58 protein-coding genes (1 of these 58 cut by a window edge) are annotated in these 55,578 nt (G+C 71.7%); 22 read left to right on the top strand and 36 right to left on the bottom strand.

All coding sequences use genetic code 11. The annotated features are described in order from the left end of the window. Positions 1 to 70 precede the first annotated feature (70 nt). The 6 genes from ABD419_RS07490 to ABD419_RS07465 all read right to left on the bottom strand — a co-directional run bounded on the left by ABD419_RS07490 (position 71) and on the right by ABD419_RS07465 (position 5,105). Entirely contained in the window at positions 71 to 481 is a 411-nt protein-coding gene (locus ABD419_RS07490) for an SCO5389 family protein (protein WP_344483955.1), read from the bottom strand. Positions 482 to 595: 114 nt separating this feature from the next. After that, positions 596 to 1,564 carry an ATP-binding protein gene (locus ABD419_RS07485; RefSeq protein WP_344483952.1) on the bottom strand — a complete coding sequence of 323 codons (969 nt, stop codon included), beginning with the start codon at positions 1,562 to 1,564 and terminating at the stop codon, positions 596 to 598. A 151-nt stretch (positions 1,565 to 1,715) separates the two neighbouring features. Next, entirely contained in the window at positions 1,716 to 2,630 is a 915-nt protein-coding gene (locus ABD419_RS07480; RefSeq protein WP_344483949.1) for an amino acid ABC transporter permease, read from the bottom strand. Between the two features lie 13 nt (positions 2,631 to 2,643). Then, positions 2,644 to 3,300 carry an amino acid ABC transporter permease gene (locus ABD419_RS07475; RefSeq protein WP_344483946.1) on the bottom strand — a complete coding sequence of 219 codons (657 nt, stop codon included), beginning with the start codon at positions 3,298 to 3,300 and terminating at the stop codon, positions 2,644 to 2,646. A gap of 73 nt (positions 3,301 to 3,373) precedes the next feature. Continuing rightward, the gene (locus ABD419_RS07470; RefSeq protein ID WP_344483943.1) at positions 3,374 to 4,300 is read right to left on the bottom strand and encodes a glutamate ABC transporter substrate-binding protein; all 927 of its coding nucleotides are present in this window, start codon (positions 4,298 to 4,300) and stop codon (positions 3,374 to 3,376) included. Between the two features lie 52 nt (positions 4,301 to 4,352). After that, positions 4,353 to 5,105 (bottom strand): amino acid ABC transporter ATP-binding protein, encoded by a 753-nt coding sequence (locus tag ABD419_RS07465; RefSeq protein ID WP_344483940.1) that lies wholly within the window; start codon positions 5,103 to 5,105, stop codon positions 4,353 to 4,355. A gap of 254 nt (positions 5,106 to 5,359) precedes the next feature. On the opposite strand from ABD419_RS07465, the gene lipB reads away from it, so the two are divergent. After that, complete coding sequence (lipB, locus tag ABD419_RS07460) at positions 5,360 to 6,046, top strand: lipoyl(octanoyl) transferase LipB (RefSeq protein ID WP_344483937.1); 687 nt, start codon at positions 5,360 to 5,362, stop codon at positions 6,044 to 6,046. Between the two features lie 50 nt (positions 6,047 to 6,096). Here the strand turns inward: lipB and ABD419_RS07455 are convergent, their stop codons facing one another. Continuing rightward, the gene (locus ABD419_RS07455) at positions 6,097 to 7,470 is read right to left on the bottom strand and encodes an alpha/beta hydrolase (RefSeq protein ID WP_344483934.1); all 1,374 of its coding nucleotides are present in this window, start codon (positions 7,468 to 7,470) and stop codon (positions 6,097 to 6,099) included. Between the two features lie 19 nt (positions 7,471 to 7,489). Further along, on the bottom strand, positions 7,490 to 8,281 hold the full coding sequence (locus ABD419_RS07450) for an ABC transporter ATP-binding protein (RefSeq protein ID WP_344483931.1): 792 nt from the start codon (positions 8,279 to 8,281) through the stop codon (positions 7,490 to 7,492). Between the two features lie 227 nt (positions 8,282 to 8,508). Here ABD419_RS07450 and ABD419_RS07445 point away from each other — a divergent pair, with 227 nt between their 5' ends. Further along, positions 8,509 to 9,564: an ABC transporter ATP-binding protein gene (locus tag ABD419_RS07445; protein ID WP_344483929.1), complete on the top strand. Its 1,056-nt coding sequence runs from the start codon at positions 8,509 to 8,511 to the stop codon at positions 9,562 to 9,564. After that, positions 9,561 to 10,583 carry an ABC transporter permease subunit gene (locus tag ABD419_RS07440; protein WP_344483926.1) on the top strand — a complete coding sequence of 341 codons (1,023 nt, stop codon included), beginning with the start codon at positions 9,561 to 9,563 and terminating at the stop codon, positions 10,581 to 10,583. Before ABD419_RS07445 ends, ABD419_RS07440 begins: the two co-directional genes overlap by 4 nt. Positions 10,584 to 10,635: 52 nt before the next feature. On the opposite strand, the gene ABD419_RS07435 is transcribed toward ABD419_RS07440, so the two are convergent. After that, the gene (locus ABD419_RS07435; protein ID WP_344483923.1) at positions 10,636 to 11,805 is read right to left on the bottom strand and encodes an ROK family transcriptional regulator; all 1,170 of its coding nucleotides are present in this window, start codon (positions 11,803 to 11,805) and stop codon (positions 10,636 to 10,638) included. A 69-nt stretch (positions 11,806 to 11,874) separates the two neighbouring features. After that, positions 11,875 to 16,737, bottom strand: a complete 4,863-nt coding sequence (locus tag ABD419_RS07430; RefSeq protein ID WP_344483920.1) for an NAD-glutamate dehydrogenase — start codon at positions 16,735 to 16,737, stop codon at positions 11,875 to 11,877. Positions 16,738 to 16,950: 213 nt separating this feature from the next. Here ABD419_RS07430 and ABD419_RS07425 point away from each other — a divergent pair, with 213 nt between their 5' ends. The 6 genes from ABD419_RS07425 (at position 16,951) to ABD419_RS07400 (ending at position 21,619) form a co-directional block, all read left to right on the top strand. Next, on the top strand, positions 16,951 to 17,565 hold the full coding sequence (locus tag ABD419_RS07425; protein ID WP_344483917.1) for a DUF4178 domain-containing protein: 615 nt from the start codon (positions 16,951 to 16,953) through the stop codon (positions 17,563 to 17,565). 49 nt (positions 17,566 to 17,614) lie between these two features. Further along, positions 17,615 to 18,109, top strand: coding sequence for a DUF2617 family protein (locus ABD419_RS07420; protein ID WP_344483915.1), 495 nt, complete (start codon positions 17,615 to 17,617; stop codon positions 18,107 to 18,109). 32 nt (positions 18,110 to 18,141) lie between these two features. After that, positions 18,142 to 18,609, top strand: coding sequence for a DUF4247 domain-containing protein (locus ABD419_RS07415; protein WP_344483913.1), 468 nt, complete (start codon positions 18,142 to 18,144; stop codon positions 18,607 to 18,609). A 36-nt stretch (positions 18,610 to 18,645) separates the two neighbouring features. Further along, a complete protein-coding gene (locus ABD419_RS07410; protein ID WP_344483911.1) occupies positions 18,646 to 19,083 on the top strand; it encodes a DUF350 domain-containing protein in 438 nt (145 codons plus the stop codon). Positions 19,084 to 19,105: 22 nt separating this feature from the next. Then, positions 19,106 to 20,689, top strand: a complete 1,584-nt coding sequence (locus ABD419_RS07405) for a polyamine aminopropyltransferase (RefSeq protein WP_344483909.1) — start codon at positions 19,106 to 19,108, stop codon at positions 20,687 to 20,689. An 87-nt stretch (positions 20,690 to 20,776) separates the two neighbouring features. Then, a complete protein-coding gene (locus ABD419_RS07400) occupies positions 20,777 to 21,619 on the top strand; it encodes a helix-turn-helix transcriptional regulator (protein ID WP_344483907.1) in 843 nt (280 codons plus the stop codon). Positions 21,620 to 21,639: 20 nt separating this feature from the next. Here ABD419_RS07400 and ABD419_RS07395 read toward each other — a convergent pair whose 3' ends face one another. Further along, on the bottom strand, positions 21,640 to 22,527 hold the full coding sequence (locus tag ABD419_RS07395; RefSeq protein WP_344483905.1) for an aldo/keto reductase: 888 nt from the start codon (positions 22,525 to 22,527) through the stop codon (positions 21,640 to 21,642). A 111-nt stretch (positions 22,528 to 22,638) separates the two neighbouring features. Here ABD419_RS07395 and ABD419_RS07390 point away from each other — a divergent pair, with 111 nt between their 5' ends. From ABD419_RS07390 to pip, 8 genes are all read left to right on the top strand, one after another. Continuing rightward, entirely contained in the window at positions 22,639 to 23,139 is a 501-nt protein-coding gene (locus tag ABD419_RS07390) for a hypothetical protein (protein WP_344483903.1), read from the top strand. Positions 23,140 to 23,230: 91 nt separating this feature from the next. Further along, complete coding sequence (locus ABD419_RS07385; protein WP_344483901.1) at positions 23,231 to 23,665, top strand: hypothetical protein; 435 nt, start codon at positions 23,231 to 23,233, stop codon at positions 23,663 to 23,665. A 186-nt stretch (positions 23,666 to 23,851) separates the two neighbouring features. Continuing rightward, on the top strand, positions 23,852 to 24,229 hold the full coding sequence (locus ABD419_RS07380; RefSeq protein WP_344483899.1) for a YbaB/EbfC family nucleoid-associated protein: 378 nt from the start codon (positions 23,852 to 23,854) through the stop codon (positions 24,227 to 24,229). Positions 24,230 to 24,231: 2 nt separating this feature from the next. Next, positions 24,232 to 24,546, top strand: a complete 315-nt coding sequence (locus ABD419_RS07375; RefSeq protein WP_344483896.1) for a type VII secretion target — start codon at positions 24,232 to 24,234, stop codon at positions 24,544 to 24,546. A 14-nt stretch (positions 24,547 to 24,560) separates the two neighbouring features. Further along, positions 24,561 to 25,286: a hypothetical protein gene (locus ABD419_RS07370; RefSeq protein ID WP_344483893.1), complete on the top strand. Its 726-nt coding sequence runs from the start codon at positions 24,561 to 24,563 to the stop codon at positions 25,284 to 25,286. Between the two features lie 11 nt (positions 25,287 to 25,297). Beyond that, the gene (locus tag ABD419_RS07365; RefSeq protein WP_344483890.1) at positions 25,298 to 26,047 is read left to right on the top strand and encodes a DddA-like double-stranded DNA deaminase toxin; all 750 of its coding nucleotides are present in this window, start codon (positions 25,298 to 25,300) and stop codon (positions 26,045 to 26,047) included. A 27-nt stretch (positions 26,048 to 26,074) separates the two neighbouring features. Further along, positions 26,075 to 26,512, top strand: coding sequence for an Imm1 family immunity protein (locus ABD419_RS07360; protein ID WP_344483887.1), 438 nt, complete (start codon positions 26,075 to 26,077; stop codon positions 26,510 to 26,512). Positions 26,513 to 26,551: 39 nt separating this feature from the next. Further along, positions 26,552 to 27,505: a prolyl aminopeptidase gene (gene pip, locus ABD419_RS07355; RefSeq protein WP_344483884.1), complete on the top strand. Its 954-nt coding sequence runs from the start codon at positions 26,552 to 26,554 to the stop codon at positions 27,503 to 27,505. A gap of 46 nt (positions 27,506 to 27,551) precedes the next feature. Here the strand turns inward: pip and ABD419_RS07350 are convergent, their stop codons facing one another. Then, a complete protein-coding gene (locus tag ABD419_RS07350; RefSeq protein ID WP_344483881.1) occupies positions 27,552 to 28,139 on the bottom strand; it encodes a dihydrofolate reductase family protein in 588 nt (195 codons plus the stop codon). 123 nt (positions 28,140 to 28,262) lie between these two features. After that, positions 28,263 to 29,807, bottom strand: a complete 1,545-nt coding sequence (locus tag ABD419_RS07345) for an MDR family MFS transporter (protein ID WP_344485311.1) — start codon at positions 29,805 to 29,807, stop codon at positions 28,263 to 28,265. 199 nt (positions 29,808 to 30,006) lie between these two features. Between ABD419_RS07345 and ABD419_RS07340 the strand changes: the two genes are divergently transcribed. Then, on the top strand, positions 30,007 to 30,609 hold the full coding sequence (locus ABD419_RS07340) for a TetR/AcrR family transcriptional regulator (RefSeq protein WP_344483879.1): 603 nt from the start codon (positions 30,007 to 30,009) through the stop codon (positions 30,607 to 30,609). 10 nt (positions 30,610 to 30,619) lie between these two features. Here ABD419_RS07340 and ABD419_RS07335 read toward each other — a convergent pair whose 3' ends face one another. The 7 genes from ABD419_RS07335 to ABD419_RS07305 form a co-directional block, all read right to left on the bottom strand. After that, entirely contained in the window at positions 30,620 to 31,267 is a 648-nt protein-coding gene (locus tag ABD419_RS07335) for a hypothetical protein (protein ID WP_344483876.1), read from the bottom strand. 149 nt (positions 31,268 to 31,416) lie between these two features. After that, the gene (locus ABD419_RS07330; protein ID WP_344483873.1) at positions 31,417 to 32,604 is read right to left on the bottom strand and encodes an RtcB family protein; all 1,188 of its coding nucleotides are present in this window, start codon (positions 32,602 to 32,604) and stop codon (positions 31,417 to 31,419) included. 194 nt (positions 32,605 to 32,798) lie between these two features. Beyond that, entirely contained in the window at positions 32,799 to 33,689 is an 891-nt protein-coding gene (locus ABD419_RS07325) for an arginase family protein (RefSeq protein ID WP_344483870.1), read from the bottom strand. Positions 33,690 to 33,861: 172 nt separating this feature from the next. Beyond that, positions 33,862 to 34,737: a co-chaperone YbbN gene (locus ABD419_RS07320; RefSeq protein ID WP_344483868.1), complete on the bottom strand. Its 876-nt coding sequence runs from the start codon at positions 34,735 to 34,737 to the stop codon at positions 33,862 to 33,864. A gap of 84 nt (positions 34,738 to 34,821) precedes the next feature. After that, positions 34,822 to 35,286, bottom strand: coding sequence for a ribonuclease HI (gene rnhA / locus ABD419_RS07315; RefSeq protein WP_344483866.1), 465 nt, complete (start codon positions 35,284 to 35,286; stop codon positions 34,822 to 34,824). Between the two features lie 10 nt (positions 35,287 to 35,296). Next, positions 35,297 to 35,884 (bottom strand): TMEM165/GDT1 family protein, encoded by a 588-nt coding sequence (locus ABD419_RS07310; RefSeq protein WP_344483863.1) that lies wholly within the window; start codon positions 35,882 to 35,884, stop codon positions 35,297 to 35,299. A 177-nt stretch (positions 35,885 to 36,061) separates the two neighbouring features. Continuing rightward, positions 36,062 to 37,282 (bottom strand): MFS transporter, encoded by a 1,221-nt coding sequence (locus ABD419_RS07305; protein WP_344483860.1) that lies wholly within the window; start codon positions 37,280 to 37,282, stop codon positions 36,062 to 36,064. Between the two features lie 129 nt (positions 37,283 to 37,411). Between ABD419_RS07305 and ABD419_RS07300 the strand changes: the two genes are divergently transcribed. Further along, complete coding sequence (locus tag ABD419_RS07300) at positions 37,412 to 38,578, top strand: ROK family transcriptional regulator (protein ID WP_344483857.1); 1,167 nt, start codon at positions 37,412 to 37,414, stop codon at positions 38,576 to 38,578. 2 nt (positions 38,579 to 38,580) lie between these two features. Here ABD419_RS07300 and ABD419_RS07295 read toward each other — a convergent pair whose 3' ends face one another. From ABD419_RS07295 to ABD419_RS07265, 7 genes are all read right to left on the bottom strand, one after another. Then, on the bottom strand, positions 38,581 to 39,039 hold the full coding sequence (locus ABD419_RS07295; RefSeq protein WP_344483854.1) for a VOC family protein: 459 nt from the start codon (positions 39,037 to 39,039) through the stop codon (positions 38,581 to 38,583). A gap of 106 nt (positions 39,040 to 39,145) precedes the next feature. Beyond that, entirely contained in the window at positions 39,146 to 40,642 is a 1,497-nt protein-coding gene (gene araA / locus ABD419_RS07290; RefSeq protein ID WP_344483851.1) for an L-arabinose isomerase, read from the bottom strand. Positions 40,643 to 40,648: 6 nt separating this feature from the next. Continuing rightward, positions 40,649 to 41,338 carry an L-ribulose-5-phosphate 4-epimerase gene (locus ABD419_RS07285; RefSeq protein WP_344483848.1) on the bottom strand — a complete coding sequence of 230 codons (690 nt, stop codon included), beginning with the start codon at positions 41,336 to 41,338 and terminating at the stop codon, positions 40,649 to 40,651. Further along, positions 41,335 to 42,999: a ribulokinase gene (gene araB / locus ABD419_RS07280; protein WP_344483845.1), complete on the bottom strand. Its 1,665-nt coding sequence runs from the start codon at positions 42,997 to 42,999 to the stop codon at positions 41,335 to 41,337. Before araB ends, ABD419_RS07285 begins: the two co-directional genes overlap by 4 nt. A 486-nt stretch (positions 43,000 to 43,485) precedes the next feature. After that, on the bottom strand, positions 43,486 to 44,124 hold the full coding sequence (locus ABD419_RS07275) for a hypothetical protein (protein ID WP_344483842.1): 639 nt from the start codon (positions 44,122 to 44,124) through the stop codon (positions 43,486 to 43,488). Then, complete coding sequence (locus ABD419_RS07270; protein WP_344483839.1) at positions 44,121 to 44,576, bottom strand: phage holin family protein; 456 nt, start codon at positions 44,574 to 44,576, stop codon at positions 44,121 to 44,123. The genes ABD419_RS07275 and ABD419_RS07270 overlap by 4 nt, the downstream gene beginning before the upstream one ends. Positions 44,577 to 44,586: 10 nt before the next feature. Further along, positions 44,587 to 44,916, bottom strand: a complete 330-nt coding sequence (locus tag ABD419_RS07265; protein WP_344483837.1) for a plasmid stabilization protein — start codon at positions 44,914 to 44,916, stop codon at positions 44,587 to 44,589. A 152-nt stretch (positions 44,917 to 45,068) separates the two neighbouring features. Here ABD419_RS07265 and ABD419_RS07260 point away from each other — a divergent pair, with 152 nt between their 5' ends. The 3 genes from ABD419_RS07260 to ABD419_RS07250 all read left to right on the top strand — a co-directional run bounded on the left by ABD419_RS07260 (position 45,069) and on the right by ABD419_RS07250 (position 48,099). Beyond that, the gene (locus ABD419_RS07260; RefSeq protein WP_344483834.1) at positions 45,069 to 46,910 is read left to right on the top strand and encodes a transketolase; all 1,842 of its coding nucleotides are present in this window, start codon (positions 45,069 to 45,071) and stop codon (positions 46,908 to 46,910) included. 90 nt (positions 46,911 to 47,000) lie between these two features. Further along, the gene (locus tag ABD419_RS07255) at positions 47,001 to 47,414 is read left to right on the top strand and encodes a CBS domain-containing protein (RefSeq protein WP_344483831.1); all 414 of its coding nucleotides are present in this window, start codon (positions 47,001 to 47,003) and stop codon (positions 47,412 to 47,414) included. A 115-nt stretch (positions 47,415 to 47,529) separates the two neighbouring features. After that, complete coding sequence (locus ABD419_RS07250) at positions 47,530 to 48,099, top strand: hemerythrin domain-containing protein (RefSeq protein ID WP_344483828.1); 570 nt, start codon at positions 47,530 to 47,532, stop codon at positions 48,097 to 48,099. Between the two features lie 60 nt (positions 48,100 to 48,159). On the opposite strand, the gene ABD419_RS07245 is transcribed toward ABD419_RS07250, so the two are convergent. From ABD419_RS07245 to hisD, 9 genes are all read right to left on the bottom strand, one after another. Then, positions 48,160 to 48,966: an RNA polymerase sigma factor SigF gene (locus tag ABD419_RS07245; RefSeq protein WP_344483825.1), complete on the bottom strand. Its 807-nt coding sequence runs from the start codon at positions 48,964 to 48,966 to the stop codon at positions 48,160 to 48,162. A gap of 130 nt (positions 48,967 to 49,096) precedes the next feature. Then, positions 49,097 to 50,833 carry a coenzyme B12-dependent isobutyryl-CoA mutase large subunit gene (icmA, locus tag ABD419_RS07240; RefSeq protein ID WP_344483822.1) on the bottom strand — a complete coding sequence of 579 codons (1,737 nt, stop codon included), beginning with the start codon at positions 50,831 to 50,833 and terminating at the stop codon, positions 49,097 to 49,099. Between the two features lie 203 nt (positions 50,834 to 51,036). Continuing rightward, the gene (locus ABD419_RS07235) at positions 51,037 to 51,438 is read right to left on the bottom strand and encodes a Rid family hydrolase (RefSeq protein WP_112133881.1); all 402 of its coding nucleotides are present in this window, start codon (positions 51,436 to 51,438) and stop codon (positions 51,037 to 51,039) included. A 17-nt stretch (positions 51,439 to 51,455) separates the two neighbouring features. Next, complete coding sequence (priA, locus tag ABD419_RS07230; RefSeq protein WP_344483815.1) at positions 51,456 to 52,184, bottom strand: bifunctional 1-(5-phosphoribosyl)-5-((5-phosphoribosylamino)methylideneamino)imidazole-4-carboxamide isomerase/phosphoribosylanthranilate isomerase PriA; 729 nt, start codon at positions 52,182 to 52,184, stop codon at positions 51,456 to 51,458. Position 52,185: 1 nt separating this feature from the next. Next, positions 52,186 to 52,800, bottom strand: a complete 615-nt coding sequence (gene hisH / locus ABD419_RS07225) for an imidazole glycerol phosphate synthase subunit HisH (protein ID WP_344483812.1) — start codon at positions 52,798 to 52,800, stop codon at positions 52,186 to 52,188. Between the two features lie 10 nt (positions 52,801 to 52,810). After that, positions 52,811 to 52,969, bottom strand: coding sequence for a hypothetical protein (locus ABD419_RS07220; RefSeq protein WP_344485370.1), 159 nt, complete (start codon positions 52,967 to 52,969; stop codon positions 52,811 to 52,813). Beyond that, positions 52,966 to 53,574 (bottom strand): imidazoleglycerol-phosphate dehydratase HisB, encoded by a 609-nt coding sequence (gene hisB, locus ABD419_RS07215; protein ID WP_344483809.1) that lies wholly within the window; start codon positions 53,572 to 53,574, stop codon positions 52,966 to 52,968. The genes ABD419_RS07220 and hisB overlap by 4 nt, the downstream gene beginning before the upstream one ends. Then, positions 53,571 to 54,683, bottom strand: coding sequence for a histidinol-phosphate transaminase (locus ABD419_RS07210; RefSeq protein ID WP_344483806.1), 1,113 nt, complete (start codon positions 54,681 to 54,683; stop codon positions 53,571 to 53,573). Before ABD419_RS07210 ends, hisB begins: the two co-directional genes overlap by 4 nt. Beyond that, positions 54,680 to 55,578: the 3' portion of a histidinol dehydrogenase gene (hisD, locus tag ABD419_RS07205; RefSeq protein WP_344483803.1), read on the bottom strand. It continues 415 nt past the right edge of the window; only the last 899 of its 1,314 coding nucleotides appear in the window; its start codon lies beyond the right edge, outside the window; it ends in the stop codon at positions 54,680 to 54,682. Before hisD ends, ABD419_RS07210 begins: the two co-directional genes overlap by 4 nt.

The following is a 55,578-nucleotide window of genomic DNA, read 5'->3' as shown; positions in this document are numbered from 1 at the left end:
GGCCCCCGGGCGGCCCGAAGGGCCGGCCGGACGCCGTTGTCCGAGCGGCCCTTCGGTGGTGCGGTCGGTCTCAGCAGTCCTTCAGCTCGGGCGACTGGTTGAGCAGCTGCCCGCGCGGGGAGATGAACTTGCGGTAGGTGTCCGAGTCGACCTCGGAGACCGGGAACGCCGCGATGCGGTGGCAGTTCTGGAAGGCGAGCTTGACGCCGTGGTGACGCTCGAGCGCGCCCCGCATCGAGTCCGAGGCGAGGACCCGCAGGAGCTGGCCGCGCGCCTGCTCGTCCGGCGGCGGGGTGGTGTTGTCCGCGAACTGGGTGGACCCGGAGGACGAGACGACCCCGTTCTTCAGGTCGTGCACGACCTTCGCGATGAGGTCCCACGCGAACGGCAGGGACTGCTTGACGCAGTCGACGAAGTCGGCGTCGGTCACCTCCCCCGCTTCGGCCTTGCTGAGCAGGTCTTCAGAGACGTCAAGGGACATGCGTACTCCTCTCGGTTCGAATCGGTTCATTGTGCCGACGGCGGCCCGCGGCCGCTGTCGGGTAGTCGACGCAGACGATTCCGGTGCGCTGGGCGTCCAGAAGGCCGGCGGTCGCTAGTGGACGGGCGCGCGCAGCAGGTGCTCGCCGAGGACGTAGTCCGGGACGATCTGGTCGGCGAGGTCGACGCCGGCCTTGTCGTTGCCCCACGCGAGCGCGGCCTTGCGGTGGAACTCGTGGGCCTGGCGGGTGAACTTGGCCCAGTCCTTGCCCCCGGCCACGGCCCGCTCGCGGGCGGCGTCGACCACGGCGAGGTTCTCGGGTTCGAGGTCGGCGACGGGGCCGACGCTGCCGCGCTCGGCGGCCTTGACGTACTTCGAGCGCGCGCACCAGCCCAGGAGGGCGTCGCCGACGTGCTCGCGCAGGAACGCGACGTCGTCCTCGTCGTCGATCTTGTTGCCGATCACGGAGATCCGCACGTCGTAGTCCTCGGCGTAGCCCAGGTACTGCTTGTAGACGCCGACCGAGCGCAGGGTCGGCTCGCACACCAGGAACGTGTGGTCGAAGCGGGTGAACATGCCCGAGGCGAAGGCCTCGGCCCCGGCGACCATGTCGACGACGACGAACTCCTCCGGGCCGTCCACGAGGTGGTTGAGCAGGAGTTCGACGGCGCCGACCTTCGAGTGGTAGCAGGCCACGCCGAGGTCGTCGTCGACGAAGCCGCCGGTGGCGGCGAAGCGGATGCCGCCGTGGGCGGTGAAGAGCCGGTCGAGCAGCGGGTTCGACTCGCGCACGGTGAGCAGGCGCGAGCCGGGCCCGGGCGGCGTGGTCTTGAGCATGAGCTCGGCCGAGGGCACGAGCGGGTTGTCGCCGCGCAGGTAGTCCTTGATGTCGGCCAGGTGCTCCCCCAGCACCGGGCCCATCGCGGCGGCCTCGGCGTCGAGCCCGAGGGCGGCCGCGAGGTGCTGGTTGATGTCGGCGTCGACGGCCATCACGGGGTGGCCGAGCGCGGCCGCGCGCCGCGCGAACAGCGAGGCCATCGTGGTCTTGCCCGAGCCGCCCTTGCCGACGAAGGCGAGTTTCATCGTTCCGTTCCCCCACCAATTGAAAATGGTTGTTGATTTCAAGAAGAGGGTAGCAGGCGGGGGACGCGACCGTCGCTCATACCTGAAGGACCGCAAGCGAAAGGGCCCCGCCGGCTGCTGCCGGCGGGGCCCTTCGTGTCGTGCGGTGTCGTCAGATCACACCGGATCCGGCGGTGCCGCCGGCGACGGTGGACTCGAGCTGCGCCGCGGCCTTGGGCGCGGCGGTCTTCTTGCGCAGGCGCCGCTCGGCGTAGACCACCAGCTTCGACAGGGCGTACGCCAGGACGAAGTAGATGAGCGCGGCGATGACGAGCGCCTGGAGGTAGGACCGGCCGTAGTCGCGGCCGATGATGTTGGCCGAGTGCAGCAGCTCGGGGTAGGTGATGACGTACCCGAGCGAGGTGTCCTTCAGGAGGATCACCAGCTGCGCGAGGACGGCCGGGAGCATGTTCCGCAGCACCTGGGGCAGCACGATGAGGCGCTGCACCTGGCCGTGGCTCAGGCCCACCGCGTAGCCGGCCATGGCCTGGCCGGGCGGGAGGGCCGCGACGCCGGCGCGGAGGATCTCCGCGAGGATCGCGCCGTTGTAGATGCCCAGGCCCAGCACCAGGAACGTGAGGCGGCGGGCGTCGCCGCTCCAGCCGAGCACGTCGGAGGTGAACCCGAAGTGCCCGTCGATGGTGAAGGAGATCCAGATGAGCAGCACCAGCGGCAGCGAGCGGAAGAACTGCACGTACACCGAGGAGGCCGCGCGGGTCGGCGTGAACCGCGAGATGCGCCCGAACCCGATGAGGACGCCGAGCACGATCGCCACGAGCGAGCCGAGCGCGAAGGCGAGGAGGGTGTCGAGGATCGCCGGGATCCAGGTGGTCTCCACGACGAGGACGTCCAGCGGGTTGACCCACCGGGACGCCTCGAAGAAGCCGTCCTTGGCGAGTTCGAGCGCGCCGAGCGCCAGGACGCCGAGGATGACGGCGCCGGAGATGATGGAGGCGATCATCGAGCGCTGCTTGCCCTTGGGGCCGAGCGCGTCGAACAGGACCGTGCTCTCGTTCTGTCTGGTCACAGGTCACCCGCCTTCATCGGACGAACGCGGCGCGCCGCTCGGCGAGCCGCACGAGGTAGCTGAGGACGAGGGCGATCACCAGGTAGCTGACGGTCACGCCGATGATGACGCCCCACAGGTCGAACCGGGACTGGTCGTCCTCGATGAGGCGCCGCGACATGGCGGTCAGCTCGGTGATGCCGATGGCGAGCACGAGCGCGCTGTTCTTGACCAGGGCGATCAGGAGCGAGCCGAGCGGCGGGATGACGGCCCGGAACGCCTGCGGGAGGATCACGGTCTGGAGCGACTGGCCGAAGGTCAGGCCGATCGAGCGGGCGGCCTCGGCCTGCCCGAGGGGGATCGAGTTGATGCCGCTGCGCAGGGTCTCGCCCACGAACGCGCCGGTGTACATGCCCAGGCCGACGAGGCCGACGCCCCAGCTGGTGGTGTCGATGCCGATCGAGGGCAGGCCGAAGTACATGACGAGCAGGACCGCCAGGAGCGGCACGTTGCGGAACAGCTGCGTGTAGGCGTTGGCGGCCCAGCGGGCGGGGGCGGCGGGGCTGACGTGCATGACCACCAGGATCATGCCGATCACCAGGGCGATGCCGTAGCTGGCGAGCGTGACGATCGTGGTGACGCGCATGCCTTCGAGCAGCGCTTCGGCCATCAGGTCGAAATTGTCGAACAAGCGGACTCCTCCATAAGGCGGGCGGGGGGGGGCGTCTGCACGGCCGCCGCCGCTTCACCGAACGGTCGCGGGCCTAGTAGCGGTTGGGGGCCGGGAACTCGGGCAGCGGCATGCCGGCGGCGCCGAAGGTCAGGTTGAAGGCCTTCTCCCAGTCGCCGTTGGCGATGATCTCGTCGATCATGTCGTTGACGAAGTTGCGGGCGTCGGTCTCGCCGAGCGGCATGGCCACGCCGTAGGGCTCGTCGGTGAAGATGTTCGAGGAGTCCAGGACGCGGTAGACGTCGGGCTTGTCGACGGTGAACCCGTAGAGGATCGTCTCGTCGGTGCTGACGGCGTCGGTCTGGCCGTTCTCGAGGGCCTGCGCGCAGGCGGCGTAGTCCGCGAGCGGCGTGATGATCGCCTCGGGGTTCGCCTCCTCGAGGTTGCCGATCGAGCCGGAGCCCTCGGCGATGCAGACGTTCTTGCCGGCGAGGTCGGCCACCGAGTTGATGTCGGTGTTGTCGGCGGCGACCATGACGTTCTGGCCGGTCTGGAAGTACGGGCCGGCGAAGTCGAACTGCGTCAGGCGCTCGGGGTAGGCCGAGTAGGACGCGATGACCACGTCGACGGTGCCGTCGTTGATGTACGTCTCGCGGTTCTGGGAGGTGGTCTCGACGAAGCGGAGGTTGCCCTCGTCGCCCTCGGTGACCTCGCCGAAGATGTAGGTGGCGAGCAGGCGGGCCATCTCGGCGTCGAAGCCCTCAACCTCGCCGGTGGCGGTGTTCATCTGGCCGATGAGCGGCTGGTCGTACTTGACGCCGACGGTGATGTAGCCCTTGTCGGCGATGTCCTGGATGTAACCGGCGGGGAGCTCGGCGGCCTGCTCCAGCGAGTAGGTCCCGACGGACTCCTCGAGCGACTCCTGGTCCTCGGCGTCCTGGCTGGCTTCGCCGGAACACGCGGCCAGGGACAAGAGGCCGGCGGCGGCGACCGCCGCGGCGGCCTTGCGGAATGCGCGCATGGGTGTTTCCTTCCTTATGGGTGGGGTCGGCAATTGCGGTGCTCGGGTGGTCTCAGTGGGTCATGACCTTCGAGAGGAAGTCCTGGGCGCGCGCGGTCTGCGGATTGTCGAAGAACTCGTCCGGAGCGGCGGTCTCGACGATCTGGCCCTCGGCCATGAAGACGACGCGGTTGGCGGCCCGGCGGGCGAAGCCCATCTCGTGGGTCACCACGACCATGGTCATGCCCTCGCGGGCGAGGTCCTGCATGACGTCGAGGACCTCGTTGATCATCTCGGGGTCGAGCGCGGAGGTCGGCTCGTCGAACATCATGAGCTTGGGGTCCATGGCCAGGCCGCGGGCGATGGCCACGCGCTGCTGCTGGCCGCCGGAGAGCTGCGACGGGAAGGCGTCCGCCTTGTCGGCGAGGCCGACGCGCTCCAGGAGCTGGCGGGCGCGCTCCTCGGCCTTGGCCTTGGGCGTGCGGCGCACCTTGATCGGCCCGAGGGTGATGTTCTGGAGGACCGTGAGGTGCGCGAAGAGGTTGAAGTGCTGGAAGACCATGCCGACGTCGGCGCGGAGGTTCGCGAGGGCGCGGCCCTCGGCCGGGAGGGGCTTGCCGTTCACGGTGATGGTGCCGGCGTCGACGGTCTCGAGTCGGTTGATGGTCCGGCACAGCGTCGACTTGCCGGAACCAGAGGGTCCGATGAGGACCACGACCTCGCCGTCGTCCACGGTCAGGTCGATGTCCTTGAGCGCGTGGAGGTCTCCGAAGTGCTTGTTCACTCCGGCGATGGTGACCATCGGAGCCTTCGGCGTTGCTTCCATTCGTATCCCTGTGGTCGTGTGGAACCCTCGACTGGCGCGGGGCGAGCGGATTGGGCTTTAAATACCTTAGGAATAGTAGTGTGACAGCTCACGCGCGGTCACCGGGGCGGCCGAGGGCGGCAACTAGTCGGCAATTAAGTAACGGCATCATAAAGAACGACCAGCGCATAACGGACCTGAAGCAACGTTGGAACCTCCGTGACGCATCCGTCGTCCGATGGCCGCCCGGGCGCGCCGGGGACTATCGTCGGGGTATGACCGACACTGTCGACGAGCGCACCGCGGCTGCTTCGATCAGCACCGTCGAGGGCATCACCGTCGAGAAACGCGGCCTCATGGACTACCAGGAGGCCTGGGACTACCAGAAGGAGCTCCAGCAGCGCCGGATCGACGACGAGATCGGCGACACCGTGCTCCTGCTCCAGCACCCGAGCGTGTACACCGCCGGGCGCCGGACCGAGACCTGGGCGCTCCCCCAGGACGACACCCCGGTCGTCACCGTCGACCGCGGCGGCCAGATCACCTGGCACGGCCCCGGCCAGATCGTGGGCTACCCGATCATGAAGATGCGCAACAAGGTCGACGTCGTCGGCTTCGTGCGCCGCGTCGAGGACACGATCACCGCCGTGTGCCACGAGTTCGGCGTGACGACGGCGCGCGGGCGCCTCCACGACCGCACCGGCGTGTGGCTCCCGGAGGACGACAAGGGCCCGGAGCGGAAGATCTGCGCGATCGGCGTGCGGGTCCGCTGGGCGACGACGATGCACGGGTTCGCGCTCAACTGCAACCCCGACATGACGTACTGGGACCGGATCGCGCCGTGCGCGATCACGGACGCCGACGTCACCAGCCTCTCCCAGGAGCTCGGCCGCGACGTCACGGTCGAGGAGGTCCTCCCGGTCGTGGAGAAGCACCTGGGGCTCCTGCTCGAACGGGACTAGCGAGACGATACGGGAACGGGCGCGGCGTCCGCCGCGCCCGTTCCGCGCGTCTACGGGCAGTCGGGGTTCGCCTCGGGCTGCGCGTCGGCGAGCGCGGGGGCCCCGCCGAGCATGACCTTGAGGATGTTGTTCCAGGCGTCGGACTCGGGGTAGAAGATCTCCGAGTGCGAGTGGACGCCCTCGACGGTCTTGCCGGAGAGGCCCCGCTCGGCCAGGCTCACCCCGTAGTCGTCGACCGCGTCCGGGGCGTCGGAGAGGCTCCCGGTGGCGAGGCTGCGCACCCCGGGGAACTCGTCGGGGTCGGCCCCGTGGCCCAGGAGCGGCACGTACGGCATGCCCTGGACGTACGAGATCGGGTCCCCGGGCGCGGTGATGGAGTAGCGGTCGCGGCACGGCTCGGTGTAGTCCTCGGGGCCGTAGACGCCGCTGCCCATGCCCGCGGAGGCGATGTGCAGCACCCGGTCGACCGCGAGGTCGAGGGTCTCGGCGGTGCCGACGACCGCGCCGCCGTACGAGTGGCCCACGAGCGTCACGCCGACGCCGCCGCCGAGCTGGGCGCGAAGGTCGAACGTGAAGGCCGCGAGGCTGCGGGCCGCGACCTGCGACCAGGACGCCCAGGCCTCCTCGATCCAGCCCGAGGGGGACGGCGCCTCGGCCCACACCAGGACCGCGAGCTCGCCGCCGCCGGCCGCGACGAACGACTCGGCGCGCTGGCGGTAGAGGTTGAAGTTCTCGCTGTCGATCATCGCGGAGCCGCCGGGGACGAGGACGGCGACCTCGGACGCGGTGCCGAGGTCGCCAACGACTTCGATCCAGGACCCGGTGCCGCCGTTGCCGTACGGGTCGAGGTAGACGAACTCGCGGTCCGAGCCGACCAGCTGCGCGAGGTCGGCGCGGACCGGCCGCTCCTCCGTCCACGGGCGCTCGGGGCCGTCGTGGGCGGTGGAGGCGGTCGCGGCGGCCTCGAGGACGATCCGGTTCGCGGCGATGCGGGCGTCGAACGGCGCGCCGGGCATCCGGGCGATCACCGTCGGGTAGAGGACGGCGAGCCAGGCGGTGCGCTCCTCGCCGAGCCCGGCGAAGAACCCGCCGACCTCGACCGGGTCGAGCAGCGCGCCCGCGTCGTGCAGGTCCGCGAGCGCGGCCCCGAGCTCGCCGGTGCCGGCGTCGGGGACGGCGGCGGCGAGGAGGTCCGCGGCCTCGGGTTCGGCCAGCGCGGCGTCGAGCGCGTCGGCCGGGTCGTCGCCGTCGACGGGCGCGGCGGCGCGCAGGGCGGCGAGTTCGGCGTCGGGTTCGGCGGCGAGCACGGGGACGGCGTGGAGCGGCTCGGCCTCGGCCTCGCCGCGGATCAGTCCGGCGACGTAGACGAGCGCCACGGCGGCGACGGCCGCCAGGGCCGTCGCACGCCACCACCGGGTTCTCACCGGGTCAGCGTAGCCGAGCTCAGGCGGCGGTGGCGGTGAAGCGGTTGCCGTTGGCGGTGAGCGTCAAGGGCAGGCCGAAGGCCTTGGAGAGCGTCTCGGAGGTCAGGGCCTCGGCGATGGGGCCGGCCGCGATGACGCCGCCGGCGGAGAGGACCAGGGCGTGCGTGAAGCCCGGCGGGATCTCCTCGACGTGGTGGGTGACCAGGACGAGGGCCGGGGCGGCTTCGTCGCGGGCGAGGCCGGCGAGGGTCGCGACGAGCGCTTCGCGGGCGCCGAGGTCGAGGCCGGCGGCGGGCTCGTCGAGGAGGAGCAGCTCCGGGTCGGTCATGAGCGCGCGGGCGATGAGGACGCGCTTGCGCTCGCCCTCCGAGAGCGTCCCGAAGAGGCGGTCGGTGAGCTGGGCGACGCCGAGCCAGCGCATGAGGGAGGCGGCGCGCTCGTCGTCCTGCGGGTCGTACTCCTCGCGCCAGCGGCCCATCATGCCCCAGGCGGCGGTGCGGACGACGTCGAAGGCCTTCTCGTCGTTGGGGATCGAGTCGGCGACCTGGGTGGTGGTCAGGCCGATGCGGGGGCGCAGCTCGAACACGTCGACGCGGCCGAGGCGCTCGCCGAGGATCTCGACGACGCCGGAGGTCGGGTGGTTGCGGGCGGCCGCTAGGTTGAGCAGCGTCGTCTTCCCCGCGCCGTTGGGGCCGAGGACGACCCACCGCTGGTCGGCGTCGACGTGCCAGTCGACGCCGTCGAGGAGCTGGTTCCCGCCGCGCCGCACGGTGACGCCGGACAGGTCGAGGACGCGTTCAGACTGAGCCACGGGTCAATGAAACCACGCGGCCCGGACGTCCGGACGCGGGCGGGCCGCGCGGTGGGAGTAGGACACACGGGCGAGCCCCGCCGGGGGCGCTCCCGGAGACGGCCCGGCCGCCGTGCAACGGCGCGGCCCCGGGTGGCGTCTCACAGGTAACGTCGCGCGAGCACGGCCGCAGCCGCGGCAGCCCACCGGGTGCCGTCACCGGCCTCGCCTCACATGGAAATGAGTTCATGCCCCCCATCATCGAGATACAGGGGCTGCGGAAGACCTACCGAAGGAGCTTCCGCCAGCCGCACAACGCGTTGGACGGCCTCGACCTCGAGGTCGCCGCGGGCCAGGTCCACGGGTTCCTGGGTCCCAACGGGTCCGGCAAGACGACGACGCTGCGGGCCCTCCTCGGGCTCATCCGCGTCGACGGCGGGACCATGCGGATCTTCGGCGAGGAGGTGCCGCACCGCCTGCCGCAGGTCGTGTCGCGCATCGGCGCCGTCGTGGAGTCCCCGCAGTTCTTCAAGCACTTCTCGGGGCGCCTGACGCTCCAATTGCTCGCGGAGAGCGCGGGCATCCCGAAGGAGCGCGTCGAGTCGGTCCTGGAGCAGGTGGGCCTGCGGGACGCCGCGAAGGCGTCGGTCAAGGGCTACTCGCTGGGCATGCGCCAGCGCCTGGCGGTCGCGCAGGCGCTGCTGAAGCAGCCGCAGCTGCTGATCCTGGACGAGCCCGCGAACGGCCTGGACCCGGCGGGCATCCACCACATGCGCGAGCTGCTGCAGTGGCTCGCGCACGAGCAGGGCGTCACGGTCGTCGTGTCCTCGCACCTGCTGTCCGAGGTGCAGCAGCTGTGCGACTCGATGACGATCGTCTCCAGGGGACGGCGGATCGTCGACGGCTCGGTGGCCGACATCATCGCGGGCCACTCGGGCGCGTCGCTGAGCGTCCGGTTCCCGGACGCGGCCTCGCTTCCCGAGGCGGCGGAGGCGCTCACGGCGGCGAAGCCCGGCGTGAGCGCGGTCGTGGAGCGCGACCGCCTGGTCGTCGCGAACGCGCCGGAGCCGGCGTGGGTGACGCGGACGCTCGCGGAGGCGGGGATCTACCTGTCGGAGCTGGTGACCCAGACGAAGAACCTGGAGTCGGTGTTCCTGGAGCTGACGGGGACCGCCCCGCAGCCGGGGCAGACCGTCCAGATCGGGCAGTCGGTGGCGGTGGCGCCCGCGGCGGCCGCGCCGATCGAGGTGCCCGTGCACGTCACCCCGGACGCCGGGCCCGAGGCCGAGGAGGCGCAGCGGTGAACCTGTTCAGATCGGAGCTGCGGCGCATCGCGCGCCGCCGCCTGTCGCTCGTGTTCGGCATCCTGATGCTGGCCGGGCTCGTGGGCCTGTCGGTGATCATGGCGTCGATCTCGTCGAAGGGCCCCAGCGAGGAGGCGCTCGCGAGCGCGCAGGCGCAGGCCGACGAGTGGAACGAGCAGAACCCGGACTACCTGGAGTGCGTCCGGGACGAGGACTACTTCGACGGCAACGAGTACTACAGCTGGGTCGAGACCGACCCGGAGTACGAGGACATGGACCACCAGGAGGCATGCGAGTACTTCGTGGGCGGCTCCCGGGCCGAGGACTTCATCTGGTCGTACACGTTCAGCTTCGAGGGCGAGGCGCCGTTCCTGCTCGTCGGGGTCCTGGTCGTCACCGGCCTCATCATGATGATGCTGGCGTCCTCCGCGATCGGCGCGGAGTGGTCGAGCGGCGGCATGTCGAACCTGATGGTGTGGCATCCGAACCGGATGGGGCTGTGGGGCGCGAAGCTCGGCGCGGCGCTGGCGGCGTGCGCGGCGGCGGTGGTCGCGATGGCGGCGCTCGGGTTCGCGCTCCTGCTGGCGGCGGCCGCGCTGCGCGGCGAGGTCGGCGACCTGGACGGGCCGTGGTGGGAGGAGACGCTCACGTACGTCCTGCGCACCGGTGTGCTGGCGCTGGGGATGACGGCTTTGGGCGCGTCGCTGGCGATGCTGGGACGGCACACGGCCGTCGCGGGCGGCGTCATCGCGGGCTACCTGATCATCGGCGACCTGATCGTGCGCATGGTGTCGATGAACCTGTCGATGCCGTTCCCCGACCGCTTGTCCCTGTACACGTGGGCGGGCGCGTGGATCACCGGCAGGATCGAGCTCCAGGACTGGAGCGCCTCGGGGATGGACATGACGCCCGACGTCATGGTGATCACCTGGGGCGACGCGGGCGTGCTGCTGGGCGGGATCGTGCTGCTGTTCGGGGCGCTGGCGACCTGGTCGTTCCACCGCCGCGACGCGGCGTAGCGATGTCGTGCGCCGCCTCCGCCGCGTCGCGGCGGGGGCGGCGTTCGGCGTCTCAGTCGAAGAGGCTCTCGCGCACGGCGTCGAGGCCGTGGAGGATCGCGCCGCGCATGATGGGCTCCTCGATGACGGTGCCGGCGACGACGCTGGGGTTGACGGGGGCGAGCTGGGAGGTGTGGGCGGCGACGCGTCCGGCGAGGACGAGGCCGCCGGCGTAGCCGACCGGGCCGCCGAGGACGACGACGGTGGGGTCGAGGAGGACGCACACGGCGACGATGCCGAGGGCGATGCCGCGGGCGATCTCGTCGAGGCAGGCGGCGCCGGCCTCGCGGGCGTCGATCGCGGCGGTGAGGACGTCCTCGGGCTCGGTGGCGTCGAAGCCGTGCTTCGCGCCGATGTCGAGGACGGCGTCGCCGCCGATGACGCGCTGGTAGGAGCCCTTGGAGAGGCGGGTGACGATCCCGCCGGTGGGCAGGTCGCCGCCGGGCACGGGGAGGAAGCCGATCTCGCCGACGGCGCCGGAGGCGTCGCGGTAGAGCCGGCCGTTGAGGATGACGCCGAGGCCGAGGCCGCCGCCGAACCACGCGTACACGAAGTCGGAGGCCCCGCCGGCGCCGCCGGAGCGCTGCTCGGCGATGGTGGCGAGGTTGACGTCGTTCTCGATCGCGACCGCGGCCGCGAACTCCTCGTTCAGAGCGGTGCGCAGGCCGCGGTGCCAGGCGGGGAGGTTCCAGGAGAAGCCGATGTCGCCGCTGCCGGGGTCGATGACGCCGGGCGTGCCGAGGGTGATCCGCTGAACCTTGGCCATCTCGATGCCGGCGTCGGCGACCGAGTCGGCGACGACGCGGCGGACCACGGCGACCGGGTCGGTGGAGCCCTCCACGTCGATCTCGGCGCGGCCGACGATGCGGCCGGTGAAGTCGGCGCACGCGCCCTTGGTGGTGACGGGCCCGACCTCGACGCCGACGACGTACGTGAACGCGGGCACCGCGGCGTACAGCGACGCGTTGGGCCCGCGGCCGCCGGACTTGGACCCGACGACCTCGACGAGGCCGCGGGTCTGGAGGCGCTCCATCATCTGCGAGGCGGTGACCTTCGACATCGAGGTCCGCTCGGCGAGCTGCGCGCGCGTCTGGGGCCCGTCTTCGAGCAGGAGCTTCAGCGCGGCCTGGTCGTTGAGGACGCGCAGCAGCTTGGGCACCCCGGGGGTGTGGCTCTTCGGCATTCGTACTTCCTTTGACTCCGAGCCCACATTATCCACGGGGTCCCCACACGCCCCGCCGCGTGTGACCGGTCAATCGCCGTCGGTCTCCACGAGGCCGCGGATCTGCCTGAGCGCGACCGAGAGGACGGCGAGCTTCTCGTCGGAGCGCTCGGCCTCCTCGGTGGCCTCGTGCAGGGAGGCGATCTCGGCGGCGTGGCGCTCGGCCCAGGACTCGACGGCCTCGGCCGGGTCGGTGCCGGGCTTGGCCTGGAGGACGCTGGCGGTGAGGCCGTGCATGGCGCCGTACAGGTCGTAGCGGAGCGCCGACCGAGCGAGGGTCTGCCACCGGTTGGTGCGCGGCAGGGCCGAGATCTGGTTGAGCATCTCGTCGAGGTGCACCTGCGCGGCGATCCCGTAGTAGACCTTCGCGGTGGTCTCCAGGTCGGTCTCCAGCAGGCGCGCGCACTCGACGACGTCGACGAGGCCGAACCCGAAGATCGGGGCGGAGGCGTCGCGGGCGATGTCGGCGGGCATGCCCTGGTCCTCGAGCTGGTCCACGAACTCCTCGAACCCGACGGCCTCGGAGTCGGTGAGCAGCACCGGGAGCATCGGCTGGAGCACCTTGAGGCCGCGCAGCCGCTCGGTCTCGGCGGCGACGTCGAGGTGGCCGCGCCGGTGCTGGACGAGCCAGCGCACGCCGCGGTCGAGGAGCCGCCGGATCACGAGCATGGCCGCGACCTGGGCGTCCTGCGGGACCTGGCTGTCGAGGGCCTCGATGCGGCGCCACAGGTCGGGCAGGCCGAACGCGTCGCGGATGATGACGTACGCGCGGATGACGTCGACGACGTCGGCGCCGGTCTCGTCGGCGATGCGGAAGAAGAACGTGGTGCCGCCGCGGTTGACGGCCTCGCCGACGACCGCGGTGGTGACGATCTCGCGGTGGAGCGGGTGCTCGGCCATGAGGTCGTCGTACGGCTCGCGCAGCGGCGCCGGGAAGTACTCGCGCAGCACGGGCGCGGTCCACTCCTCGGCGGGCAGGTCGGAGTCGAGGACCGCGCGCTTGGCCCAGATCTTCACGTACGACAGCAGGACCGCGAGCTCGGGCTCGGTGAGGCCGCCGCCGGCGGCGGAGCGCTCCTTGAGCTGCTTGTCGCTGGGGAGGCCCTCGATCTCGCGGTCGAGGCCGACGGACTTCTCCAGGTGCTTCATGAGCCTGATGTGGACGGGCAGCAGGCGCCGGTTGAGGCGGATCGCGTTGGACAGGGCCATGTTCTGGCCGTAGTTGTCGGCGAGGACCGCGTCGGCGACGGCGTCGGACATGTCCATGAACAGCTTGTCGCGGGAGGCGGGGTCGCACCGGCCGGTGAGGGTCGCCGAGCGCAGGAGGATCTTGATGTTGACCTCGTGGTCGGAGGTGTCGACGCCCGCGGAGTTGTCGATGAAGTCGGTGTTCATGCGCCCGCCGAGGCCCTCGGGGCCGCCGGCCTGCGCGAACTCGATGCGCCCGAGCTGCGTGAAGCCGAGGTTGCCGCCCTCGCCGACGACGCGGCAGCGCAGGTCCTCGCCGTTGACGCGGACCGCGTCGTTGGACTTGTCCCCCGCGGCGGCGTCGGTCTGGGACGCGGCCTTCACGTACGTGCCGATGCCGCCGTTCCACAGCAGGTCGACGGGCGCGGTGAGGATCGCGCGGATGAGCTCGGGCGGGGTGAGGTCCTTGACGTCGGCGTCGATGCCGAGCGCGGCCCGGACCTCGTCGGAGACGGGGATGGACTTCGCGGCCCGCTCCCACACGCCGCCGCCCGCGGAGACGAGGGACCGGTCGTAGTCGGCCCAGGTCGAGCGCGGCAGGTCGAACAGGCGCCGCCGCTCGGCGAACGACCCGGACGCGTCCGGGTTCGGGTCGATGAAGATGTGCATGTGGTTGAAGGCGGCCACGAGCCGGATGTGCTCGGACAGGAGCATCCCGTTGCCGAACACGTCGCCGGCCATGTCGCCGATGCCGACGACGGTGAAGTCCTGCGTCTGCGTGTCGAGGCCCTCGGCGCGGAAGTGGCGCTTGACGGACTCCCAGGCGCCGCGCGCGGTGATGCCCATCTTCTTGTGGTCGTAGCCGACCGAGCCGCCGGAGGCGAACGCGTCGCCGAGCCAGAACCCGTACTCGGCGGCGACGGCGTTGGCGACGTCGGAGAACGTCGCGGTGCCCTTGTCGGCGGCGACCACGAGGTACGGGTCGTCGCCGTCGTGGCGGACCACGTTCGGCGGCGGGACCACGGTGTTGTCGGCGTCGCGGTTGTCGGTGATGTCGAGGAGCGCGGAGATGAACTCGCGGTACCGGGCGACGCCCTCGGCCTGGAACGCGGCCCGGTCGGCGAAGGACTCCCGCTTGAGCACGAACCCGCCCTTGGCGCCCACGGGCGTGATGACGGTGTTCTTGACCTCCTGGGCCTTGACGAGGCCGAGGATCTCGGTGCGGAAGTCCTCGCGCCGGTCCGACCAGCGCAGGCCGCCGCGGGCGACCTTCCCGTACCGCATGTGCACGCCCTCGAACTCCGGGGAGTACACGAACACCTCGAACATGGGGCGGGGCTTGGGCAGGAAGTCGATGGCGCGGGCGTCGAACTTGAACGCGACGTACTCCTTGGGGCGGCCGGCGTTGCCGCGCTGGAAGTACGAGGTGCGCAGGGTCGAGCGGATGAGCGTCAGGAACGCGCGCAGGATGCGGTCGGCGTCGAGGCTGGGGACGCCCGCGAGGCCGTCGGCGAGGGTCTCGTCGATGCGCGCGACCGCGGCCTCGCGGTCGGCGCCCACGCGCGGGTCGAAGCGGGCCTCGAAGAGCCGCACCAGGTTCGCGGCGATCTCCGGGTAGGCGCCGAGGGTCGCGGCGATGAACTCCTGCGAGAACACGAACCCGCACTGGCGCAGGTACTTCGCGAGCGCGCGCAGGACCACGACCTGCCGCCAGGTGAGCCCGGCGTGGATGACGAGCTCGTTGAGCCGGTCGGACTCGGCCTCGCCGGCCCACGCGGCGCGGAACGCGTTCTCGAAGCGGATGCGCAGCTGCGGCACCGACTCGGCGGCCTCGCCGGGCAGTTCGAGCCCGAAGTCGTGCAGGTGGATCGTGCCGTCGGCGCGCTTGATGTGGTACGGGCGCTCCTCGGCGACGCGCACCCCGAGGTCGCGGAGGACCGGGAGGGCCTCGGACAGGCCGATGGGGTCGCCGAACGAGTACAGCTTGAAGTGGACGTCGGCGTCGTCGCCGCCGCGGCGGAACAGCTGGAGTTCCATGTCGCCGCGCTCGCGGAGCAGTTCGAGCTTCGCGATGTCCTTGGCGGCGTCGATCGGCGAGTGCTCGGCCTTGTACGTGGCCGGGTAGGCGTTCGCGTAGGCCTTGTACAGGGTCCGGGCCTGGCCCTCGCCGACGTGGTGGTCGAGCTGGAGGGCGAGGTCGGCGTCCCAGGAGCGGGTGGCGTCGGCGAGCTCGGCCTGGATCGACTCGACGTCGACCGGGGGGTGGTCGGCGAACGGGTCGATGCGGACCACGAAGTGGAGGCGGGCGAGCACCGACTCGGTGACGCGGGCGTCGTAGTCGACGGCCTTGCCGTGGAGGCGGCGGCGCAGGATCGCCTCGATCTTCACCCGGTTCTCGGTGTTGTACCGGTCCCGCGGCAGGTAGACGAGGCACGAGTAGAAGCGGCCGTAGACGTCGCGGCGCGCGAACAGGCGCAGGCGGCGGCGCCCGGCCAGGCGCAGCACGCCCATCGACGTCGAGTACAGGTCGTCGGTGCGGGCCTGGAACAGCTCGTCGCGCGGGTACGTCTCGAGGGCGGTGACGAGGTCCTTCCCGGAGTGGGAGGAGAGGGTCACGCCCGAGCGCTCCAGGACGTCCTGGACCTTCCGCTTGACGACGGGCAGGTCGGTGACGCTGGAGAGGTACGCGGCGGAGGTGAACAGGCCCAGGAAGCGCAGCTCGCCGTCCGGTTCGCCGTTCGCGTCGAACGTCTTCACGCCGATGTAGTCCATGAAGGACGTGCGGTGGACGGTGGAGCGCGCGTTCGACTTGGTGATGACCAGCAGGCGCTTCGTCCCGATCTGGGCGCGCGCGTCGGCGTTGAACGTCGTCAGCGGCCGCGGCGCGGACGGGGCCTTGCGCAGCAGGCCCAGCCCGGTCTCGGCCAGCGGCGCCAGCGCCTGGGCGTCGCCCTCGCCGGTGAGCCGGTACTGCCGGAAGCCCAGGAACGTGAACTTCTCGTCCGCGAGCCAGCGCAGCAGCTCCACGGTGTCGTCGATGTCCTTGGGCGGCACGGGGGGCGCCGGTGCGCCCGCGGCGCCGGACGCGGCGGCCTCGAGCCCGCCGGCGATCTCCAGGGCCTTCGCGCGCATGGCCTGCCAGTCGGCGACGCACGCGGCGACGTCGGCGAGGACGACCTCGATCTCGGCTTCGAGCCGCTCGCTGTCCTCGGCGCCGGAGAGGCGCTGGACCTCGATGTGCATCCAGGACTCGGCGAGCCCGCCGGGCGCGGGGGCCTCCTGGAGGTTCCCGTCGGCGTCGCGCCGGACCGGGACGATCGGGTGGACGAACACGGCGATGTCGACGCCGTGGCGGTTGAACAGGCCCGTGAGCGAGTCCACCAGGAACGGGGAGTCGTCGCAGACGAGGTCGACGCGCGTGGAGGACGCCGCGTCGGGGCCCTCGGCGTCGTCGGGGCAGTCGATCTCCAGGCAGACCTGCCCCGGAGCGCGCACCTCGGCCATGCGGCGGTGGTGGGCGGTGGTCTCGAGCAGCTGCTGCGCGCTGCGGCCGACGAGGTCGTCGTCGGACACCAGGCTCCAGTACAGCTCGACCAGCCGCGCCAGTGATTCGTCGGATCCGGCCAGTCGGGCCGCCTCGGTCAGCAGTTCCTCCCGGTCGGGGAGGGTCTCGCGGAACTCTTCGTCTCCGATGAACGCCAACACGTCTCGATACTCCAGTCCGAATCACCGTCGACCCACATCATTGTGAGCCGCTTCCAGGCTAGATCCTAGAGTCGGCAGTCGACGACGGGGTTACACCCGAGTTGCCGACGCGACCTGAGTGACGGCGATCTCCACCTCGGCCGTTCCCCGGGGGGCACCATGTTGGCGGTAGAGTGACGTCAAGGAAACGCCCCACAACCCGAAGGCACCGCCATGACCCTCGTCATCGTCCTGCTGATCGCCGCCGCGGCCGTCCTCGGCTGGGTCCTGTGGCGCAACAACGCCCGCAAGCGGGAGGCGGAGCGGACCGCCGCGGCCCCCGGCCCCGTCGACCCGTTCGCCGACGCCGACACCGACGTGCTCCGCGGCGACCCCCGCCGCCTCAAGGCCGCCGACCTCGTCGAGCTGTACGGCAAGACCCTCGCCGTGCGCGGCAGCCTGCGCCTCTCCGAGGGCGACTACCGGTGGTCCGAGCACTTCCTCGACACCGGCACCGGCGTCAAGCGCTGGCTCTCGGTCGAGGCCGACCCCGACCTGGAGGTCGTCATGTGGGAGGAGATCACCGGCTCGGACCTGCAGCCCGGCCCGCGCGAGCTCAGCCACGACGGCGTCTCGTACCGCTCGGACGAGCAGGGCACCGCCCGCTACACCTCCGAGGCCACCACCGGCCTCGCCCCCGCCGGCACGGTCAAGTACCACGACTACGCCGGCCCCGACGGGCAGAAGCTCTCCTTCGAGCGCTTCGGCGACGAGGGCAAGTGGGAGTTGGCGAAGGGCCTTACCCTGGACCGCAACCAGATCACGATCTACCACCAGAGCGAAGCCTGACCCTCCCCCTCCACGATCCCCGGAGCACACGCTGATAGCCCACATCGAGGTGCCGTTCGCCGACGTCTCGGCCGCCTCGCTCACCTTCCGGCCCGACGCGCCGTCCATGCCGGTCCTCGACCGGATGGACCGCGACGCCGGGCCCCTGCGGCTGTCCCTGCGCCTCCTCGGCGCCAGCCACCAGGCGGTCGTGGCGACCCCCGACGGGTTCATCGCCGAGACCCTCGCGTACCGCACGAACCTCGGCCCGGACCTGCCGGACGCGTTCACCCAGCGCGTCGGCCCCTGGCGGCACCGGTACGAGTGCACCGTCGAGACCCTCACCGTGCCCGAGCTGCGCAAGCGCGTCCGGGCGCTGCGCGACCGGGCCGTCCAGCGCACCGCCGAGCCCGACCTCCTCGTCGGCGTGTTCGGCGCCGACCCCGACGCGCTCACCGCGCTGGAGGTCACCGGGACCGACCCCCTGTCGTGGCGCACCGTCCACACGTACCCGCAGTACGGCGAGGTCGTGACCACCGTCAGTCGCGTCGAGCACGTAAGCTGACCCGAACCCCGAGAGACCACCGAGGACCGCCGATGACCCACGGACAGCAGCAGCATCCCCCGACCCCCGCTTCGCGCGGCATGAACTGGAAGCACTGGACGGCCGTCATCGTCGTGCTCGCGCTGTGCTGCGGCGGGGTGTTCCTGATGAACACGAACTTCTCCAACCCCACCGGGACGATCCGCGACCACTACGACCGCGCCGCCAACCTCGACGAGGGCGGCGGCAAGGCCTACACCTCCAGCCTGTCGCCGGCCACGGTCGCCGACCAGATCGACGACGACGCCGAGGCGCGCGAGGAGCGCTCCTCCGGGGGCACCTACTACCTCCAGTACTCCAAGCACATCGTCGCCGTGTCCCCCTACCGCGGCGGCTCGAAGATCCTGGTGCACGACTACCGGTCCGGGTACAACCACTACTCCTCGGTGTTCATCCTGTGGGGCTGGTCCTCCTCGCCCCCGTCGCCGTTCCGGGGCGGCGGCCCCGGCTCCGGCAAGTAAGCCCAGTCCCGCAATCCTGAAAGGCACGGCCTCCCAATGATCGAAGAGCTCAGCCGCGACGTCCTCGGCCCCCTTGTCGGCGCCGTCGCCTACAGCGCCGTGGGCATCGTGCTCATGGTGCTCGGCTACCTCGTCACCGACTGGCTCACCCCCGGCAAGCTCGGCGAGCTGATCTGGACCGAGCGGAACAAGAACGCCGCGATCCTGCTGACCTCCAACGTCCTCGGCGTCGGCCTCATCGTCGTCGGGGCGATCTGGGCCTCCGAGGGCGGCGTGGTCCGCGGCGTCGTGTCCACGTTCGTGTACGGCGTGATCGGCTTGGGCGCCATGGCGATCGCGTTCCTCATCCTCGACCTGCTCACTCCCGGGAAGCTGGGCGACATCCTCACCGAGGACGAGCTCCAGCCCGCGGTGTGGGTGACCGCGGCGATGCACGTGGCCCTCGGCGGGGTCATCGCGATGGCGCTGTCGTGACCGCCGCGGCGAAGGCCTCGTCTTGACGGCTGCGGCCGACACCCCCCAGACGACGACGTTGAGCGCGCGCCGGGTCCGCCTGGCGCGCTTCGGCCTGCTCGCGACCGCGTTCGCGGTCTCCGCGTGCGGCCTCGTGTACGAGCTCGCGCTCATCACCCTGGGCGCGTACCTGGTCGGCAACACGGCGAAGCAGGCCTCGATCGTCCTGGCGGTCATGGTGTTCGCGATGGGCCTGGGCGCGCTCGCGGCGAAGCCGCTGCGGCGCTGGCCAGCCCTGTCGTTCGCGGTGGTGGAGCTGGCGCTGGCGCTGCTGGGCGGGTTCTCCGTGATGCTGCTGTACGCGGCGTTCGCGTGGACGAACCTGTACTCGCTGCCGCTGGTGGTGGTCGCCGCGGCGATCGGGCTGCTCATCGGCGCGGAGATCCCGCTGCTCATGGAACTGCTGCAGCGCATCCGGGAGCAGGCCGCGGGCGCGGCGGTCGCCGACCTGAACGCCGCGGACTACCTGGGCGGCCTCATCGGCGGCCTGGCGTTCCCGTTCGTGCTGCTGCCGTTCTTCGGCCAGATCCAGGGCGCGCTCATCGTGGGCGCGGTGAACGCCGTCGCGGGCGTGCTCCTGATCTTCGTGCTGTTCAGGAACGACCTGTCGACGATCGCGAAGCAGCTCCTGGGCCTGGTGGCCGGGCTGACGGCGCTCCTGCTCGTGGCCGCGTTCGCGTACACCGACAAGTTCGAGACCGACGCGCGCCAGGCGCTGTACTCGGCGCCGATCGTGTACACCGAGGACACGCAGTACCAGCAGATCGTCATGACGGAGTCGGCGTCGCCGTTCGGCGAACTCGACCTGCGGCTGTACCTGAACGGCGACCTCCAGTTCTCCTCGGTCGACGAGTACCGGTACCACGAGGCGCTGGTCCACCCGGCCATGGACGGCCCGCACCGGGACGTGCTGGTCCTCGGCGGCGGCGACGGCCTCGCGGTGCGCGAGATCCTGCGCTACCCCGACGTGGCGTCCGTGACCCTGGTCGACCTCGACGGGGCCGTCACCGACCTCGCCCGGGACTTCGGCGACCTGGTGGCGCTGAACGGCGACTCCCTCGACGACCCGCGGGTCACCGTCGTCAACGAGGACGCGTTCACCTGGCTGCGGCAGCAGACCGGGGCCTGGGACACGATCATCGTGGACATGCCCGACCCCGACGCCACCGAGACCGCGAAGCTCTACTCCACCGAGTTCTACGCCCTCGCCGGCGACCACCTCGCCGACGGCGGCCGCATGGTCGTCCAGGGCGGCTCGCCCTACTTCGCGCCCAAGACCTACTGGACCATCGACGCGACCCTCGCGAGCGCCGGGTACGAGCCCACCCCGTACTGGGTCTCCGTGCCGTCCTTCGGCGACTGGGGCTACCTCATGGTCCAGGCCGACGGCACCGCCCCCGACCTCGGCCTCGACACGTCCGTCGGCCCGTTCCGGTCGCTCACCCCCGAGCTCGTCGAAGCGGCGCAGGTCTTCCCGCCCGACCGCGCCGAGATGGACATGCAGCCGTCGACGCTCATGCACCCGGTCATCCTCGACCTCGTCGAATCCGAGTGGCAGAACTACTGACCCGCGGTGCGCGGCAAGGCGTCGGCGGCCGCCCCGGCGCCCCGGCGGAGACACCGGGCGCCACCCGAACCGGACTAGAATCGCCCCATGCCCGCTGAGATCCAGACGCTCGGAAGCCTGCTCCGCACCTGGCGCGAGCGGACGGACCCGAAGGACGCGGGCGTGACCGGCGGCGGGCGCCGCCGCGCCAAGGGCCTGCGCCGCGAAGAGCTCGCCACGCTCGCCGGCGTCAGCGCCGACTACGTGGTGCGGCTCGAACAGGGCCGGTTCCGGACCCCGTCCGCGCAGGTCGTCGCCGCCCTCGCCCGCGCGCTGCGGCTGTCGGGCAGCGAGACCGACCTGCTGTTCCGCGCCGCGAACCACCTGCCGCCCGGCCCGAGCACCGTCGCCGTCGAGGTGCCGCCCGCCGCGCGGCGCGTCGTCTCCCGCATGTCCGGCCAGCCGCTCGCGGTGTACACCGCCGACTGGACGCTCCTGTACGCGAACCGGATGATGTGCGCCCTCTTCGACCTCCCGTCGCCGGCCGAAGCCGTCGGCGAGAACCTGGTCGTGCGGACCTTCGTCGACGAGGTCTCCTCGAAGATCGCCACCCCGAAGGGCGGCAACGAGGTGTTCGAGCGGGCGCTCGTCGCCGACCTGCGGCTCTCGGCGACCGAGCTCGGCGAGGACCCCGTGTTCCAGTCGCTGGTGACCACCGTGCGCGACAAGAGCCCCCGCTTCGCCGCGCTGTGGGACGAGGGCCGCGCCGCGCCCCACAGCGCCATGGTGAAGACGGTCCACAACTCCGTCGTCGGCGACCTGACCATCGACTGCGACACTCTCATGGTCACGGGCTCGAACGTCAGGATCATCCTCTGCTCGGCGGCGCCGGGCCCCGACTCGGAGAAACTCGAAGCGCTGCGGGCCCGGGTGCTCGCGTCGGCCGCCTGAACGCGACAGCAAGGCGAGCGCTAGCCCGCAGGCGCGACCTTGTCGAGGCGCGCCAGGTCCTCGGCGTCGAGCACGATCTCACCGACCGCGAGGTTCTCGTCCAGGTGCGCGACGGACGCGGTGCCCGGGATCAGCAGCATCCGCTCGTACTGCGCGAGCAGCCACGCCAGCGCGACCTGCGAGGTCGTGACGCCGTGCTTGCGGGCCACTGCCCCCACGTGCTCGTCGGCGGCGAGGCGCTTCGGGCCGCCCCCGGCGAGGAACGCCGAGCCGAGCGGGAAGAACGGCACGAACGCGATGCCGTGCGCGCGGCACAGGTCCACGATGGCGTCGTCGGTGCGGTCGAGGATGCTGTAGGCGTTCTGCACGCACACGACCCCCGCGAGGTCGACCGCCTCGCGCACGGTGTCCAAGTGGGCGTTGGAGATCCCGATCATGTCGATCTTGCCCTCGTCGCGCAGCTCCATGAGCGCGCCGAGCTGGTCCGCGAGCGCCGGCTGGTCGGCGCCGGGGAGGTCGCGCTCGAACCGGCGCAGGTTCACCAGGTCCAGGCGCTCCACGCCCAGCGAGCGGAGGTTCTCCTCCACCTGCGCCTGCAGCGAGGCGGGCTCGCCGTCGGGGAGCCAGCCGCCCTGGGCGTCGCGGGCCCCGCCGACCTTGGTCGCCAGGACCAGGCCCTCCGGGTAGGGGTGCAGCGCCTCGCGGATGAGGTCGTTGACGACGTCGGGTCCGTAGATCTGCGCGGTGTCGATGTGGTTGACGCCCGAGGCCGCGGCGTGGCGCAGCACGGCCCTGGAGCGCTCGGGATCGGCGGGCGGCCCGAACACGCCGGGTCCGGCGAGCTGCATGGCGCCGAAGCCGATGCGGTTGACGGTGGCGTGTCCGAGGTTCGCGGTGTGTTCGCTCATGCCTCGACGGTAGGGCGGTTCCAGGGCCCGTTCCAGAGAAGGCTTTTCGTGGGAAGGAAGTTCCCACCTCACGTTGCGACGGCTGTCGGCGGGCGCTGGCACACTCGGGGCATGGACTTCTACCCGTACCCGCCCGCCGCGTCGGCCCGCATCGACCCCTTCGACACGAAGCGCGCCGCCGTCCAGTACCGGGTCTGGGGCGGCTCCAGGTCGACGTACGCGTTCACCGAGCGGGTCGCGCCCGGCCCCGACTTCCCGATGGACGGCCACATCCCCATGGGGTACAAGGTCCTCCAGTACGCCCAGAAGATCGCGGTGTTCAAGGACGCCGCGCTCGTGCGCGAGTGGCCGCGGGTCGAGGAGGGCCCGCGCCGGGAGCCGGAGCCGGTCCCCGAGCCGGTGCCGGGCGTGAAGCGCAAGACCCGGCCCACCGCCCCGCTCGCCTCCATCTGGGAGGTGAACACCTGCGGCTTCATGATCGAGTCGCCGTCAGGGGCGCTGAAGCTCCTCGACTACGACGCCGACGAGGCCATGGCGGCCGGGGCGCTGGCCTCGGTCGACGCGGGCGCCGCGGCGGTGTGGTTCGTGTACGCGGCCGAGAACTGGCACTGAGAGCCGACGTCCCGCGCTCGGGCCGCCCCTGCGCAGGCCAGTCCGCACTATCCTGAGAACGCCCCCGCCCCCTTCCTCCCCTGGAGACGCTATGCCGTCCGCCGAAGGTCCCCGCCACATCCGAGTCGGCTACTCCCGCAAGGCGTCGACGCTCATGATCGTCATGGGCCTCGTGCTCATGGTGTGCGCCGCGATCTCGCTGTTCACGCCCTTCATCCCGGTGCTCGTCCCCATCGGCCTGACCGGCCTCGCGCTCCTCGGCGGCGGCCTGCGCTCGTTCTTCATGCCGCGGTACCTGTACCACCCGGAGACCGGCGTGCTCACGGTGTTCATGGCCTTCGGCCCCAGCAGCAAGGGCACGCCGGGCCCGAAGGGCGAGCGCGTCTACTCCGACGGCCGCCGCGTCTACCGCGAGTCCCCCGACGGCGAACGCCACCGCGTCAGCTTCACCGGCACCGACCGCGCCGAGATGGCCCGCCTCGTCCAGGCGCTCCCCCCGGAACGCCCCGCGGTCACCGACCACTGACGTTCCAGACCATTCACTCGAAACCATCTCAATCTGGCCCCACTGGCGCACACGCATCTCATGCGCCCTCAGTGGTCACCGAGCGGTACCCCATCGTGACGCGAAGTTTCCTATAGTCCGGAGTTGAACCCACCGACCGGCCGACCGGCAGCGACCGCCTTGGCCGCCAATCGGAACGGAGCAGCGATGGACAACCCCTTGATGGACGTGGAGGGCGCCCGCCAGCAGCTGGAGGACTGGATGGCCCGCGCCGAGCAGCGCGCGGCCGAGACCCAGGCCGCCGCGGCAGGCCTCCAGGCACTCCTCATCACCGCCACCGACGACAACGGCATCGTCGAGACCACGATCGACCACAGCGGGAACCTCGTCGACGTCCGCGTCAACGACCGCGTGACCCGCCAGCCGGCCCCGTTCACCGCACGGGCCATGTTGCAGGCGTACCAGAACGCGAAGCGCAAGCTCGCCGAGGCGGCGGCCGAGGTCGTCCGCGAGACCGTCGGTGCCGACTCCCCCACCGGCAGGGCCCTCATGGCGGGCTTCCCGACCGGCGACGGCGAGGTGTGACCATGTCCAGCGGCATCGACGTCGATCCCGACGCACTCCGCGCCCACGCGAGCGGCCTCCTGGAGGTCGCCGGCCGCTTCGACGCGGTCCGGCAGGCCAGCACGCAGATCTTCCAGGACGACGAGGCCTACGGCCTGCTGTGCCAGTTCTTCCCGCCGATCCTGGAGGAGCGCCACCTCGACCAGGACGCGGCCGTCGACGTCATCGCGGAGAACCTGACACTCCTCGCCGACGCCGTCAAGAGCTGCGCCGACCGCTACGAGGAGGCCGACGCCGGCGCCGCCGACGACTTCAGCTCGATCGAATCCGAAATCTGACACCGGGAGCGCGCATGACCGAATCCCTGGTCGCCACCGAAAGCGACATCACCCCCGACAACAGCGCCTACCGCGACGCGAGCACCGGCTTCTCCTTAGTCGAAGGCGCCGGAGACGTCCGCACCGCGATCGACGAGGGCAACTGGGTCGACGCCTCCATCGCCGGGATCGGCCTCGCCATCGAAGGCGCGGCCATCGCGATCGACCCGTTCAGCACCCTGCTGGCCATGGGCATCGAGTGGGCCATGGAGCAGATCGAACCCCTCAAGGAGGCTCTCGACTGGCTCGCGGGCAACCCCCAGGCCGTCGAGACCCACGCCCTCACCTGGGACAACATGTCCGCCGAGCTGCTCTCGATCAGCGAGGACCTGGGCCGCCGCCTCGAAGGCGACCTCCAAGGCTGGCAGGACGACGCAGCCGACGCCTACCGGACCATGCTCGGCGCCAACGCCGATCTGGTCGCCGCCCTCAGCGGCACCGCCGCCGGCATGGCCTCAGCGACTCGGGGAGCGGGCACGCTGGTCTCGATGATCCGCGAGTTCGTCCGCGGCTTCATCGCCGACTGCGTGGCGAAGGTCGTCGTCTGGCTCGCCGAAGTGGTCTTCAGCGTCGGCCTCGCGACTCCCGTCGTCGCCAGCCAGATGGCCGCGGCCGTCGTGAAATGGTCCGCCCGCATCTTCGGCTGGCTCATGGGCCTGGTCACCAGCATCCAGTCCCTCCGCGCCCTCCTCGACATCTGAGGGGCGTGCACATGCGCAGACTCACCCGCGCGCTCACCGGTGCGCTCACACTCGCCGCGCTCGCCGTCCTCACCGGTCTCCACACCAGGCGCAACGACCCCCCGGACACCAGCCGCCCCAAAGGAGGCGGCACTCCCCCCAAGGGAAAACTCGGGCCGATCATCAAGGGCATCGGCGACGAAGGCACCCGCCAGCGCCCCAAAGGCTCCGACGCGAACCCGCCTCCACCCACGACGACCGACCCCAACCCCTCGACCGCAGAAACCACGACTGATGCCAACCAGGCGGCGATCGATCAGGCATTCAACGACTTGCCGCCCTTCACCGGGGGTCGCTACGACGAGAACGGCAACCCGACGAGCTCGGCGACCTCCGGCTATCTCCTCGACGGAAACGACCGGATCAAGAATCCGTACGACAGCTCTGGCGGCGAGATGTTCAACAGCCAGAACAAGCAACAGACGCCGGCTCCGGAAGTTGAGAATCTCGTCAAGGACTCTCCATCGAGCCACCCGAGGGGCTACTCACAGCTGGGGAACAAATCAGATGTCGAAATGAAGGTGGCCTACCTGATGCGAACGAAGGGCGAGGAGGGAGGCGAGAATCTCGATCTGGTCATCAACAACCCGAAGGGCCCTTGCAGCATGTGTCAGGATACGCTGCCATTTGTACTCAGGCCTGACCAGACCCTGACTGTCCACTGGATCGACGACAACGGCGTCAAGCAGAAGAGCCCGCCGTTCACAGGAAACGATTGGTAGCGTACTACTTGCTAGGAGCAGCAACACATGCCAGAGCCATATCCACAGGTGAGGATCGCATTTCAAACGGACCACCTCCGCAATCCGATCCGACCGCAGAGCGCGGCGGAGTTCGCCGCAGTCGTCGATGAGATTGTTGCAATCGACGACTTCAACAGCAGTTATGCGACGGTGTACTTCAGCACCACTCGTGGCTCCGAGATCATGCTGGGCGTAGGCGTATTCGGTAGAAAGCATCTCGGAGCGATTCTGTATCAGAGCGACGAGGAGGAGCGCTACACGAAGGGCGAGCGCGCCTCTCAGCGAGAAGTCTTCTACGCGGACTTCGGTAATCCGCGATACTTCCCTCAGGATTCTGAGATCGACTTGGACCGGGTCAAGGCCACCCTGGCGGCCCTGTTCGAACTCGACGGTCGTCTGCCCGACACGGTCGAATGGCAGTCGTGGGTCGACACTGAGCACTGAGTCCGTCGCAACGCTGTCACGAATCTGGAGGCGTCCCACATGGCCGAGCTCTACCCGCCGATCGAGCCCTACGAGCACGGCATGCTCGACGTCAGCGGAGGCGACCGCGTCTACTGGGAGGCGTGCGGGAATCCCGAGGGGAAGCCGGCGGTGGTGCTGCACGGCGGGCCGGGTTCGGGGGCGGGTCCGTTCTGGCGCAGGCTGTTCGACCCCGAGGCGTACCGGGTCGTGCTCCTCGACCAGCGCGGCTGCGGGAACAGCGTCCCCGACGCCGCCGACCCCGCGACCTCGTTGGCGGCCAACACCACCGGTCACCTGATCGCGGACGTCGAACTGCTCCGCGAGCGCCTCGGGATCGAGCGGTGGCTCGTCTTGGGCGGGTCCTGGGGCGCCACGCTCGGCCTCGCGTACGCCGAGCGGCACCCGGACCGGGTGTCGGAGCTGGTGCTGTTCAGCGTCACGAACACCACCCGCCGCGAGGTCGAGTGGGTGACCCGGGACATGGGGCGGGTCTTCCCCGAGGAGTGGGCGCGGTTCCGCGACACCGTGCCCGAGGGCGAGCGCGGGGGCGACCTCGCGCGGGCGTACGCGCGGATGCTCGCCGATCCCGATGCCGCCGTGCGCGAGCGGGCGGCGGCGGCCTGGTGCCGGTGGGAGGACGTGCACGTCGCCACCGCGCCCGGGCACCGGCCGGACCCGCGCTTCGAGGACCCGCGGTTCCGGATGCGGTTCGCCCGGCTCGTCACGCACTACTGGGCGAACGCGGCGTTCGTCGAGGACGGCGCACTGCTGCGCGACGCCGCGCGCTTGAACGGCATCCCAGGGGTCCTCATCAACGGCCGCATGGACATCAGCGGGCCTTCCGACACCGCGTGGAACCTGGCGCAGGTCTGGACGGACGCCGAACTGGTGATCGTCGAAGACGAAGGCCACGGCGCCGGGAGCGGTGCCGTCGACGCCGTCGTCGCGGCCACGGACCGCTTCCGGGCCTGAAGGCGCGCGTGGAGCGCGAGCGGGCCGGTCCGGCCCCGATCTCGGCTCAGTCAGCGTCCGGAGGACGGCTCGCGGCCCGGTAGACCGCCCAGATGCAGCCGCTCGGGGTGGCCTCCGCGCTCACGAGGGTGAGTCGGCGCCGGGCGTCGTTGCGTTCGAAGAGGCGGCGGCCGTCGGGGTCGAGGACCGGGCCGATGGCGAGCTGCAGCTCGTCGACGAGGCCGGCGGCCAGGAGCGACTGGGCGAGCCGGATGCTGCCGTGGATGCCGATGTCGCCGCCGGGGCGGGACTTGAGGTCGCGCACGGCGTCGGCGAGCGGGCCGGTGACCGCGTGGACGGTCCCCCACGTCTCGGTGAGGGGCCGGGAGGTGACGACGTATTTGGGGACGGCGTTGATGAAGTCGGCGAACGGCTGCTCGTCCGAGGTCGGCCAGTACGGGGCCCATTCGTCGAACATGTTGCGGCCCAGAAGGATCGCGTCCTGCTTGTCGGTCATCCGGGACTCCAGTCCGATCATGACCGGGTCGAAGGCGGGCGCGCCGGGTACGGCGGGGTCGGTGTCGGGGAAGTAGCGACCGGGATGGTCGACGGCTCCGTCCAGCGACATGAGCGTGTACAGCACGACCTTGCGCATGCGCGGTCCCTTCTCGCGGCGGCGGTTGCACCGGATGAGACGAGCCGGGTCGCGAGGATTCATCGCGGCGACGCGGACCGGGCCCGAGCGGGTGCAGCTCGGGCCCGGAGTCGTCGCGCGCGTCTACTTCGCGCCGAGGACGGTCTCCTCGCCGACCACGATCTCCTCGACCAGGTCGACGGTCTCGCGGAGGCGGACCGGGGTGAGGAACAGCGCGGCGATGAAGCCCGCGGCCGCGATGCACGCGGAGATCAGGAACAGGTGGCCGGTCGCGTCGCCGTAGGAGGCGCGCACGATCTCGGCGATCGGCTCGGGCATGGCGTCCAGGTCGAGGCTGGAGCTGGAGCCGCCGGCCGCGGCGGCGTCGATGCCGATGGCGGCCAGGCCCTCCCGGATCTTGTCGGCGACCTGGTTCGCGAGGACCGCGCCCAGGACGGAGACGCCGATCGTGCCGCCCAGGGAGCGGAAGAACGTGATCGCGCCCGAGGCCGCGCCGAGCTCGCGCAGCGGCACCGAGTTCTGGACCACCAGCACCAGGTTCTGCATCGACATGCCCACGCCGACGCCGACGGCGAACATCCCGAAGCCCATGAACACCAGGGACGTCTCGTGGTCGATGGTCGCGAGCATCGCGAACCCGGCCGTCAGGACCAGCGTGCCGGTGATGATGTACGGCTTCACGAGGCCCGACTTCGAGACCATGCGCCCCGCGCCCGCCGAGGCGACGAGCACGCCGAACATCATCGGGATCGTCAGCAGCCCCGCCTCGGTCGGCGAGAAGCCGCGCGAGACCTGGAAGTACTGGCCGAGGAAGACCGAGCCGCCGAACATCGCCATGCCGACCGCGAGGCTCGCGACCGTGGCGAGGGCCGGGTCGCGGCGCTTGAGGACGTGCAGCGGGACCACCGGCTGGCTGACGCGGGTCTCCACCAGCGCCGCCGCGGCGAGGATCACGACCGCGCCGCCGGCCATCGCGAGGGTCTGCCAGGAGATCCACTCGAAGTCGTCGCCCACGAACGTGACCCACAGGAGCAGCAGGCTGACGCCGGCCGCGATGAGGACCGCGCCGAGGTAGTCGACCTTCGTCTCGGTGTTCTTGACCTGCTCGAGGTGCAGGGTGCGCGAGAGCATCGCGAAGGCGATCACGGTGATCGGGACGGCGAGGAAGAAGCACCACTGCCAGCCGAGCCAGTCCGCGTCGGTGATCGCGCCGCCCAGGAGCGGGCCGCCGACGGTCGAGACGGCCATGACGCCGCCGAGGTAGCCGTTGTAGCGTCCGCGTTCCTTCGGGCTGACCATCGCGCCGATGATGACCTGCACGAGGACCTGGAGGGCGCCCATGCCGAGGCCCTGGACGGCGCGGAGGGCGATGAGCTGCTCGGTGTTCTGCACCAGGCCGCACGCCAGCGAGGCGGCGGCGAAGATCACGATGGCGATCTGGAGCAGGCGCTTCTTGTCGAACAGGTCGGCGAGCTTGCCCCACACCGGCGTGGAGGCGGTGCTCGCGAGGAGGGTCGCGGTGACGACCCAGGTGTACTGGGACTGGCTGCCGCCGAGGTCGCCCACGATCTGCGGGAGGGCGACGGAGACGACGGTCGACGAGACCATCGCGGCGAACAGGACCATGAGCAGGCCGGAGAGGGCCCGGAGGACCTCCCGGTGGGTCATCGGCGCCTGTGGCGGAGCGTCGGATACGGCGGTCAAAGGACTGCCTCCTATGGTGTTTCGGGAGGGAAGGCCGCAGAGCGCGACGGCTCGGCGGCCCGGTTCGTGGTGGTTTCCGGAGGGCGCGAGTTTAGTGAACGGCGCGTCTCTTATTTCAAGCTAGCATTTAGTGAACGCAACGTTCACTATTGAAAGGATCGTGGTGACCGAATCCACACCAGGCCGCCGACGCGGCGACGACCTGGAGCACGCCATCTTCGACGCCGCGCTGGCCGAGCTCGCCGAGGTCGGGTACGCCAACGTCCGCATGGAGGCGGTCGCCGCCCGCGCCAAGGCCGGCAAGGCGTCGCTGTACAAGCGCTGGCCCGACCGGGCCCGGCTCATCCAGGCCGCCGCCCGGTACAAGGCCACCGAGGTCGAGCCCGAGTTCGAGCCCAGCGGCGACCTGCGGGGGGACCTCGTCAAGGTGATGCGGCACATCGCGGCCCAGCAGGCGACGCCGTTCGGGGAGGCGATCCGCGGCTGGATCGGCGAGCTGCGCAGCACGCCCGCGGAGGTCACCGAGGAGCTGCGCACCAGGATCGAGACGCCGCGCATACGGATCTTCGCGAAGATCTACGAGGACGGCGTCGCGCGCGGCACGGTCAGGCCCGAGGCCCTCCACCCCCGCGTGGTCAACCTCGCCCCGGCGCTCCTCACCCACTACTTCCTCACCCGCGCGGAGTCGCCGACCGACGAGGTCGTCGACGAGTTCCTGGACCACATCCTGATGCCGCTCATCAGCACCGGCGAGGCCGGGCGGTGACCTCCGGTCCTTACGCGATGGAGGCGGCGGCCGCCTTGAGCGCGGCGAGCTCCTCCGGCGAGGACTCGCGGGCGAGCACGGCGATCTCGCAGATGTGGACCCGCTCGCCGGCGGGGAACGCGGCGGCGACCTTCGCGGGGTCCTCCATGAGCGCGCCGTAGATCGCCCGCCCTTCGGCGTAGAACAGGTCCACGATGACCAGCTCGCCGTCGGCCCGCCGCATGACGTTCCCGGGGTTCCGGTCGAGCCCGCCCCAGAACGGCACGGACCCGGCCGCCTCGGCGTTCAGCCGCTCGGCCTCCCTGCGCAGCGCGGAGACCGGGTCGCCGGGGACCGCGGCGTCCCACCGCGCGGTGACCGAGGCGCGCTCCTCGTCGGAAGCGGGCAGCAGGGCCTCCATGACGGTGACCCGCCCGCCGCCGGGCAGCCCGGCGTCGAAGCGGATCGACGGCAGCATGGGATGCCCGGGCAGGGCCCGGCACAGGTCGACGAACACCCCGTACCCGGGTTCGAAGGCGCAGACGCGGGCGACAAGCCGCCCGTCCGGCGACTTCCAGACGTGCGCCCAGTCCCCGATGCCGCAGACGTTCCAGCCGTCGGCGAGCAGTCTCCCGGCCACCGCGCGGTGGTCCCTCCCTGCGAATCCCTCGAACTCCACGCCGAGCAGCATAATCAGCGCACCGCCCCCGGCGACAGCCGTTTACCGGCGCACCCGCCGTCTACGCCAGGGCGGTCCTCGACAAGCCTGCGGCCTGATACGAAGCGGGCCGGGAAGCACCGTGCTTCCCGACCCGCTCAGGCCGACGGTCAGCCCTTGACGCAGATGACCTGGCGCAGGCGGACCGCGATCTCGACGAGGTCGGACTGGGCCGCCATGACCGCTTCGATGTCCTTGTAGGCGCCGGGGATCTCGTCGATGACGCCGGAGTCCTTGCGGCACTCGACGCCCTCGGTCTGCGCGATGAGGTCCTCGACGGTGAAGCGCTTGCGCGCCGCGCTGCGGCTCATTTTGCGGCCGGCGCCGTGGGAGGCCGACTCGTACGCGTCGGCGTTGCCGAGGCCGCGCACGATGAAGCTCGAGGCGCCCATCGAGCCCGGGATGATCCCCATGTCCCCCAGACCGGCCCGGATGGCGCCCTTGCGGGTCACCAGGAGCTCCTGGCCGTCGTGGGTCTCCTCGGCCACGTAGTTGTGGTGCACGGAGATCTCGGGGTCGAAGCGGGCCTTGGGGAACCGCTTCGTCATCACCTGCCGGAACAGCGCCATCATGACGGCGCGGTTGCGGCGGGCGTACTCCTGGGCCCAGAACAGGTCGCGCCGGTACTCCTCCATCTGCGGCGTGTCGGCGATGAACACGGCGAGATCGGGGTCGGGCAGGTCCGCGTTGTGCGGCAGGCCCTTCGCCTTCTCGATGTGGTGCTGCGCGAGGGCGTTGCCGATGTAGCGGGAACCGGAGTGCAGCATCATCCACACCTCGCCGTCATCAGATAGACAAAGCTCAATATAGTGGTTGCCGCCGCCGAGGGTGCCGAGCTGCTTCATCGCCTTCGCCTCGGCCCGGCGGGCCGCCGAGCGGGCGAGGTCGTCGAAGCCGGACCAGAACTCGTGCCAGCCGTGGAGGCCGGTCTTGAGGTGGCCGAGGTCGACCGAGCTCTTGTGCATCGCCTGGCCGACCGGGATCGCCGCCTCGATCTTCGAGCGCAGGCGCCCCAGGTCGTCGGGCAGGTCCTCGGCGGTCAGCGAGGTCCGCTGGGCCGTCATGCCGCAGCCGATGTCGACGCCGACGGCCGCCGGGGAGACCGCGCCGCGCATGGCGATGACCGATCCGACCGTCGCGCCGATGCCGTAGTGGACGTCGGGCATGACCGCGACGCCGTGCACCCACGGCAGCTTGGCGATGTTGTACAACTGCCCCTTCGCCTGGGGCTCGACGGCGTCGACGTCGCCCCACAGGCGGATCGGAGCCGCTTTGGACGCGAGTTCGGTGAAGGACATGGAGGGGCTCCTCTCGGAGGGGACACTGTGGACAACTGGCCGGGTTGCGTGGTCCATGTTCCTATGCGCGAGAGTGAAAGATCAACACAATTACTCCGCGGTCCAGCCCACCGAGCAGGGATGCGCCCGGCAGGACGCCGGCCATGGGCATCGGGGCCCGCGAGGTCACGGGGCCGCGGTTCGGCGGTGTCGCGCTATTGGAGGGCTTCGACGAGGAGGTCGGCCAGCGCCTTCGCGTACTCGCCGTCGGGGTCGTAGTCGGGGTCGAAGACGGTGAAGTCCATGCCGGCGCAGCGGTCGTCGGCGGCGCAGGTGGCGACGATCTGGCTGAGTTCGCCGAGGGAGATCCCGCCGGGCGCGGGGCCGTCGACGGCGGGCATCACGGAGGGGTCGAGGACGTCGACGTCGACGTGGAGCCAGAAGGTGGCGACGTCGCCGAGCGAGTCGAGGGCCCACTCGGCGCTGCGGCCGACGCCGCCGGCGCGGAGGGCCGGGACGGTGCGCAGCGAGATGCCGGTGGCCTCCAGCTCGACCCGGTGCGGGTCGTCGGCGCGCAGGCCGAGCATGACCAGGTGGTCGGTGTCGACGTAGGGCCGCAGGCCGCCGATGTCGGTGAGGTCGGGCTGGCCGCGGCCGGTGGCGAGCGCGAGCTCCTCGGCGGCGGCGGCGCCGACGTACTGGGAGTTGCCGGGGTGGCGGAAGTCGGAGTGGGCGTCGATGAAGACGAGGCCGCGGGGCTTGCGGTCGCGCTCGGTGCGGCGGCGGGCCGCGAGGGCGGGGCCGAGGAGGACGGAGCAGTCGCCGCCGAGGACCAGGGGGAACCGCCGCTCCTGCCACAGGCGCTCGACGCGGTCGGCGAGGCGGCGGGTGTACTCGGCAATGGCCTTGGCCTGGCCGACGCCGTCGCCGGGGCGCCAGGGGGAGGCGTCGAAGCGCGGCGGGGTGAGGCAGCCGGCGTCGAGGGCGTTGAGGCGCGAGAGGAGGCGGTGGTCGCGAAGGGCTCCGGGGGCTTTCGCGGCGCCGGGGACGGTGTGCGGGGTGGGCGGTCGGAGTCCGAGGTTCGACGGCGCGTCGAGGACGGCCACGCGTCTCGTCCGAGTCGCCGGCACCGTTCACCTCCCACCTTTCGCTGTCCAGCTAGCTTGGCACAGCGAACGCCGCGGCACCAGGTGATCTACCTCCTCCGAACAGCCGAACCTCCACGACGCAAGTGTGCCGTGGAGGTTCGAAGGCGCTTGCGGCGCTTGGGTTCCGGTGTCAGAAGAGGACGGCGCTGAGTTTGCGGCGGGCCTTGGCGACGGCGGGGTCGTCGGCCCCGGCGACGGTGAACAGCTCGACGAGGCGCTTGCGCACGCGCTCGCGGTCCTCGCCGAAGTGCTTGGCGACGAGTTTGATGAGGCGGTCGTACGCGGCCTCGGCCTGCCCGGAGAGGAGCTGGATGTCGGCCGCGGCGAGCGCGGCGTCGATGTCGTCGGGGTCGGCGTCGGCGAGCTCGACCGCGTTGTCGGGGAGCGCCCCGACGCGGCGGAGCATGCGCACCTGCGCGATCCCGGCCTCGGCCTCGCCGGATGCGGGGTGGTTCTTCAGGTACTTGTCGTACGCGGCCTCGGCGCCGTCGAGGTCGCCCTCGATCATGAGGTTCTCGGCGCCGGCGAGCTCGGGGTCGACCGGCTGGGGGACGTCGAGTCCGGCGGCCTGGGTGATGCGGCCGATCCACTGGCGCAGGCCCTGCTCGGTCTGCGGGCCCTGGAGCAGGTCGAGCGGGCGGCCCTGGGCGAGGGCGACGACCGCGGGGAGGGCCTGGAGCTGGAGCGCGGCGGCGAGCTGCTGGTTCTGGAGGACGTCGGCGCGGGCGTAGACCCAGGCGCCGCCGGCCTCGCCGGCGAGCTGTCCGAGGAGGTCGCGGACCTGGAGGCTCTCGGGGACCTGGTCGGCCCAGAACGCGACGACGACGAGCGCGTCGAGTGAGCGCTCGAGGACCTCGGTCTGGACCGTGGCGTCGGTGACGTCGATCGCGAGGACGCCCGGGCCGCCGGGCGCGCCCTGCGCTGCGGCCTGCTGCGCCTGTGCGGCGGCGGCGAGGGTGCTGAGGTCGACGCCTCCGGAGAATCGTGACGGTACCTGGTCGCTCATGGTGGTGATTGTTCCATTCTCATCGGGGATCGGCGGCGCGGGCCGGGCCCGCTGTGGCCCGTCGGCCACGGTCCGGGGCCGGGTTCAGCGGCGTCCGGCGGCCTCGTCGCGGCCTTGGCAGGCGAGCTTGTCGGCGCGCTCGTTGCCGGGGTCGCCGGCGTGGCCCTTGACCCAGCGCCAGTCGACCTCGTGGCGGGCGGCGGCCTCGTCGAGGCGGCGCCACAGGTCGGCGTTCTTGACCGGCTCCTTCTTGGAGTTGACCCAGCCGTTGCGCTTCCAGCCGTTCATCCAGGTCATGATGCCGTTGCGGACGTACGACGAGTCGGTGTAGAGCACGATCTTCATCGGCCGCTTCAGGGTCTCGAGGGCCTGGATGGCGGCCATGAGCTCCATGCGGTTGTTGGTGGTGGCCTTGTCGGAGCCGTACAGCTCCTTCTCGTGGCCGCCCCACTGGAAGTACACGCCCCATCCGCCGGGGCCGGGGTTGCCGGAGCAGGCCCCGTCGGTGTAGATGACGGCGGTGTCCACGATCTCGTCCGTTTTCGGCATGACTGCCAGCCTATCCCGCCAGCGCCGTCGCGGCCTCGACGCCCAGCAGGACGCCGATGACGAGGAACAGTCCGGAGGAGACGTAGCGGACGACCTTCTCGGGGATGCGCTTGGCGACCCAGGCGCCGGCGAAGACGGCGAGGAGGTCGGCGGCGAGCATGCCGAGGGTGCCGCCGATCCAGACGCCCCAGCCGTGGTAGCTGGAGCCGAGGCCCATGGCGATGATCATGGTCTTGTCGCCGAACTCGGCGAGGAACATGGCGGTGACGACGGTGAGGAGGCCGGAGCGGCGCTCCTTGACGGGGCCGTCGTCGTCCTCGTCGTCCTGGCCGCCGCGCAGGCCCCAGAGGCCGAAGCCGATGAACATGACGGCGGCGGCGAGCCGGATCCAGTCGGTGGGGAGGAGGTTGCCGACGGCGGCGCCGACGCCGACGGAGAGGCCGATGAGCGCGCCGATGGCGATGACGAGTCCGAGGACGACGGTGCGGAGCCGGTACCTGGTGGCGAAGGTGAGGGCCATGAGCTGGCTCTTGTCGCCGAGTTCGCCGACGAAGATCGCGCCGAAGGCGACGCCGGCGGCGATGAGCAGTGCTTCCATTGAGGGTGATCCTCCCAGTGTTCAGGCCGGGAGGAGGGGACACAGGGACCTCGACCCGGCCGTACGGCCTTGGTCGAAGGTCTCGCTCGCCTCGGGGACCGAGGCCGTGCGGCCGGGCTCCGGGGAGCCAGTGTGTCGACCGCAGCGTTGGGAGCTACTCCCCTTCTGCGTGGGCAACTATACGTGAGCGCCGGCCTCGGCCGCGACGGGCGCGGGGTGTGGTGCTCGCCGCGCCAGGCGGCGCATGGTGCGGGGGCCGCCGACGACGATGAACGCGGCGAGGGCGGCGGGGACGAGGAGTCCGATCGTCAGGCTGGTGCCTTCGGCGAGGTAGCCGATGGCGGCGGGGCCGAGGAGGAGGCCGGTGGAGCCGGACATGGAGACGAGGGCGACGTTCAAGGGGGTGCCTCCGGCCTGGCCGATGGCGCTGAACAGGACGGGGACCATGAGGGCGATGCCGGTGCCGGCGAGGGTCCAGCCGGTCCAGGCGAGCGGGAGGCCGCCGGCGGCGGCGGAAGCGAGGACGAGGGCGTAGCCGAGGACGGCGAGGGCGCCGGCCCACAGGAGGGTGCGGCCGGGGCCGAGTCGGCCGCGGATGGGGTCGCCGAGGAGGCGGAAGACGGTCATGGCGACGGCGAAGACGGTGTAGGAGAGGGGCGCGAGGGCGTCGTCGGCGCGGAGGACGTTGGCGGCGTGGAGGTTCGCCCAGTCGATGGCGCCGGATTCGACGAGGTGGCCGCCGAGGCCGAGGAGGAAGAGGGCGGCGAGGAGGGCGGCGCCGATCTTCGCGGCGGGGGCGGCGGCAGCGGCGCCCGGGGTCGCGCTCGCGGTGTCCTGGGGCGGCAGGAGGGGGCGGGTGCTGATGGCCATGGCGGCGGTGCTGAGGACCGCGGCGGCGATGAGGATGGCCTGGTTGCCGAAGCCGAGGACGAGGCAGACCGAGGTGAGGGCGCCGGCGGCGGCGCTGCCGAGGCTCCAGAGGCCGTGGAAGGCGGAGATGATCGGGCGTCCGTACCGCTGTTCGAGTTCGACGGAGTGGGCGTTGATGCCGACCTCGATGAAGCCGACGCCGACGCCGTACAGGGCGGCGCCGGCGAGGAGGGTGGCGTAGTTCGGGGCGAGGGCGGGGGCGATGAGGACAAGCTGGGTGGCGGGGGCGGTCCAGAGGAGGAGCCTGCGGGAGGTGATCCGGTCGGCGATGCGTCCGGCGAGGGCCATGGAAGCGAGGCCGACGAGCTGGATGAGCAGGAGCGCGGTGCCGAGCCGGGCTTCGCCGAGGCCGAGGCGGGCGTCGACGCCCGGAAGGGAGGCGGCCCAGGCGCCCATGACGAAGCCGGAGGTGGCGAAGGCGCCGTGGAGGCCGAGGCGGGCGCGGCGGAGGGCGGTGGGGTCGGTCATGGGTTCCCGGTTCCGAGTCGTGGCGGGCAAGAGTTTTGTTCTCGGTAGGAACATAACAAGGGCCGGGTCGGCCCGTCAAGAGTTATGTTCGCGGCCGACGCAAATTCGCGGGGCTGGCATAATCCCCCCATGCCGCAGACGATGACGAGCGCCGATCTGAGGACCCTCAACCAAGTCCGGCTCCTGCGCGCCGTCCACGACGCCCCCGCGCCGTTCACCCGGGCCGAGGCCGCGCGGCTGCTCGGCATCGGCCGCAACACCGCCGGCGCGCTCGTCGGCGAGCTGGAGCGGGCGCGACTGCTGCACGAGGTCCCGGCCGAGACCGGCGGACGCGGGCGGCCGACGACGCTGCTGGTCCCCCATCCCGAAGGGCCCCTTGCGTTCGCGGTGGACTTCCGCGAGGACTCGTGGACCCTCGCGTCGGTCGGGCTCGGCGGCGCGGCCACCGAGCTCGACGGCGGCGAGCACGACCGGACCCCGCGCGTGTTCGAGGAGATCCGGCAGGCGGTCGGGCGGCACGCCACGGACCGGCTCGCGGTCGTCGGCCTCGCCACCTCGGGCCCGATCCGCGACGGCCGCCGCCTCCACATCTCGCACCTCGGCTGGGACGAGGTGGACCTCGGCGCGCTCGTCGGCGACGGCTGGCCGCCGACGGTCGTCGACAACGACGCGCGCCTCGCCGGGCTCGCCGAGGCGCGACGGGGCGCGCTGCGCGGCAAGGGGACCGCGATGCACTTTCACATCGACTTCGACATCGGCGGCACCCTCCTGCTGGGCGGCGACGCCCAGCGCGGCGGGCACAACATCGCGGGCGAGTTCGGGCACATGCCGCTCACCGGGTCGGACCTGGAGTGCATGTGCGGGGTGCGCGGCTGCTGGAGCCTCGACGTGGGCGCGAACGCGCTCGTCCGCCGCTTCGGCGGCCGCCCCGGCTACGGCGAGGGCCGCGGCCTCGCCCGCGAGATCCTGCGGCGCGCCGAGGACGGCGACGCGGAGGCCGCCGCGGCGGTCGACGCGAACGCGGCGGCCCTCGGGAGGGGCCTGGGCGCGCTGGCGAACGCCCTCGACCCGGAGGCGATCAGCCTCTCGGGCCTGGGCGTCGACCTGATCCGGCTGCGCCGCGAGGTGATCGAGGCGCACTGCGCCGAGGGCCTCATGGCGTTCCGCCGCGACGAGCCGCCGCAGATCGTCGCCGGCACGGTCGGCGACGCCGGCCCCTTGACCGGCGCCGCCGAGATCGCCTGGGACGCGATCCTCGACCCCGGGTGGGTCGGGGACCGCCTCCAGGGCGGCTGAGCTCAGACCACGTCGAACTCGTTGCCCTCGGGGTCGTGGAGCGCGACGGCGTACTGCCCCTGGTCGGGCCGGTCCATGACCCGCAGCACCGTGGCGCCGGCGTCGACCAGGCCGGCCACCGCGGCGTCCACGCGCCGCCGCCGCTCCTCCAGCGGGACGGAGCGGCCGCCGCCGGGCTTCAGGTCGAGGTGCCAGCGGTTCTTGCGGGACTTCGGCTCCGGGACCTGCTGGAACCAGATCCGGGGGCCGTGCCCCGCGGGGTCCACGATCGAGTCCGGGACGTCGCCGGCGTCGGGCGGCGGCAGCTCCTCGTCGGGCACGCCCATCGCGGCCCAGTAGGCGCGCCAGGAGGCGTGGCCCTCCGGCGGCGGCTCGGGCTCGTAGCCCAGGGGCCCGGCCCAGAACGCCACCATCCGCTGCGGGTCGGCGCAGTCGATCACGAGTTGGAACGTCGAGTTCATGCCCGAAGCATTCCAGCGGGGTGCGACAGACGCGGTGAGGGCGGGCCCGCGGGCCCGCCCTCCTGACGTGTCTCCCCTGTTCAGGGGCGCAGATCGCAGCGGCGACCTAGATGCCGCCCTCCAGGTGGTGGTACACCTGGTTCCAGCGCAGCTCCTGCTTGAACTCGCGGGCGGTGGTGCCGCCGTCGATGGTCACCAGCTCGACGCCGGCGATCTCGGCGAAGTCCTCCATGACCTCGCGGCCGAACGCCTGCGTGAACGACGTGTGGTGCGGGCCGCCGGCGGTCAGCCAGGCCTCGGCCGAGGTCTGGAGGTCCGGGCGGGGCACCCACACGGCGCGGGCGACCGGCAGGTTCGGGAGGTCCTCGTCGGGCTCGACCGCGTCGACCTCGTTCGCGACCAGGCGCAGGCGGGTGCCGAGGTCGAGCAGGCCGACCATGAGCGCCGGGCCGGGCGGGGCGGTGAAGACCAGGCGGACCGGGTCCTCCTTGCCGCCGATGCCGAGCGGGTGGATCTCGGCCTTGGGCCGCTCGGACGCGATCGTCGGGCACACCTCGAGCATGTGGGCGCCCAGGATCTGCGGGGTCTCCGAGCCGAGGTTGTAGGTGTAGTCCTCCATGAAGGAGGTGCCGCCGTCGAGGCCGGTCGCCATGACCTTCATGAGGCGCACCAGGACCGCGGTCTTCCAGTCGCCCTCGCCGCCGAAGCCGTAGCCGTCGGCCATGAGGCGCTGCACCGCGATGCCCGGGAGCTGCTTGAGCTTCCCGAGGTCCTCGAAGGTGTCCGTGAACGCCTTCGCGCCGTGCTCCTCCAGGACCGAGCGCAGGCCCAGCTCGATGCGGGCGGCGTCGCGCAGCGACTCGTGGCGCTCGCCGCCCGCACGCAGCTCGGGCACCACGTCGTAGTCGGCCTCGTACACCGCGGCCAGCTCGTCGACGGCCTTGTCCTCGATGGACGCGACGCGCTCGACCAGCTCGTTGACGCCGTACGTGTTCACCTCGACGCCGAGGCGGATCTGCGCCTCGACCTTGTCGCCCTCGGTGACGCCCACGTACCGCATGTTGTCGCCGAAGCGGACCAGCTTCAGGTTCTGGACCTCGTTCCAGCCCAGGGCGGCCCGGGCCCAGTTGCCCACGCGCTCCTGGACCTGCGGGTCGCCCCAGTGGCCGACCACGGTCTTGCGGCGGTGGCGCAGGCGCGTGAGCATGTACCCGAACTCGCGGTCGCCGTGGGCGGCCTGGTTCAGGTTCATGAAGTCCATGTCGATGTCGGCCCACGGCAGGTCGCGGTTGTGCTGCGTGTGCAGGTGCAGCAGCGGCTTCTGGAGGGCGCCGAGGCCCGCGATCCACATCTTCGAGGGCGAGAACGTGTGCATCCAGGCGATCACGCCGATGCACTCGTCGGCCGAGTTGGCCTCCAGCAGGACCCGCCGGATCTCCTCGGGCGTGGTCAGGACCGGCTTCGCGACGACCTTCACCGGGATCGCGGCGGCGCCGTCCAGGCCCGCCACGATGTCGGCCGAGTTCTGCGCGACCTGCTCGATCGCCTCGGGCCCGTACAGGTGCTGGCTGCCGGTGACGAACCAGAGTTCCTTGTTTCCCATTGCTTCCTACTGCTCCTTCGGGGCCGGCTGCTGGCCGTAGACGTTCTGGTAGCGGTCGTAGAGCCGGTCGACGTCCGCCTGCGGGATCGGCACGGGCTCGCCGAGCTGGCGCGAGATGTGGACGGTGCGCGCCACATCCTCGGTCATGACGGCGGCCTTCACGGCCGACTTCGGGTCCTTGCCGATCGTGAACACGCCGTGGTTCTGCATGATGACCGCCGGGGACCGGTGGCCCCGGAGCGTCTCCACGATCCCCTTGCCGATCGCGTCGGAGCCGATGAGCGCGAACGGGCCCAGCGGGATCTCCCCGCCGAACTCGTCGGCCATCGCCGTCAGCACGCACGGGATCGGCTCGGCCCGCGCGGCCCACGCCGTCGCGTACGGGCTGTGCGTGTGCACGACCCCGCCGGTCTCAGGCATCCGCCGGTAGACCTCGTTGTGGCTCTCCGCGTCGGAGGACGGGGCGAGGTCGCCTTCGAGGATCTTCCCGTCGAGGTCGGTCACCACCATGAGCTCGGGCGCCAGGTCGTCGTAGGAGACCCCGCTCGGCTTGATGACGATCAGGTCGGTCCCCGGGACGCGGCCCGAGACGTTCCCGCTGGTCCAGGTCACCAGCCCCCAGCGCAGGAGCTCGGCGTGGAGGGCGCACACGCGCGCCTTCATCTCCTGGACCTCGGGTGTGGACGTGTACGTCACTTCGTCGCCTCCGTCGCGATCTCGTTCAGCGTGTGCAGTGCGCGCGAGCCGCCGCGGCCGAAGTGGTCGTGCAGCTCCTCGTAGACCGCGTACAGCCGGTCGTACGCGTCGGCGCGGGCCTCGTCGGGCACGTACGCGTTCCGCTCGACCTTGCCCATGGCCGCCGAGGCCGCGTGGATGTCCGGGTAGACGCCCGCGGCCACGGCCGCGTGGATCGCCGAGCCCAGCGCCGGACCCTGCTCGGAGGTGAGGACCGTGATCGGCATGCGCAGCACGTCCGCGTAGGTCTGCATGAGCCACTTGTTCTTCAGCAGGCCGCCCGCGGCCACGAACTCCTCGATCGGCACGCCCGCCTTGACGAGCGTCTCCACGATCATGCGGGTCCCGAACGCGGTCGCCTCGACCAGCGCGCGGTAGATCTCCTCGGGCTTGGTCTGGAGCCCCAGGCCCAGGACCGCGCCGTGCAGGGCGTGGTCGACCAGGACCGAGCGGTTCCCCGAGTGCCAGTCGAGCGCGACCAGGCCGTGCGCGCCCACGGGCTGCGCGGCGGCGAGCTCGGTCAGGTGCTCGTGGATGGAGATCCCGCGCTTCGCGGCCTCCTCGGTGTAGGAGGCCGGGACGCCGTTCTTGGTGAACCAGGCGAAGATGTCGCCGACGCCGGACTGGCCGGCCTCGTAGCCCCACAGGCCCTTGGTGATGCCGTCGCGGACCACGCCGCACATCCCCTGGGCCTCTTTCAGCTCCTCGCCGTTGACGACGTGGCAGGTGCTGGTGCCCATGATCGCGACCATCTGGCCGGCGCCGACGGCCTTCGCCGAGGCGGCGGTGACGTGCGCGTCGACGTTGCCGACGGCGATCACGGTGCCCTCGTTCAGGCCGGTCCAGGCCGCGGCCTGCGCGGTGAGCCCGCCGGCCTTGTCGCCGAGCGCCGAGAGCGGGTGCTCCATCTTCGCGTTGAAGTCGGCGAACTCGGGGTTCAGGGCCGCGAGGTACTCGCGGGAGGGACGCTGCCCGTCCTGGACGATGCCCTTGTACCCGGCGGTGCAGGAGTTGCGGGTCTCCTCGCCGCACAGCTGCCAGATGATCCAGTCCGCGGCCTCGATCCAGCGGTCGGCGCGGGCGTACAGCTCGGGGTCCTCCTCCAGGAGCTGGAGGCCCTTGGCGTAGGCCCACTCCGAGGAGATCTTGCCGCCGTAGCGGGGCAGCCACGACTCGCCGCGCTCGGCCGCGACCGCGTTGATGCGGTCGGCCTGGCCCTGGGCGGCGTGGTGCTTCCACAGCTTGGGCCACGCGTGCGGTCGGTCGCGGTACTCGTCGAGCTCGCACAGCGGGGTGCCGTCGGCGGTGGTCGGCAGGATCGTGCACGCGGTGAAGTCGGTCGCGACGCCGACCACCTGGTCGGCGCTGACGCCGGCGGCCGCGAGCGCGGCGGGCACGGCGTGCTTGAGGACGTCGACCCAGTCCTGCGGGGACTGGAGGGCCCAGCTGCGCGGGAGGCGGACGCCGGAGCCGGGGAGGGACTCCTCGATGGCGCCGTGCTCGTAGACGTGCTCGGCGCTGGCGAGTTCGCGGCCGTCGGCTACCGACGCGACGACGGCGCGGCCCGAGAGGGTGCCGAAGTCGATCCCGATAGCAACGGCACCGTTGTCGCTGCCAGTCATTTGCGGCCTCCTTGGGGATGCTCGTTCATCAGAAGTGACCGTTCACATGCGGGGAGTCCCCCGCGGTGAAGCGCGGTGAGCCCGCTGCGCGCACGACGGATGACGGTTGCACACGGGTGGACCCCCCACAACCTAACGCATTCGCACGTTCGGTACCAGTGGCGGTCACGCGTTCCGCCGAAGAAAGCGGACATGCCGCCCCGATCCGGAGCCGCCCGGGGACGGTCCGGGCCGTCTCACGCACCGTGATGTGACGGACGTCCCGCCCGGCCGCGGGGCAGCGGGCGGCCGGGTCCCGGACCGCGTTGTCGGACCCCGCGTGCAGGGTTGATGCCGGGGGCCCGTCGATGTCCGTTTTGCGAAGACCCTCCGTTCACCTTTCCAAGTCCCGCCCGGGCACGCCCCGCCGGCGCGCCCGGCGCGGACCCAGGCACGCCCGTGCCCCTGCCGGCCATGGCCGGCAGGGGCACGGAGCGGGTCCGCCGTTTAACGGTGCAGGAGGCGACGGACCTTGGAGCGACGCTTGGGGCGGATGCGGCCGGCGGCGGCGCTGATCGCGGCCGCGGCCCGGTCGAGCTGCTTGCCGGCGTTCCGGCGGCTGCGGCGGGTGCGCTTGAAGGCGTCGCCCGCGGCGAGCCTGGCGGCCTCGCCGCCGTGCTTGACCGCGTTCGCGGCGCTCGCGGCCGCGATCTTCGCGCTGCCGCGGGCCGTGCGCTTCTCAGCCTTGCGGTGGCCGCGGGTGACCGCGACGGTGACGACCGCGGTGGTCACGGCGCCGGCCGCGGCGACGGCCACGGTGAACGGGTGACGCCTGACGGGCGCGAAGGGCCCGTGGGCGTGCGCGGCGTCGGGGCTGAGGCCGAGGCGCTCGCGCAGTTCCAGCACCGCGTCGTTGATGTTGTTGCGGGCCTGCTCGGCCTCGCGCTTGAGCTCGTCGGTGGTGGCGGGGTGCTCGGGTTCGGCCGCGCCCTCGTCGTGCTCGGCCCACTCGTGGCGGTGCTCGAGCTCGGCGGCCTCGTCGCGGCGGACCACGCCGACGTCGGGCTCGTAGGGCATGCCGGTCGACGGGGGCGGCACCAGGCCGGTCCCGGGCGGCATCCCGGCTTGCGTGTTCATCGAGGTCATCGGTTCATCCCTCCTCGCAGGGCCCGGGCGTCTTCCCGGGCGCGTTCCATGGTCTCGTCGGGCACGGGCGGCATCGCCCGCTTGAGCATCGACTTGCCGGTCAGGGCCGCGATGCCCGCGATCGCGAACAGGAGCACGCCGACGGTCAGCGCGGCCAGCCACGCCGGCCACACCAGGGCGAGCGCGATGCCCGCCGCGAGTGCGAACGCGGCCCCGCCGTACAGGGCGAACACGCCGGCCGCGGCGAACATGCCGCCGCCCTTGGCGCCCGTCTTCGCCTTCTCGGCGACCTCGCGGGCGGCCAGCTGCGCCTCGGCGCGGGCGAGGCGCGCCACCTCGGAGGTCAGATCGCCGACGAGGTGGCCGACCGAGCGGTCGTCGTGCCCCCAGACGCGGCGGTCGCGCCGGATCTGCTCGCCGGCGAGGGTCTCGGTGTCGTGTCGGAGCGCCATGTCACACCTCTCACTTCTCGCGCTCGACGGCGCGCAGGAGCTGGGCCTTGCTCATCTTCGACCGGCCCGCGATGTTCTTGCGGCGCGCCTCCTGGTACAGCTGCTCCTTGGTGCGGCCCTTGGGCCCCGAGTGCGAGCGCTGCCCGCCGCGCTTGGACGAGGACATGTCCTCGGTGGAAGCGCGGCTCGCGGTCTTGGTCCTGCCCTCCCGCGCCCGCTGCTTGTTCACCGTGCGCGCGGCGATCTCCTCGGCGCGGTCCTCGCTCTCGCCGCGCTCCTCGGCGCCGTCCCGGATGTGCCGGTACTTGCGCTCGTCCTTCTTCGTCCACTCCTTCGGCATGGCCCTCTCACCTCCGCGGTACTGAGCCGGTCCGATGCGCTCCGGGTTCCCGGCAGGGCGCGGCGGAAACCTCCGGGCGCCGCGCGCGGCCCGTTTCGGCCGGTCCGGGGCGGGTAGCCCGATCCCCTGAGCAGGCAGCGGAGGGAGCGAAGATGGGTGTCGTCGACGATCGGATCTCCGGACTGGCGGAGCTCGGGCAGCAGCTGCGGGTGGACGCGGTGCGCGCCTCGGCCCGGGCGGGGTCGGGCCACCCGACCTCCTCGATGTCGGCCGCGGACCTCATGGCGGGGCTGCTGTCGGGGCACCTGCACTACGACTTCGAGCACCCGCAGCGGCCCGGGAACGACCGGCTGGTGTTCTCCAAGGGGCACGCCTCGCCGCTGCTGTACGCGATGCTCCGCGCGGTCGGCGCGATCGACGAGGAGCGCCTGATGTCGTACCGGCGGCTCGGCTCGGACCTCGAGGGGCACCCGACGCCGCGCCTGCCGTGGGTCGACGTCGCGACCGGGTCGCTCGGGCAGGGCCTGCCGATCGGCGTCGGAATGGCGCTGGGGGCACGGCTGAGCGGGTCGCCGGCGCGGGTGTGGGTCCTGTGCGGGGACGGCGAGATCGCGGAGGGCTCCATGTGGGAGGCGTTCGCGTCCGCGTCCGACCTGGGCCTGGGGAACCTGTGCGCGATCGTGGACGTGAACCGGCTGGGCCAGACCGGGCCGACGCGGTTCGAGTGGGACACCGCGGCGTACGCGGCGCGGATCGGGTGCTTCGGGTGGCACACGGTGGAGATCGACGGCCACGACCCGGCCGAGATCGACCGGGCGCTCGCGGCCGCCGAGGCCGAGCAGGGCCGGCCCACGGCGATCATCGCGCGGACCCGCAAGGGCAAGGGCGTCGCGGCCGCCGAGGACAAGGAGGGTCTGCACGGCAAGCCGCTCCCGGAGCCGGAGAAGGCCGTGGTCGAGCTCGGCGGCGTCCGGTCGGCGACGGTGCGCGTGAGCCCGCCGCGGCCGTCGGAGCCGCGGCGGCGCGGCGAGACGATGCCGCTGGCGCTGCCGGCGTTCCCCGTCGGGATCACGGCCGCGACCCGCGACGGGTTCGGCAAGGGCCTCGAGGCGGTCGGCGAGTCCGACCCCGACGTGCTCGTGCTCGACGGCGAGGTCGGGGACTCGACCCGGACCGCCGGGTTCGCGAAGGCGTTCCCGAACCGGTTCGTGGAGTGCTACATCGCCGAGCAGCAGATGATCGCCGCGGCCGTGGGCCTGCACACGCAGGGCTGGATCCCGTACGCGGCGACGTTCGCGGCGTTCCTGACCCGCGCCCACGACTTCCTGCGGATGGCCGCGATCAGCGGCTCCGACCTGCGGATCGTCGGCTCGCACGCGGGCGTGTCGATCGGGCGGGACGGCCCGAGCCAGATGGGCCTGGAGGACCTGGCGATGATGCGGGCGCTGTGGCGCAGCGTGGTGCTGTACCCGTGCGACGCGAACCAGGCCGCGCACCTGACCGCGACGATGGCGGACCTGCCGGGCATCAGCTACCTGCGGACCACGCGCGCCGAGACGCCGGTGATCTACCGGGAGGACGAGCTGTTCCCCGTGGGCGGCTCGAAGACGCTGCTGGGGTCGCCGCACGACCGGATCGCGATCGTCGCCGCCGGGATCACCGTCTCGGAGAGCCTGAAGGCGGCCGAGCAGCTCGTGCAGGACGGCGTCCCGGTGCGCCTCATCGACGCGTACTCGGTGAAGCCGCTCGACGCGGCGGTCGTCAGGCAGGCGGCGGCCGACACCGGCCGCGTGCTCACCGTCGAGGACCACCGGCCGGTCGGCGGCCTCGGGGACGCCGTCCTCGACGCCGTGGCCGGGCGGGTCCCCGACGTGCGGTTCGCGAAGCTCGCCGTGCACGGCATGCCCGGCTCGGCCGGGCCCGCCGAGCAGCTGGCGGCCGCGGGGATCGACGCGGCGGCGATCGTCCACGCGGCGCAGCGGCTCCTGGCCTGATTCGGCGCTTATCGCCCGCCCGCGCGGGTATCCGGAGAAGATCGAGGGACGTTCACGGTTCGGTCGAACCGAGTCAAGGGGAGGAACCGCATGGCAACCGCACGCGATCTCATGCACACCGGATGTACCTGCGTGAAGGCCACCGACACGGCCGGCAACGCCGCGAGGCTCATGGCCGAGCTCAACATCGGGGCCCTGCCGGTCTGCGGCGAGGACGACAAGCTCAAGGGCATGGTCACCGACCGCGACCTGGTCCTGCACGTCATGGCCGCCGGCGAGGACGCCGAGTCGTACACGATCGACCGGCTCCCGCAAGGGCACCTGGTCCTCGCCGACGCCGGCGAGGACGTGGAGATCACCATCGCGAAGATGAAGGAGCACCAGGTCAACCGCATCCCCGTCATCGACGGGCAGCGCCTGGTCGGCATCATCTCGCTCCAGGACGTCTCGCACCGGATGCCCGAGTCCGTCACCGGCGGGCTCGTGGAGTCCATCCGTTCCTGACCGGAACCGGGAGGGCCGCCGACGGGGGACGCGGCGGCCCTCCCCACTCCCTCCCTCGACCAGTCCGATCCGCGACTCCGGCCCCCGAGGCCCCCGACACCCCAAGGAGGCAGCGATGCCCCAGATCGAACAGCAGGACACCGACCTCATCCGCGTGGTCGAGGCCGACCACCGCACCTTCGAGGCCGCCTTCGAGCAGCTGGAGGCCAGCGCCGACGAACCGGTCGGCCGCAAGGCGCTCGTCGACCACGTCACCGCCGAGCTGGTGCGCCACGCCGTGGTGCAGGAGCAGTTCGTGCACCCGGTGATCCGCAAGCGCCTGGAGGACGGCGACGCCGTCGTCGAGCGCGAGCTGGCGGCGTACGCCGAGGCCGAGGAGGTCATGAAGGCCCTCGACTCCCGCGGGCCCGCCGACTTCGACTTCGAGCCGCTCCTGGAGCGGCTCATCGCGGGCGTGCGCGGGCACGTCGCCGACGAGGAGGCGCACCTCCTCCCCCGCCTGGCCGCGGCCTGCGACGCCGAGGAGCTGCAGGACCTGGGCTTCAAGGTGCTGGCGGCGAAGGACTTCGCGCCGACGCGGCCGCATCCACACGCGCCCGACTCGACCCCGGCGAACCTGGTCGTGGGGCCGGGCGTCGGGCTGGTCGACCACATCCGGGACGCGCTCTCGCATCGCGACGTGTGAGGCCGCGACGCGAGGGGGCGGCGGGTCCGGTCGGACCCGCCGCCCCCTCGCGTCGGTGCGTCAGCGGTCGGGTTCCGGGGGCCGGTCGAGGCCTTCGCGCAGTTCGTCGAGCGTGCGGTGGAGGAGCCGTGAGACGTGCATCTGCGAGATGCCGACCGCTTCGGCGATCTGCGTCTGCGTCATGTCGCCGAAGTAGCGCAGGGCGAGGATCCGCTGCTCGCGCTCCGGGAGCTCCTGGATGAGCGGCACCAGGGACTCGTGGTCGTCCACGAGCCCGAGTGCGGTGTCCTCGCCGCCGACGGCGTCGGCGAGCGTGGTGCGGTCGTCGTCGGCGAACGGGGCCTCGTCGAGCGAGACGGCCCGGTAGGCCTGGCGGGCCTCGAGGCCTTCCAGGACCTCGGCCTCGGTGATGCCGAGGTGCGCCGCCGTCTCCGCGTCGGTCGGCGGCCGGCCGAGCCGCTGCGAGAGCTCCGCGCCGGCCCGGTTCAGCGAGATCCGCAGCTCCTGGAGGCGCCGCGGCACCCGCATGGGCCAGCTGGTGTCGCGGAAGTGGCGGCGGACCTCGCCCATGACGGTCGGCACCGCGTACGACAGGAAGTCGGTCCCGAGTCCGGGGTCGAAGCGGTCGACCGCGTGGATGAGGCCGACGGAGGCGACCTGCACGAGGTCGTCCTTGGCGATCCCCTTGCCGGAGAAGCGCTGCGCGATGTGCTCGGCGAGCGGGAGATGCCCGGTGACGAGCCGCTCTCTGACGTGTGCGCGCCGGGGGTCGCCCTCGTCGAGCGAGGCGAGCTCCCGGAACAGCGGCGCCAGGTGCGCGTATTCATCTGAGTTTCGTCGGTTGCGTTCGGTCTGCTTGTCTCCCATGCGATCGCCCTCCTGCCCTAGTGGACATCGGTTTGAAGCATGTTGCCCCATATAGGTACTTGACTCCCCCAGTGTAGGCCTTGCGGGGGTTCGGGGGCAATGCCGGAACGTGAACATTGCGCGGACCTGGTCAGATGGCGGCGTTCTCCCGGTACTCGCCCCACTCCTCGCGGAGCACGCCGCAGATCTCCCCGAGGGTCGCCTCGGCGCGGGCGGCCTTCAGGATCGGGCCGATGAGGTTCTCGGTTCCCTGTGCGGCGGTGACGATGTCGGCGAGCGCGCGGGCGACGGCGGCGTTGTCGCGGCCGGCGCGGCGCTCGGACAGGAGCGCGTTCTGGCCGTGCTCGACGTCGCCGGAGACGCGGAGGATCTCCAGGTCGGAGGTGACGGTGTTCGTCAGCTCGGTGACGCCGACGATGTGCTTGGTGCCGTCCTCCAGCTGCCGCTGGTAGGTGAAGGCGGCCTCGGCGATCTCGGCGTTGAACCAGCCCTCCTCGATGCCGCGGAGGATGCCGGAGGTGACGGGGCCGATCGCGTGGTCGCCCGCGGCCCCGCGGGCGACGGCGGCCGCGTCGGCGCCGGCCTCGCCGGACTCGCCGCCGAGGGCGAGGATCTGGAGGAACAGCTGCTCGGCCTCGGCCTCGATCCGGTCGGTGAGCGCCTCGACGTACCAGGAGCCGCCGAGCGGGTCGGCCACGTTGGTCACGCCGGTCTCGTCGCGCAGGACCGCCTGCGTGCGCAGGGCGATCTCGGCGGCCTGGTCGGTGGGCAGCGCGAGCGTCTCGTCGAGGGCGTTGGTGTGCAGGGAGTTCGTGCCGCCCATGACGGCCGCGAGCGCCTCGACGGCGGTGCGGACCACGTTGTTGTAGGGCTGCTGCGCGGTCAGCGAGACGCCGGCGGTCTGGGTGTGGAACCGGAGCCACTGGGCCCGTTCGGTCTCGGCGCCGTAGACGTCGCGCAGCCAGCGCGCCCAGATGCGGCGGGCGGCGCGGAACTTGGCGATCTCCTCGAAGAAGTCGATGTGCGCGTCGAAGAAGAACGACAGGCCGGGCGCGAAGACGTCGACGTCGAGCCCGCGCGACAGGCCGAGCTCCACATAGGAGAAACCGTCGGCGAGGGTGAACGCGAGCTCCTGCGCGGCGGTCGAGCCGGCCTCGCGGATGTGGTAGCCGGAGACCGAGAGCGGCTTGTAGCGCGGGATGTGCTCGGCGCAGTAGGCCATGAGGTCGCCGATGAGCCGCAGGTGCGGCTCGGGCGGGAACAGCCACTCCTTCTGCGCGATGTACTCCTTGTGGATGTCGGTCTGGAGCGTCCCGTCGAGGGTCGAGAGGTCGACCCCCTGGCGCTCGGCCGCGGCCAGGTACATGCAGAAGATCGGGATCGCGGGCCCGGAGATGGTCATGGAGGTGGTGACGCCGCCGAGGTCGATGCCGTCGAAGAGGCGGTCCATGTCGGCGGTGGAGTCGATCGCGACGCCGCAGTGGCCGACCTCGCCGAGGGACGCCGGCTCGTCGGAGTCGCGGCCCATGAGCGTGGGCATGTCGAACGCGACGGACAGGCCGCCGCCGCCCGCGCCCAGGAGCATCTTGTAGCGGGCGTTCGTCTGCTCGGCGTTGCCGAAGCCGGAGAACTGGCGGATGGTCCACTGCCGGCCGCGGTAGCCGGTGGGGTAGAGCCCGCGCGTGTACGGGAACTCGCCGGGCCAGCCGATGCGGGACATGCGGGGGTCGGCGGTGCCCTCGGGCGGGCCGTAGACGGGCTCGACCTCCAGACCCGAGAGGGTCGTGAAGTCGGCGTCGCGTTTGGCGGCGGAGGCGTAGCGCTTCTCCCAGCGCTCGCGGCCCTCGGCGATCTCTTCAGCGTCCACGGTGACACCTCACTTTTGGCGAGACTCGGTGAGCCACGGTCCGGCTCGGGTCCAAGTCTACTGAACGGTCGTTAAGCCGCCAGGCGGCGTAACACCCCGAATCATCGCGCATCGAACGGGAGCGCCTGCACATTTCGGGCATCGGGGTGCCACGGTGTCGAGGATGCCCGCTGGGTCCGGCGCCACACCCGCGCCGGTGCCGGTCAGTCGATGTCGCGCCAGGCGCGGAAGGCCTCCAGCTCCACGGCCACGAGCTGGCCGGGGTGGAACAGGCCGGTGACGATGACCACGGTGGCGGTCGGCAGGACGACGCCGAAGAACTCGCCGTGGACCCGGCCCACCGGGTCGGCGTGGGCCGGGTCGGTCACATAGAGGCGGGAGCGCACCACGTCGGAGACGCCCGCGCCGGCGTGGACCATCGCGTCGAGCGCGGTCCGGAACGCCTCGCGGGCCTGCCCGGCGGGATCGCCCTGGAGGTGCGGCCGCGCCTCGACGTCGGCGGTGCACGCGCTCGTGACCACGAGCGGGCCCACGGCCACGGCGCGCGAGTACCCGTAGAGCTGCGCCCACGGACCGGTCTCCGGAACCCGTTCGACCAGAGCCATGCGCGCCTCCCCTGTGGTTACATGCCCTTCAAGAGGTTCAACGCCTCAGCGACCGTGAAGTTACGCTCGTACAGCGCGGTTCCCACGATCGCGCCCTCCACGCCGATCGCCGTGAGCGCCGCCAGCGCCCGCAGGTCGTCCAGCGACGACACGCCGCCGGAGGCGATGACCGGCTTGTCGGTGGCCGCGCAGACCCGGCGCAGCAGGTCCGTGTTCGGGCCCGAGAGCATCCCGTCGCTGTTCACGTCGGTCACCACGTACCGGGCGCACCCGGCGCGCTCCAGGCGGTCGAGGGTCTCGAAGAGCTCGCCGCCCTCGCGGGTCCAGCCGCGCGCGGCCAGGCGGTCGCCCTTGACGTCGAGGCCGATGGCGACCCGGTCGCCGTACTCGCCGCAGATGCGGTCGCACCACTCCGGGTCCTCCAGGGCCGCGGTGCCGATGTTGACCCGGCGGACCCCGGCGTCCAGGGCGCGCTTGAGGGTCTCGTCGTCGCGGATGCCGCCGGACAGCTCGACCTGCATGTCCACTTTGCTCGCGACCTGGGCGAGCAGCTCGTGGTTGGAGCCGCGCCCGAAGGCGGCGTCGAGGTCGACCAGGTGCAGCCACTCCGCGCCCTGGCGCTGCCACTCGAGGGCCGCCTCCAGCGGGTCGCCGTACTGCTTGCCCGAGCCCGAGACGCCCTGGACGAGCTGGACGGCCTTGCCGCCGGTGACGTCGACGGCCGGCAGGAGCTGAAGTTCGGTCATGTCAGAGATCCTTGATCCAGTTGGACAGCAGTGCGTACCCGGCGTCGCCGGACTTCTCGGGGTGGAACTGGGTGGCCGCGAGCGCACCGCGCTCGACGGCGGCCACGAACGGCTCGCCGTGGACGGCGATCGCGGCCTTCGCACCCGGCGGGACGGCCTTGGCGGCGTAGGAGTGCACGAAGTAGAACCGCTCCTCGGACCCGATGCCGCGGAAGAGGCGCATGCCCTCGTCGGCGCGGACGGTGTTCCAGCCCATGTGCGGGATGCGGTCGGCCTCGACGAGGTCGACCCGGCCTTCGAGGACCCCGACGCCGCGGGTGCGGACGCCGTGCTCGATGCCCTCCTCGAAGAGGATCTGCTCGCCGACGCAGATGCCGAGGACGGGGGCCGCGGCGGCGACGCGCTCGCGGACGACGGCGTCGACGCCGCTCTTGAGGACGCCCTCCATGCAGGCGGCGTACGCGCCGACGCCGGGCACGACGAGCCCGTCGGCGCGGCGGGCCGCGTCGAGGTCGCTGGTGAGCTCGACGCCGGCTCCGGCGCGCTCGAGGGCGCGGAAGGCCGAGCGGAGGTTGCCCGAGCCGTAGTCGAACAGGGCCACCGTTGGCTTGGTCACCTTGTCCCCCTTACCCGTAGACGAGATAGAGGCCGCCGCCGAACGCGGCGGCGGCGAGGAGCCCGGTCACGACCGCGGCGGCGGTCTTCCCGCCCTTGCGCAGGCTGAGCGCCCCGCCGAGGAGGATGCCCGCGAGCGCCATGAGCAGGATCGGTCCGGCCCAGTTCACAGCACGCCCTTGGTGGAGGGGATGTCGGTGCCGTCGATGCGGGTGGCGTACTTCAGCGCCCGCGCGAGGGCCTTGAACTGGGCCTCGATGACGTGGTGCGCGTCGGGCTTCTGGCCCGGGTTCGCCGAGCGGAGCACGGTGACGTGCAGGCAGATCCGCGCGTGGTACGCGAAGGACTCCAGGATGTGCCGGGTCATCGAGGTCGGGTAGTCGGTGCTGATCATCGGGGCGATGTCGACCGGCTCCTCGTGGACCATGTAGGGGCGGCCGGAGAGGTCGACGACGGCGCGCGCGAGCACCTCGTCGAGCGGCACGGAGGCGTCGGCGAAGCGGACCACGCCGGCCTTGTCGCCCAGGGCCTCGGCGAACGCCTGGCCGAGCGCGATCGCGGTGTCCTCCATGGTGTGGTGGGAGTCGATGTGCAGGTCGCCCTTGACGGCGATCTTCAGGTCGAACCCGCCGTGCTTGCCGAGCTGGTGGAGCATGTGGTCGTAGAAGCCGACGCCGGTGGAGACGTCGACGGCCTTGTCGGTGCCGTCGAGGTCGACGTACACGTCGACGCTGGTCTCACCGGTGGTGCGGACGATGTGCGCGGTGCGGCTCACGGTTGTTGCTCCTGCGTGTCGAACAGTTCGGGTCGCTGCCCCAGCGCCGTGTCGAAGGCGTCGAGCAGCGCGGTGGTCTCGTCCTCGGTGCCGGCGGTGATCCGGAGGCGGCCGGGGAGGCCGACGTCGCGGATGAGCACGCCCTGATCGAGGATCAGTCGCCAGACGGCGGCCGCGTCGGCGAGGCCGCCGACGAGCACGAAGTTCGCGTCGGAGTCGGCGACCGGGAGCCCCTTGGCGCGCAGGTTCTTCACGATCCGGTCGCGCTGGTGCTTCAGCTCGTCCACTTCGGCCTGGAGCTGCGCGGCGCACGCGAGCGCGCCGCGCGCGGCGGCCTGCGTGATGCTCGACAGGTGGTACGGCAGGCGCACCAGCAGCAGCTTCTCGACGAGTTCGGGGTCGGCGGCGAGGTAGCCGACGCGGGCCCCGGCGAACGCGAACGCCTTCGAGAGGGTCCGGGTGACGACGAGCCGCTTGCGGCCCTCCAGGGCGCCCAGGGCCGTCGAGCCGGGGTCGCGGGCGAACTCGGCGTACGCCTCGTCGATGACGACGATGCCGCGGGCGGCCTCGTAGGCGGCGGCGACGACCTCGGGTTCGAGGGCGGTGCCGGTCGGGTTGTTCGGGGACACCAGGAACACCAGGTCCGGGTCGTGCGCGGTGATCGCGTCGCGCACGTGGGCGGCGCTGAGCGTGTAGCCGTCCTCGCGGCCGGCGTCGGTGAAGGCGGTGCCGGTGCCGCGGGCGAGCAGCGGGTGCATCGAGTACGACGGCATGAAGCCGAGCACGGTGCGCCCGGGGCCGCCGAAGGCCTGGAGCAACTGCTGGAGGATCTCGTTGGAGCCGTTGGCGGCCCACACGTGGTCGGCGGTGAGGCCGTGCCCGAGGTAGGCGGCGAGGTCGGCGCGCAGCGCGACGGCGTCGCGGTCGGGGTAGCGGTTGAGCCCGCGCAGCTCGCGGCCGATGAACTCGGCCACGACGGCGGCCACGTCCTCGGGGATCGCGAACGCGTTCTCGTTGGTGTTCAACTGGACCGGGACGTCGAGCTGCGGTGCGCCGTAGGGCGACTGCCCGCGCAGGTCCGGGCGGAGCAGGTCCTCGATCTCGCTCACGGCGCCGCCTCGAATCGCGCCGACACGGCCTCGCCGTGCGACGGGAGGTCCTCGGAGTTCGCGAAGGCCACCACGTCGGCCGCGACGGCCTCGAGGGCCTCGCGGGAGTAGTCGATGAGGTGGACGGCGCGCAGGAACGTGTGGACGCTCAGCCCGGCCGAGTGGCGGGCGCAGCCGCCGGTGGGCAGCACGTGGTTCGACCCGGCGCAGTAGTCGCCGAGGGACACCGGCGAGTACGCGCCGATGAAGACCGCTCCGGCGTTGCGCACCCGCAGGGCCACCGCGCGGGCGTCCGCGGTCTGCACCTCCAGGTGCTCGGCGGCGTACGCGTCGGCGACGGCGACGGCCTCGTCGAGGTCGGCGACGAGGATCGTCCCCGACTGCTCGCCCTTGAGGGCGGTGAGGATGCGCTCGGCGTGGCGGGCCTCGGGCGCGCGGCGCGCGAGCTCGGCGTCGACGGCGTCGGCGAGCGCCGCCGAGTCGGTGATGAGCACCGAGGCGGCGGCAGGGTCGTGCTCGGCCTGGCTGACCAGGTCGGCGGCGACGTGGACCGGGTCGGCCCCGGCGTCGGCGATGACCGCGATCTCGGTGGTCCCAGCCTCGGCGTCGATGCCGACCAGGCCGCGGACCGCGCGCTTGGCGGCGGTGACGTAGATGTTCCCCGGGCCGGTGATCATGTCGACCGGCTCGCACTCGTCGGTGCCGTAGGCGAACATGCCGACCGCGGCCGGGCCGCCGACGGCGTACACCTCGTCGATGCCGAGGAGCCCGGCGACGGCGAGGATGCCCTGGTCGGGCAGGCCGCCGTTGGTCTTCTGGGCAGGGCTCGCGAGCGCGATGGAGCCGACGCCGGCGATCTGCGCGGGGACGGCGTTCATGATGACCGAGGAGGCGA

Source organism: Glycomyces endophyticus, assembly GCF_039531525.1.
Classification (GTDB): Bacteria; Actinomycetota; Actinomycetes; order Mycobacteriales; family Micromonosporaceae; genus Glycomyces; species Glycomyces endophyticus.
This window is presented reverse-complemented; position numbering and strand designations above follow the sequence as displayed.

Coding starts and splice junctions, on each gene's coding strand:
- ABD419_RS07465 (WP_344483940.1), bottom strand. CDS start 5,105: ATGGAAGCAACGCCGAAGGCTCCGATGGTCACCATCGCCGGAGTGAAC.
- ABD419_RS07310 (WP_344483863.1), bottom strand. CDS start 35,884: ATGGAAGCACTGCTCATCGCCGCCGGCGTCGCCTTCGGCGCGATCTTC.
- ABD419_RS07485 (WP_344483952.1), bottom strand. CDS start 1,564: ATGAAACTCGCCTTCGTCGGCAAGGGCGGCTCGGGCAAGACCACGATG.
- ABD419_RS07390 (WP_344483903.1), top strand. CDS start 22,639: ATGGACTTCTACCCGTACCCGCCCGCCGCGTCGGCCCGCATCGACCCC.
- ABD419_RS07350 (WP_344483881.1), bottom strand. CDS start 28,139: ATGCGCAAGGTCGTGCTGTACACGCTCATGTCGCTGGACGGAGCCGTC.
- ABD419_RS07370 (WP_344483893.1), top strand. CDS start 24,561: ATGACCGAATCCCTGGTCGCCACCGAAAGCGACATCACCCCCGACAAC.
- ABD419_RS07435 (WP_344483923.1), bottom strand. CDS start 11,805: ATGCCGAAGAGCCACACCCCCGGGGTGCCCAAGCTGCTGCGCGTCCTC.
- ABD419_RS07385 (WP_344483901.1), top strand. CDS start 23,231: ATGCCGTCCGCCGAAGGTCCCCGCCACATCCGAGTCGGCTACTCCCGC.
- ABD419_RS07320 (WP_344483868.1), bottom strand. CDS start 34,737: ATGAGCGACCAGGTACCGTCACGATTCTCCGGAGGCGTCGACCTCAGC.
- ABD419_RS07265 (WP_344483837.1), bottom strand. CDS start 44,916: ATGCCGAAGGAGTGGACGAAGAAGGACGAGCGCAAGTACCGGCACATC.
- araB (WP_344483845.1), bottom strand. CDS start 42,999: ATGACTGGCAGCGACAACGGTGCCGTTGCTATCGGGATCGACTTCGGC.
- ABD419_RS07375 (WP_344483896.1), top strand. CDS start 24,232: ATGTCCAGCGGCATCGACGTCGATCCCGACGCACTCCGCGCCCACGCG.
- ABD419_RS07305 (WP_344483860.1), bottom strand. CDS start 37,282: ATGACCGACCCCACCGCCCTCCGCCGCGCCCGCCTCGGCCTCCACGGC.
- ABD419_RS07490 (WP_344483955.1), bottom strand. CDS start 481: ATGTCCCTTGACGTCTCTGAAGACCTGCTCAGCAAGGCCGAAGCGGGG.
- pip (WP_344483884.1), top strand. CDS start 26,552: ATGGCCGAGCTCTACCCGCCGATCGAGCCCTACGAGCACGGCATGCTC.
- ABD419_RS07470 (WP_344483943.1), bottom strand. CDS start 4,300: ATGCGCGCATTCCGCAAGGCCGCCGCGGCGGTCGCCGCCGCCGGCCTC.
- ABD419_RS07445 (WP_344483929.1), top strand. CDS start 8,509: ATGCCCCCCATCATCGAGATACAGGGGCTGCGGAAGACCTACCGAAGG.
- rnhA (WP_344483866.1), bottom strand. CDS start 35,286: ATGCCGAAAACGGACGAGATCGTGGACACCGCCGTCATCTACACCGAC.
- ABD419_RS07255 (WP_344483831.1), top strand. CDS start 47,001: ATGGCAACCGCACGCGATCTCATGCACACCGGATGTACCTGCGTGAAG.
- ABD419_RS07365 (WP_344483890.1), top strand. CDS start 25,298: ATGCGCAGACTCACCCGCGCGCTCACCGGTGCGCTCACACTCGCCGCG.
- lipB (WP_344483937.1), top strand. CDS start 5,360: ATGACCGACACTGTCGACGAGCGCACCGCGGCTGCTTCGATCAGCACC.
- ABD419_RS07260 (WP_344483834.1), top strand. CDS start 45,069: ATGGGTGTCGTCGACGATCGGATCTCCGGACTGGCGGAGCTCGGGCAG.
- ABD419_RS07345 (WP_344485311.1), bottom strand. CDS start 29,807: ATGACCCACCGGGAGGTCCTCCGGGCCCTCTCCGGCCTGCTCATGGTC.
- priA (WP_344483815.1), bottom strand. CDS start 52,184: ATGACCGAACTTCAGCTCCTGCCGGCCGTCGACGTCACCGGCGGCAAG.
- ABD419_RS07400 (WP_344483907.1), top strand. CDS start 20,777: ATGCCCGCTGAGATCCAGACGCTCGGAAGCCTGCTCCGCACCTGGCGC.
- ABD419_RS07380 (WP_344483899.1), top strand. CDS start 23,852: ATGGACAACCCCTTGATGGACGTGGAGGGCGCCCGCCAGCAGCTGGAG.
- ABD419_RS07395 (WP_344483905.1), bottom strand. CDS start 22,527: ATGAGCGAACACACCGCGAACCTCGGACACGCCACCGTCAACCGCATC.
- ABD419_RS07250 (WP_344483828.1), top strand. CDS start 47,530: ATGCCCCAGATCGAACAGCAGGACACCGACCTCATCCGCGTGGTCGAG.
- ABD419_RS07245 (WP_344483825.1), bottom strand. CDS start 48,966: ATGGGAGACAAGCAGACCGAACGCAACCGACGAAACTCAGATGAATAC.
- ABD419_RS07295 (WP_344483854.1), bottom strand. CDS start 39,039: ATGAACTCGACGTTCCAACTCGTGATCGACTGCGCCGACCCGCAGCGG.
- ABD419_RS07330 (WP_344483873.1), bottom strand. CDS start 32,604: ATGTCCTTCACCGAACTCGCGTCCAAAGCGGCTCCGATCCGCCTGTGG.
- ABD419_RS07360 (WP_344483887.1), top strand. CDS start 26,075: ATGCCAGAGCCATATCCACAGGTGAGGATCGCATTTCAAACGGACCAC.
- araA (WP_344483851.1), bottom strand. CDS start 40,642: ATGGGAAACAAGGAACTCTGGTTCGTCACCGGCAGCCAGCACCTGTAC.
- ABD419_RS07270 (WP_344483839.1), bottom strand. CDS start 44,576: ATGGCGCTCCGACACGACACCGAGACCCTCGCCGGCGAGCAGATCCGG.
- ABD419_RS07415 (WP_344483913.1), top strand. CDS start 18,142: ATGACCCACGGACAGCAGCAGCATCCCCCGACCCCCGCTTCGCGCGGC.
- ABD419_RS07410 (WP_344483911.1), top strand. CDS start 18,646: ATGATCGAAGAGCTCAGCCGCGACGTCCTCGGCCCCCTTGTCGGCGCC.
- ABD419_RS07275 (WP_344483842.1), bottom strand. CDS start 44,124: ATGACCTCGATGAACACGCAAGCCGGGATGCCGCCCGGGACCGGCCTG.
- ABD419_RS07425 (WP_344483917.1), top strand. CDS start 16,951: ATGACCCTCGTCATCGTCCTGCTGATCGCCGCCGCGGCCGTCCTCGGC.
- ABD419_RS07300 (WP_344483857.1), top strand. CDS start 37,412: ATGCCGCAGACGATGACGAGCGCCGATCTGAGGACCCTCAACCAAGTC.
- ABD419_RS07235 (WP_112133881.1), bottom strand. CDS start 51,438: ATGGCTCTGGTCGAACGGGTTCCGGAGACCGGTCCGTGGGCGCAGCTC.